This is a genomic window from Streptomyces sp. NPDC085524 (assembly GCF_044541755.1).
Taxonomy (GTDB): domain Bacteria; phylum Actinomycetota; class Actinomycetes; order Streptomycetales; family Streptomycetaceae; genus Streptomyces.
On sequence record NZ_JBITTH010000023.1, the window covers coordinates 111,730 to 168,087 of the forward strand.

Consider the following 56,358-nt stretch of genomic DNA (forward strand, 5'->3'; position numbering starts at 1 on the left):
AGCCCCTTCGCATACACCGCGCCCCGCCGGGCCCGCCCGACGACCCGGTCGTCCCGGTCCACCACGTCCAGTACCTCGTCAGCTGCACTCACACGGGTCATCCAACCACCGCTGTTGACTGGTTACCGCTCCGTAGCCAAGGATCTGCCCCACCACCGACGGAGGACGGGTACACGCATGACGTACGACGCAGACGTGATCGTGATCGGAGCCGGGCTCGCGGGTCTCGCGGCGACCGCGGAACTCGTCGACGCGGGGCGCAAGGTCATCCTGCTCGACCAGGAGCCGGAGCAGTCCATGGGAGGCCAGGCGCACTGGTCCTTCGGCGGACTGTTCTTCGTGGACTCGCCCGAACAGCGCCGGATGCGGATCAAGGACAGCAGGGACCTCGCCCTCCAGGACTGGACGGGCACCGCCGGCTTCGACCGCGAGGAGGACGTCTGGGCCCGCCGCTGGGCCGAGGCGTACGTGGACTTCGCGGCCGGCGAGAAGCGTCCCTGGCTGCACGCGCAGGGAGTCCGCTTCTTCCCCGTCGTCGGCTGGGCGGAGCGCGGCGGCTACGACGCCAACGGCCACGGGAACTCCGTCCCCCGCTTCCACATCACCTGGGGCACGGGCCCGGGCCTGGTCGCGCCGTTCGAGCGGAGGGTCCGCGCCGGGGCGGCCCGCGGCCTCGTGCAGCTGAAGTTCCGCCACCGGGTCACCGGCCTGTCCGCCACGGCCGGCGCGGTGGACACCGTCACGGGCGAGATCCTGGAACCCTCGACCGCCGTACGGGGCACCGCCAGCAGCCGCGAGACCACCGGGTCCTTCTCCCTGCGGGCCCAGGCCGTGATCGTGACCAGCGGCGGCATCGGCGGCAACCACGACCTCGTACGCGCGCAGTGGCCGGCCCGGCTCGGCACCCCGCCGGCCCGGATGCTCTCCGGGGTTCCCGCGCACGTGGACGGCCTGATGCTCGGCATCGCCGAGGCGGCCGGCGCCAGCCACGTCAACAAGGACCGGATGTGGCACTACACCGAGGGCATCGAGAACTGGAACCCGATCTGGGCCCGGCACGGCATCCGCATCCTTCCCGGCCCGTCCTCCCTCTGGCTGGACGCGACGGGCAAGCGGCTGCCCGTACCGCTCTTCCCGGGCTTCGACACCCTCGGCACCCTCGACCACATCATGAAGACCGGCCACGACCACACCTGGTTCGTCCTCAACCAGCGCATCATCGGCAAGGAGTTCGGCCTCTCCGGCTCCGAGCAGAACCCCGACCTGACGGGCAAGTCGGTCCGCGACGTCATCGACCGCGCCCGGCAGGCCGTTCCGGGCCCGGTCAAGGCCTTCATGGACAACGGCGCCGACTTCGTCGTCGAACGGGACCTGTCCGCGCTGGTGCGCGGGATGAACGCGGTGACCAAGGAGGACCTCCTCGACGAGGCCGTCGTCCGCGACCAGATCGTGGCCCGCGACCGGGAGATCGCCAACCCCTTCACCAAGGACCTCCAGGTGACGGCGATCCACGGGGCGCGCAAGTACCTCGGCGACAGGCTGATCCGTACGGCCGCCCCGCACCGGATCCTGGACCCCAAGGCGGGGCCGCTGATCGCGGTACGGCTCTCGATCCTGACCCGCAAGTCCCTGGGCGGCCTCCAGACCGACCTCTCCTCGCGGGTCCTGACCCCGGCGGGCGAACCGCTCCCGGGCGTCTACGCGGCGGGCGAGGCGGCGGGCTTCGGCGGGGGCGGGGTGCACGGCTACCGCGCCCTGGAGGGCACGTTCCTGGGCGGCTGCCTCTTCTCGGGCCGAGCCGCGGGCCGCGCGGCGGCCGCCGCCACGTCCTGAGCCCCGCCGCTGTCGGGGGCTCCGCCCCCGAACCCCCGCGCCTCAAACGCCGGCGGGGCTGGATGTGGCTGCTGCCGCCTGCACCCTCCAGCCCGTCCGGCGTTTGAGGACCGGTGTCTGGGGCGGAGCCCCCCCCACGCGGCGGAGCCGCACATTCGGTACGCCGGGAAGGGGCGGGGTGGGGGAACGGCCCCGCGCAGCGGCCCGCCGGCGACGGCCCGCCGGGGCCGGGCGCGCGGCGGGGTACCTCCTCGGCCGTCGAACGTTTCCACGGGGTCGGCCGAAGTACGGGGTGGTTGCGTTCGACGCCCTGCGGGGGCACCCCGCCGCACACCCGGCCCCGGCGGGGGCAGCGCGGGCTGCGGGGCCCCGCACCACCCGACCCCGGCCAGGGTGAGGGCACCCCGCCGCACACCCGACCCCGGCGGGGGCAACCCGCGCACCCGGCCCCGGCCCCGGCGGCGCGGGGCCCGGGGATGCCCCGATGCGGCCACGGCGACGGCGGCCGGCTAGCGCCCGTCGGCACGCTCCAGCAGCCGGAAACGTTCCGTCACCACCGGCGTGTCGTCGTCCACCGTGAACCCCGGGTCGCCGAGGAACCGCCGTGACTCCGCCCCGTGCCAGAACCCCTCGTGCGAGGCACGCCATTCGGCCACCGAGGCGTACCCCTCGCCCTCGGCCACCGCGTACGCCAGGTCCACCGAGTCGAGCCGCACGACCCGTACCTCCGTCACCTCGAGGACGGCCACAGGACACCCGGCGGAGTCCAGGAGCGCCCTCCGCTGCCCCGGTTCGGGCACCGGCTCGCCCGCCGCCTCGTAGCCGGCGAGCAGTCCTGTCGACGCCGTCTTCGCCCCGCTCAGCACGGCTGCGACCAGCTTGTCGCGCAGCGGCCCCGGGAATCCCAGCTCGTACGGCGGAAGATCGTCGATGTAGGTCATGCGTTCACCCTACGGCCAGACGGCACGGACATCCCCGAACCGGCACAACCGCCCCAACTGCCACCTGGAACAAAGCAGTTGAAACACGCCACCCAGTGGACTGGACCTTGACTCGGAGCCGGGCCTACCGCTTTGCTGTGCGTGATCACGGGCTCGCTCACCGGCGTGATCCCCCGACCACCCGCGTCCTGGAGGGAAAAACCGCGGATGTCCCCGCCTCCGCCGCCCCTCGGCCGCGCCCGCAAGCGGGACGCCCAGCTCTTCGACCCGGCCCTCTGCGACGCCGAACTCGTGGACGTTCGCACGCAGTTCACCCAGGGCCGCTGGGCGAAGGCGCGCTCCCTCCTGGTCGCCACCGGAGACGACTGGGACCGGCGCGGCCACCGCGTGGTCGTCCTCGCCGAGACCCCGGCGGCCACCGCCTGGGCCCGCGAATGGCTGCTCGCCGAACCCGGCAGCGCCGACGCCGCCACCCTGCTCGCCTGCGCCGCCGTCTTCCGCGCCCTGCGCAAGAAGGACACCCCGGCCGCCGCGGAGGAGGCCTGCCGCCGTGCCGCCGCCCTGCTCCCCGCGGACCCCACCCCCTGGCTCGCGCTGCTCCTCCTCACCCGGGCCTTCGGCACCGAGGAGGAGTTCAGCCGCCACTTCGACCAGGTCCGCGCGCGCCACCGCGAGCACCACCACGCCCACCACCTGATGGTCGCCAAGCTCGCCGAACGCGCGCCCGGCGCCGGCCACGACCCGCTCCACGAGGTGTACGACTTCGCGGCCTGGGCCGCCGAGGAGGCCCCGGCGGACTCCCCGCTCGCCGTCCTCCCGGTCATCGCGCACGCCGAGCGCTACCGGGTGCTCGCCGCCACGCACGGCCACACCTTCGGCAGCGCCACCCAGCACTGGTCCGGCCGGCGCGCCCGCCAGGTGCTGCGCGCCGCCTTCGACTGGTGGCTGGAATGGGAGCGCGACGACCACCCCCGCAACCGGGTCGACCTCAACTTCCTGGCCCACGCCAAGCTCTGCGAGGGCCGCCCCGCCGAGGCCGCAGCGCTCTTCCACCGCATCGGGAGGCACGCGACCCCCGCCCCCTGGTCCTATCCGGACCGGGACCCGCACAAGGCCTTCCTCGCCGCGCGCGGCGCCGCCCTGGGCACCGCCTGACGCACCTGGAACACCCCCGCGCTCAACCATCCTCGAAAGGAACCTGCCATGCCGACGGGCAGCTCCACCACAGTCCAGGACCCGGCCGACATAAGAACGTACAAGGGGACGGACCGCGCCCTGCGCGCCGACCGCCTCGGCACCGCCGGACTGCTGCTCTCCGTGCTCGCCGCCAGCGCGCCCCTGATGGTCGTCGCCGGTGTCATGCCCACGACATTCGGAGTCATGGGGATCGTCGGCCAGCCCCTGCTCTTCGTCATCCTCGGCGTCGTCCTCGCGCTCTTCGGCGTCGGATACGCCGAGATGAGCCGGCACGTCCACAACGCCGGCGCCTTCTACGCGTACATCGCCCGGGGCCTCGGCCCCACCGCGGGCGCCGGCGCCTCCTTCGTCGCCCTCGTCGCCTACAGCGCCATGCAGGTCGGCGTCTACGGCATCCTCGGCTTCGAGGTGTCCAACCTCTTCGCCACCTACCTGGACACCGAACTCGCCTGGTGGATACCCGCCCTGGCGGCGGTCGCCGTCACCGGCGCCCTCGGCTGGCTCAAGATCGACCTCAACGCGAAGGTCCTCGGCGTCCTCCTCCTCATCGAGTGCGCCCTCGTCGTGATCTTCGACGTCTCCGCCCTCGCGAAGCCCGGCCCCGAGGGCCTCTCACTGCACGCCTTCGACCCCGCGACCCTCGGCGGAGCCGGCCTCGGCACCGCCCTCTGCTTCTGCATCGCCGCCTTCGTCGGCTTCGAGCAGTCCCCGGTCTACGCCGAGGAGACCAGCCGGCCTCACATCGTCGTCTCCCGCGTGATGTTCCTCGCCGTCGGCTTCGTGGCCCTCTTCTTCGCCTTCAGCGCCTGGGCCCTCACCGTCGCCACCGGCCCCTCCGAGGTCGTCAAGACCTCCGCGGAAGCCGGCCCCGGCCTGCTCTTCCAGCTCACCGGCGACCGACTCGGCACCGCCTTCACCGACGTCCTGCACGTCCTCTTCGTGACCGGCATGTTCGCGGCCATGCTCAGCTTCCACAACGTGGTCGCCCGCTACGCCTTCGCGATGGGCCGCGAAGGCCTCCTCCCTGCGGCCTTCGGCCGGACCAACGCCGGCACCGGCGCCCCCGGCACCGGCTCCCTCCTGCAGACCGCCGTCTCCGTCCTCGTCGTCATCGCCTTCGCCGTCACCGACGACAAGCCGGCCGGCGACCCCACCGCGCCCGTCCTGCACCTCTTCACCTGGATGGGAAGCGTCGGCGCCCTCGGTGTCACCCTCCTCATGGCCACCGCCTCCTTCGCCGTCATCGCCTTCTTCGTCCGCCGCGGCACCGCCGGTGCCCAGATCTGGCGGCTCGCGGCGGCCGGCGCCGCCGGGATCGCCCTGCTCGCCATCGCCGTCCTGACCGTCAAGGACTTCGGCGTCCTGGTCGGCGCGGAGAAGGGCTCCGCGCTCAGCGGCCTCCTGCCCGGCATCATCGGTGCCGCCGCCGTGGCCGGACTGCTCTACGGACTGGTGCTGCGCCGCAGCCGCCCCGAGGCGCACGCCCGCATCGGCCTGGGCAACGAGGCCTTCCGCCTCGACCAGGCCGCGGCGGAGGCCGCCCCGGACAGCCCGCGCAGCAGCTGACGCCGCACCCTCGAAACCTCGGTTTCCACCGCCCGCGAAGCCCCCGACACCCCTTTCCAAGGTCGTCGGGGGCTTCGATGCGTGCGGGTGCGATTTTGGCGGGCGGTGGACCCTCATGGTCTCCTGGGGCGATCAAAACACCCGGACCGTCGCACAGGGGACACCACCCAGCTCCCCCGCCCGGCGGCCCGGTCTGCCTGTCCACCCCACGAAGGCGAAGTCGTACATGACCGACCGCACCCTGGCCGAGGCCCCCGCCGAGCCGTCCGCACGCCACACCGACGCGGGCGACGAGGGATACAGCAAGGACCTCAAGTCCCGCCACATCAACATGATCGCGATCGGCGGGGCCATAGGCACCGGCCTGTTCCTCGGCGCCGGCGGCCGCCTCGCCGGAGCCGGCCCCTCCCTGGCGATCGCCTACGCGGTGTGCGGCGTCTTCGCCTTCTTCGTCGTCCGGGCACTCGGCGAGCTCGTCCTGTACCGCCCCTCCTCCGGGGCCTTCGTCTCCTACGCCCGCGAGTTCATGGGGGAGAAGGGCGCCTACACCGCCGGCTGGCTGTACTTCCTGAACTGGTCGACCACCACCGTCGCCGACATCACCGCCGCCGCGACCTACGCCCACTTCTGGTCGATGTTCACCGACGTCCCCCAGTGGGTCCTCGCCCTCATCGCCCTCGCCGTCGTCCTCACCGCGAACCTGATCTCGGTGAAGTACTTCGGCGAGATGGAGTTCTGGTTCTCCCTGGTCAAGGTCGCCGCCCTGGTGGTCTTCCTGATCGTCGGCATCTGGCTGGTCGCCACCAGCCACGACATCGGCGGCCACACCCCCGGCCTGGCCTCCATCACCGACAACGGCGGCATCTTCCCCGCCGGGACGCTCCCCATGCTCCTGGTCATCCAGGGCGTCGTCTTCGCGTACGCCTCCGTCGAACTGTGCGGAGTCGCCGCCGGCGAGACCGAGAACCCCGAGAAGATCATGCCGAAGGCGATCAACTCGATCATGTGGCGCGTGGGCCTCTTCTACGTGGGCTCCGTGGTCCTGCTCGCGCTGCTGCTGCCCTACACCGAGTACAGCTCCGACCAGAGCCCCTTCGTCACCGTCTTCGACAAGCTCGGCGTCCCCGGCGCCGCCGGCATCATGAACCTGGTCGTCCTGACCGCCGCCCTCTCGAGCCTGAACTCCGGCCTCTACTCCACCGGCCGCATCCTGCGCTCCATGGCCATGTCCGGCTCCGCGCCCCGCTTCACCGCCCGCATGAACAAGGGCAAGGTCCCCTACGGCGGCGTCCTGTTCACCGCCGCCTTCGGCCTCGCCGGCGTCGCCCTGAACAAGTACATGCCCAAGGACGCCTTCGAGATCGTCCTCAACTTCGCCTCGCTCGGCATCCTCGGCACCTGGGCCATGGTCATGCTCTGCTCGCTGCACTTCTGGCGCCGGGCGAAGCAGGGCCGCGTCGAACGCCCCGCCTACCGGCTGCCCTGGGCCCCCTACACCCAGCTCGTCACGCTGGTCTTCCTCGTCACGGTCCTGGTCCTGATGTGGTGCGACGGCGGAGTGGGCCGCACCACCGTCCTCTGCATCCCCGCGATCGCGGCCGCCCTGGTCGGCGGCTGGTACCTGGTCCGCCGCCGGGTCGCAGAGATCGCCGCGTCCCGCGGCTGATCCCGAATCGTGCTCGAAGGGCCCCGGGAGTGGGTGGGATTCCCGACATCGGGGCCCATGAGTGCCGGGGCTACGAGAGCTCAGAGATTCCCTCGAACAGCAGCCTGACCCAGTCGGCCCGTGCCATCAGCTGATCCGGGAGGTCGACGCTGCTGCGTTCGGCACGCTCGGTGATCTCACCCGCAAAGCGTTCGAGGCCACCGGGATCTCGCTCTTCAACCGCCAAGTGCCAGCCCCTCACTCCGGGATTGGCGGTGGGCTCGACCCGCAGGACGCAACGCACGTCGGATGAGGAGTAGAACGCCAGCCGGTATGCGTCACCCACGGCGAACTCGTTCCAGCGGTCGGCCACGGTGAAGAACGACTCTTGGAAGAATTCTCCCTGGTCGGCCCATTTGTTGCTGAAGTCGACCGACCGCACCTCCGCATACCGCCCGGCTAGCAGAGTCAGGGCGACCTTGTCGGATGCATCGAGACAGCTGTTCGCCTCTGCTTCCTGCCCCCACCTGACGACCGCCTCACGCGTCCAGGAGTGAAGGACCTCACCGATGTCCCCCAGCGGGTGGATCTCGTGCACCGCGTTGAGCGCATCGAGCGTGGAAGCGAGGAAGCGGCTTCCCGCGCGGCGGAACTCGTCGCCTTCGAGCCCGCCAAGGAGAGCCTCGACCTCCTCCTCCGTCATGCGGTTGAGCGCGTGGAGGAGGTCTCCAGGCGAACGGCCACCCAGCGGAAGACCATCCATGACGCTGGCCAGTCCGCCAGCTGCTGTGCTGGGGCTGTCGTTCCAGAGCAACCCGACTGCTTCGATCCGCAGATCCATGGGCTTGCTGTCGTCCTGGGCAACCAGGTTGCGCAGACTGCTCGCGAACTGGCCGCCGGCCCAGCCGTATCCGTGCACAGCCCGTGCGATGTCGATGTCCGGCGCGATCTGGCCCAGCCTCCGGTAGCCGCTGAAGCCCGTTGTGCCGAGGTACTCGTCGATCGCCCGCCAACGCAGGTTCTCGTCCAGTTCCTTCGCTGCGGCGAGGAAGGCCAGTGAATCGGCTTCCTCCTTGCGGATCTGATCGGGAGTTCGGTCTTTCGCGCCTGTACCGGACGTGATGCCCGACGACATGAAGACCGCAGTCAAGTCGTAGATGGGGTGGGCATACTCGACAACCCACAGGGCGGCTCGTTCAGCTGCCCCTCCCATGCTGCACAGGCATGCCATGGCATCCGAACGCAGCTCGAAGTCCCCGTTCTCATCGAGATCCGTGTCGGTCAGCATCCCGATAAGCACCGGGACACCCTTCTCGGGCTCCTTCTCGGCAAGCGCAAGAGCGTGCGCAACCTGCTGGCGGTCCTCGAAGTTCTCGGGACGGTCCTCGTCCCACTCTTCTTCGTCATCATCCCAGTCGTCGTCGACCACCTCGCTCTCGATCGTCCTGGACTCTTCGGATGCCGCACCCGTGCTCATCTGTCTCCTCGATCATTCGTGGACAGAGTGGCAGCAGGGGCTTCGTGAGGCCACCGAAAACGAGCCCGGTTCACCCCCACCGGCCAAGAATGATCTTCACCCGGCCCACGTGTCACCGGTCGCAGGTAGAGTCGCCATCCGAATCCCCTGTGTCCACCCACGCATCAGACACCCTGGAGGTCCCACGGTGACTCCGGCAGCTCGGCCCCCCGCTCCCAAGCCCGGCCCGCCGCCGAACAGGGAGCGCTGGTTCCAGCCGCGGAGGTCCGGGTTCGCGTGGGAGCAGGACGGACTCGACCACATTCGTCACTTGATGCCTAAGACGGAGCCCTACCGTGCCTGGGCGACCTTCTCGTTCACCGCCGCCTCGGGCCGCATCAACGAATGTGATCTGCTGATCGCGGTACCGGGCGGCCTCTACCTCCTTGAGCTGAAGGGCCACCCGGGCCGGGTCGTCAATCACGGAGACACCTGGCAGTTCCACGCAGACCGGGTGCGCACGCTCAAGAATCCGCTTCACCTCACCGACCTCAAGACGAAAGAACTGAAGAACCAGCTGGAGCGGGCCGCCCGCGCCTGCGGCAACGATCCGCGCGACGTGCCGTTCATCAAGCCCGCCGTTTTCCTCCACGGGGCCGGTCTGGTCAGCGAGCTCGACGAATTCCAGTGCGCCGGGGTCTACGGCCTCAACGACGGTTCCAGCGGACTCGCAAAGATTTGGGACGACCTCCTGGGGCTGCCTCCCGAACGCGAGAGCTGGCGCCTCACGTCGCGCACGGCTCAGCTGCTCGAACAGTGGATCCAACGCATAGGGATCAGCCACTCCGTTGCCCATCTGCGGTTCGGCGACGACTGGAAGCTGGAGCCGCGCGCGCTGGACGTCGGCCCAGGCTGGGAGGACCGGCTCGCGGTACGCGACGACGGCCTGGTCCAGGAAGAGGGCCGCGTTCGCATCTACCTCGTCGGGCAGGCCGTCGGGGACACGGAGAAGCGTGCCGCCGACCGCGCCGCACGCCGCGAGTACCAGGTGCTCCAGGGCATCAACCACCGCGGCATCGCCCAGGCGGCCCAAATTCGTGAGCACCAGGGTGGCCCGGCGATCCTCTTCCGTCACCGCCACTCCGACCTTCGTCTCGATGCCTACCTCGACGCCTACGGCGGCCGCCTCACCCCGGAGATGCGCCTCGATCTCGTGCGCCAGCTGGCCGAGGCCGTGCGCTACGCACACAATCGCTCCCTCTACCACCGTGCCCTCGCCGCACGCTCCGTCTACGTCTCCGCGAAGCAGGACGGCGCAGACCCCGTCATCCGGATCACGGACTGGCAAACTGCTGCCCGCGACTTCGAGACGAGTGGCCTGACGTCCCTCGTCGGCACCGCGCTGGATGCGGGACTCATCACGGACGCCGCCCGCGTGTACCTGGCCCCGGAAACGGACCAGGAGTTCGCCGACCCCGTCGACCTGGACCTCTTCGGCCTTGGCACACTCGCCTATCTGCTGCTGACCGGGGAGGCGCCGGCCGACCGTCGCAGCACCCTGATCGACCGGCTGGCTGCCGAGGGCGGCCTGCACCCCTACGCGGTCGCCGACGGGATCTCCGCCGCGCTCGACGACCTCGTGTTCCAGGCCACCCGCGCCGACGTCAACGCCCGCATCGATTCCGCCGACCGATTCCTCGACCTTCTCGACCAGGCGGAGCAGGACTCCGTCATCCCCGAACAGCCCGGCCTCCCGGCCGCGGACCCGCTCACCGTACTGCCGGGCCAGCCGCTCGACGACACCTGGACGGTCAAGCGGGTCCTCGGCACCGGCGCCACCGCCCGTGCCCTTCTGGTGGACCGGCCCGTCGAAGACGAGGACGGGCCTGCGGGGGAGCCGCTCCGGGAACAACGCGTGTTCAAGGTCGCCCTCGACCGGCAGAAGGACGCACGCCTCTTCGCGGAGGCCCGCGCGCTCAAGGAGATCGGCGGAGGCCGGATCGTACGACTGCTGGAGGAGCCCCGTGAGCTCGGCGGCCACACCCTCCTCGAGATCGAGTACGCCGGTGAGCTCAGCCTGGGCGCACGGCTCCGCGGCGAGGGCCGGCTCACGTACGACCAGCTGGAGCGGTACGGCAACGACTTGTTCCTCGGGCTCGACCAGCTGGCGGCGAAGGGGATCCGGCACCGGGACATCAAGCCCGACAACCTGGGCCTCTACAAGCGCAACGACGGCTCCTGGCAGCTGATGCTGTTCGACTTCTCACTTGCGGACGTGCCCGACCGCGACACCAGCGCAGGGACGAGGGGCTACCTGGACCCGTTCCTCGGCGACACGCGCCGCTCCCGCTTCGACGACCACGCCGAGTGGTACGCCGCCGCCGTGACCCTGCACGAGATGGCATCGGGAGAGCGCCCCGTCTGGGGCGACGGGCAGATCGACCCGCGTACGGTCACCGACGCCGAGCTCTACATCGCCAGTGAACTGTTCGAGCCCGGTCTGGAAGACGGCCTCACCACCTTCTTCCGACGGGCCCTACACCGGGACCTGGACCACCGCTTCGACTCGCTCCAGCAGATGCAGGACGCCTGGCGGCAGCTCTTCCGCACCGCGGACTCGGCACCGCCGGTCACCACGCCCGCCACGATGGGCGCAGGCGTCGCCACCACCGACGAGGCGCGTGAACACGCCGCCGCAGCAGCCGAGTTGAGTACCGCATTGGATGCGGCGGGACTCTCTCCACGGGCCGCGTCCGTCGCCGCGAGCCTGGGCGCCACTACCGTCGGCACGCTGCTCGACATCCCGCCCCACACGATCTCCCGCGCACGGGGCGCCGGAGCCCTCGTGCGCAAGGAGCTCAACCGCCGGCACAAGCAGTGGAGTGCACTGCGCCGCACCGCCCCGGCAACCGCCCCGGCCGGGCAGAGCGAGACGGACGACGTCCTCGGCGTACGGTTCGAGTCCGTGGACGCGCTCGCGGCACGCCTGGAACCGGCGCCTGCCCGCAAGGGCAACCTCCGCCCGGAAGCGGTCCGCCTGACCCTCGGCCTCTCCACCACTGCCACCCTGGACGTGTGGCCCGCGCAGGTCTCGATCGCCAAGCAGCTCGGGATCAGCCAGGCAACCGTCTCCAGGCACCAGACCGCCGCGGTCGAGGAATGGGCACAAGCCAAGTGGATCTCCCAGATCCGTGACGAGCTGGTCCAGGTCCTCGCCGAGTCCGGCCGCGTGATGACCGTCCAGGAGGCCGCCGCCGAGCTCCGCGTTCGCCATGGTGCAGGCGACGACACCCCCGGGCAGACCATGGCGAAGGCGCTCGCCGTCGTCCGGGCGGCGGCCGAGACAGAGGCACGCAGACGTGGTGACGACCACGAGGGCGACGAGCCGCGCCTGGAGATCCTGCGCCGCGGCTCAAGCGTGCTGCTCGCCCTCGACTCTCTGCCGGGAACCGACGATCCGACTCCGGAGGAACTGGCGGCACACGCCGTCGCGCTGGGCCTGACCGCCGAGGACCTTGCAGGCCGCGACCCACTGCCGGGCCGCGCCACGGTCGTCCGAGAGCTGCGCGCCGTACCCGCCCCGGAGGGCATGCCACCCCTGGCGGACACCCGACTGGTCGCACTCGCGGCGGCCGTGGCCAAGGGTGTGGCGGCCTCGCCGCGACTCGAGCTCTACCCGACCGATCTGCAGCTCGCCCGTGCCCTGCGCATCTCCCAGGCAGCCGCAGGAGTCCGTAGCGACCAGGGCATCTCGCCCACGGAACTGCTGGCGCGGGTCCAGGCCCGCTTCCCCTTGCTGGGAGCCGCCGGAGAGCCGACCCACGTCGAGCTCGAAGAAGCCTTGGGAGAAGCGCAGTTCCCGCTGTCCTACAACCACGAGCGCAAGCGGTTCTTCCCGCCCGTCAAGGAGCCGAACCACTGGTCGAGCCTCAGCTACACGCGTACCAGTGTCCTCACCGCCGAAGCCCAGGCGGCAGCGTCCGCGGGACGGGACCCACAGGCGATCCTCCGCGCACGGCTCACCGTGGCCGCCCGGCGGGGCGGCTTCCTGGCCCTGACCGTGAAGGGGACCGAGCTGCCCGGCACGGCGGAGGCCGTGGCGGCCGAGTTCGGTGTCGCACGGGTGGACCTGAACGCGGAGTTCCTGGAGGTGTTCCGCGATCTGGTGGAGGAACGGGGCAAGAAGTGGCAGGCGGTGTTGCGCGCCGACGCCAGGTTCACGGAGACCGGTGAACTCGGTGCGGCCCTGCGCTCCTACACCCAGGTGGTGACCGAGCGCCTCGCCGAGCGGTTGGTCTCCCGTGCCGAAGCCGCGGGCACGAAAGCCGTTCTCTTCGTCCACAACGCCGGCCTGCTGTCGCGGTACTGGGACGGCGGCGGCCGTGAGCTCCTGACGACACTTCAGCAGTCCGCCCGCCGCCCGGCGGACCTCCCGCACGGCCTGTGGTGGCTGTGCCCGATGGAGGACCCCAAGCAGTCACCATCCCTGGACGGCCGCACCGTCGAAGTCGTGGACCGGGCGACGGAATGGGCCGTTCTGGACCGGCTGTTCCTCAAGGAGTTGAGACAGGGGACCTGATTGCCGGGGCGCTTGATGGTGAGGGCGCCGCCCTGCTCGGGGGCGGCGCCGCATAGGATCCGGATGTGCCCGAGACCACTCTGCAAGACCACTATGCGAGTGCTGCGTTGCGTCACCACGAAGACGCGGTCTACTTGCACGAAGACGGCCGCTTCCCCAACGCGGACCACCATTACGGCTTTGTCGCCGAGTGCGCTGTCAAGAGCCTGCTGATCCGGAACAAGCTGGTCTCGGTGGAGCCGCACAACAGGCCCTGGTTGCCGAAGCAGAACGGTAAGCCCAGGTTTCTGGGACACTTTCCGTCCCTGCAGACAGACACCGAGCCCATGCTGGCCGCCGCGGCGCTGCAGATGCACGGCCGGGGCGGAACCATACTGTCCGGTGTTATCAGTGCGTGGCAGCCGTTCGCCGACTGGTCGCCAGAGGACCGCTACCTCGATGGGACGTCCGTCGATCCAGCCAAGGTAAGCGACCGCCGCGCCGCGGCCGAACAGATACTCAGCCTGCACGAGCAGGCGCTCATCGGAGTTCTCACGTGACCTTCCTCAACGCCCCGGTCCGCTTCGACCAGGCGCGCCCCCTCGCCCAGGCCGTCGCCCGTGCCGCAGCCGCGACCGGTGTCGACGTTCTGCTCGTACGGGACCTCCTCGGCCGGTTCTCCCTGCTCCTGGACGACCGGACCGGCGGCGGTGTCGACCCGGCCCGGGCCGACGCATGGCAGGAACAGCTCGTCACCAGTCTCGGCCGGTACGCGGCCGAACGTCCCCTCCTCCTCGCATCCGGCCTCTTCCAGCCGGACGCACTGTTGGCTTCACCCCGGGCGGTCGACGAGTTCGGCTATGTCCCCGGCCCCGGGCAGGGCCGCATCAGTTGGCTCGACAACACCGTGGTCGGTGAGGACTGGGCCAAGGTCAGCACCCCGGAACCGGAGTCGGATGGCGTCCGTACCTCCCGCACCGCGCTGTACGGCTTCAAGGGCGGCGTCGGCCGCTCCACCGCCACCTTCATGCTGGCGAAGCACCTAGCAGACCAAGACCACTGCGTGCTCGTCGTGGATCTCGACCTCGAGTCACCCGGCTCCGGCCCTCTGCTCGTCGCCGAGGACCAGCTGCCCGAGTACGGGATCGTCGACCAGCTGGTCGAGTCGGCGCTCGGCAACGAGGAGGGTCTGGACCTCGTCGCACCCGCGACCCACGTCCCCGTCAAGGGCAACGGTGAGCTGTGGGTGGCACCCGCCCGCGGGCGGGGGGCGGAGGACATCGAGTACGCGTACGTAGACAAGCTCAACCGCGTCTACGCCGACGTGCCCGCCCACGGGCTGTCCGGTTTCGCCGACCGGCTGGAGGCGGCGGTCCGCGCCTGCGAGGACGCGGTGGCCCAGCAGAGCCGACGCCCCGATGTGGTGCTCATCGACAGCCGGGCCGGCATCCACGACATCGCGGCCGTCGCGATCTCCCGCCTCTGCGATCTCGCCCTGCTGTTCGGCAGCGACAACGGCCAGACGTGGGCCGGCTACCGCGACCTCTTCACGGCCTGGCGCTCCTCGGGGCAGGCTCCTGCGATCCGGGAGAAGCTGCGGATGGTTGCCTCGATGGTCCCCGACTCTCCGGACCGTCCTCAAGCCGAGTACCTGGAGTCGTTCCGCGATCACGCCTGGTCGTGCTTCTCCGTCCTCTACGACGATCTTGCCGCAGACGACGCCTCCGGCTTCAACCCCAGCCCTGAGGACGATTCCGCACCGCACGCGCCGATCCCGATCCTGTTCACCCTCGAGCTCGTCGGCCTCGATGCCGCGTCGACGCCGGGCTGGGAAGGCACGTCGTTCGTCCAGACTGCGTACGCTTCCTTCCTGGAGACCGCCACCCACCTGATGATCGAAGGACCACGATGACCGCCCCGCTCGGCCCCGAGGAATACCGCGACCTGCTGAGCTCGGCGCTGCCGTCGGCCCAGGACGCGGACACGGTCGAGCCGTCGCTCTCCACCCTCTTCACCCCGGACAGCCACCGGCTGGCACTGCACGTGGACACCACGGTCGTCCGCGGAGGCCGTGGGGTCGGCAAGACCTTCTGGTACCGCTCGCTTCTCGACGATCAACTGAGGGATGTCGCTGCGGAGGAATACCGGATCGACAGGCTGCGGCACCTGGAGGTCTGTCAGGGCTACGGTGCCCAGTTGGCCCCGGATCTGTATCCGGGCCCGGGTGAGCTGGCCAGCCTCGTCGACGCGGGTGTCCGTCCGTACGATCTCTGGAACGCCGTTCTGCTGGTGGCGCTCGGACAGCCGCAGCTCAAGGAGCTGGTGAGCTGGAAGGAACGGATCGCCTGGGTGCAGGAACACCCGGGTGAGCGGGACCGGACGATCGCGCAGGCCGACAAGGAAGCCCAGGCGGGAAAGATCACAAAGCTCGTGCTCTTCGATGCTCTGGAGCACCTCCACCGTGACCGAGTGCAGGCCGACCGCCTGGTCGCCGGCATCCTCCAGCTCGCGCTGGAGATGCGCCTCGGCACGAGGAACGTCCGCTGCAAGATCTTCATCCGCCCCGACATGTTCGACGGCGCTCTGCTCCACTTCCCCGACGCGTCGAAGCTGACCGCGAACGCCGCAAGTCTGAAGTGGTCCACGACCAACCTGTACGGCCTGTTCTTCCACTACCTCGGCAACCACGACAGCGAGGAGTCGCGGCGCTTCCGCGCCCTGACCGGCGGCTGGACCGAGCACACGCACGGCAGGCACCTGCTGCCGTCGACGCTGCTCGGTGACCAGGGCACCCAAGCCGATACCTTCAGCGTGCTCGCGGGCCCGTACATGGGGGCGAATTTCCGCAAGGGGATCACCTACACCTGGCTGCCCAACCACCTCATGGACGGCGTCGAGCAGGTCAGCCCCCGCAGCTTCCTCAACGCCCTGGGCATGGCGGTCGACGAGACCCGGGGGAACTATGCGGCGCACGGGTACGCCATCCACCACGAGGGGATCCGCCGCGGGGTGCAGTCGGCCTCGCAGACCCGTGTGGGTGAGATCCGTGAGGACATGCCGTGGGTCCACACGGCCATCGCCCCGCTGGCCGGCCAGCAGGTGCCGATCGACCAGGCTCTGGTGCTCGACTGCTGGCACGAGTCCGAGCTGACGTCGAGCCTCCAGCGGGAGGCGGCCCGCGCCAATGCGAGCGGCAATGGTGCCGAGGTCCGAACCGGGCCGCGATATGCGGACGACTACGTGCGCCTGATCGACGAGCTGATCGGGCTGGGTGTGATGCGGCGCCGCAGGGACGGCCGGATCGACCTGCCGGACGTGTACCGGATCGCGTTCTCCATCGGTCGCAGGGGCGGCGTGCCGAAGGTCCAGTCGTAATTCCCTGATCTCGGGAGCCCCGGGATTCCGAGATGCCAGGACGGAAACTGCCTCCGGCCTGGCAAAATGGATCGATATGCCGTCGCGGAACGGGGCAACGGCTGTGACGAGGGAAAGGCGCCGCTGGTGGACAAGGCCGCACTGCTCAAGGACCTGCAGAAGCAGGTGGGGATCCTTGAGGACGACCTGCGCGGTCGGACCGACTCGGTCGAGGAGTTCCATAGGGCGCTCCGGAGCGAGTACGAGTCCGCGTACGGTGCCCAGCGGACCGCGGCGACGTACGAGACGTGGCGCGACGAGCGGGTGACGCAGGTTGCGGCGGCGTGGGTGCTGGCGTGCGTCTTCGTGCGGTTCTGCGAGGACAACGGCCTCGTGCCGGACGCGTGGCTCTCGGGTCCGGGGGAGCGGCTCGCGGAGGCGGAAGACCGTCACGCGGAGTATTTCCGCACTAACCCGGAGCACAACGACCGGGACTGGCTGACGGCGTCCTTCAAGGCGCTGGCGGAGAGCAACCCGACGGTGGCCGGTCTCTTCGACCGCGAGCACAACCCGCTGTGGGAGCTGGACCCGGGCTATGAGGCGGCGAGCGGGCTGCTGGCGTTCTGGCGTGAGCGCGGAGCGGACGGCGAGATCCGCTACGACTTCACGGACGCGGAACTGGACACGCGTTTCCTTGGCGACCTGTACCAGGACCTGAGCGAGCACGCACGGAAGACGTACGCGCTCCTGCAAACGCCGGAGTTCGTGGAGGAGTTCATCCTCGACCTGACGCTGGAACCGGCGGTGGAGGAGTTTGGCCTCGACCCCGTCTGGAAGCACAAGCCGGCGGGCTGGACGGGCGAGGATCCGATCGCGCGGGGCCTGCGCTGCATCGACCCGGCGTGCGGCTCGGGCCACTTCCTGCTGGGCATGTTCGAGCGGCTGCTGGCGAAGTGGCGCGAGGCGGAGCCTGGCACCGATGGCTGGGTCCTGGTGCGGCGCGCCCTGGACTCCGTCCACGGCGCCGACAAGAACCCCTTCGCGGCGGCGATCGCCCGTTTCCGGCTGCTCGTCGCTGCGCTGAAGGCGTGCGGGGTGCGGGAGCTGCGGCGGGCTCCGGAGCTGCCGATCCATGTGGCGGTGGGGGACTCGCTGCTGCACGGGCGAGGCGCGGAGACTGTGACGGAGTCCCTGGACACCCTGTTTGGGGAGGCGGACGGGCGCACGTTCGCCTACCGGACGGAGGACGTCTGGGAGTACGCGGACCGTGTGGACCTGCTGGGACGGGGGAGCTACCACGTGGTGGTGGCGAATCCGCCGTACATTGGGGTCGACGATGATCGCGAGCGCGAAAACTATCGAGCATCCTATGGATCTTGTCGGGGTGAATATTTTCTCACGATTCCTTTCGCTGAGCGGATTTTTGGGCTGGCGATTCGTGGTGCAGGGGTAGAGGCGGCAGGATTTACTGGGCAGATCACAGGTAACTCCTTCATTAAGCAGAAATTTGGCGCCAAGTTGGTTGAGGAATTTCTACCCACGGTGCTTGTGACTCACGTAATCGACCTCTCGGGTATTCAAATTCAGGGTCATGGGACTCCGACAGTGGTACTGGTGGGTCAGAATGTATTCCCGAGGCGAGAGCAGAAGGTGAAGGTGACGTTCGGACTTCGCGACGAACCAGGTCGGACCCTAGATCCGACCAAGGGGGTCGTTTGGCCCGAAATTGTAGCTAATCGAGATCGTCCGGGATATTCCTCGGAGTGGATCGGGGTAAGCGAATTTTCTAGATCTCGCCTGGGTAAGCATCCATGGGTTCTGGCGGGTGGTTCGGCTATTTCCTTGATGGACTCGATGGAGGTAGCGAGTAGCTCAACGGTTCGCAGTATGGCGATTCGTTGTGGATTCTATGGGGACACTCACGCTGACGAAGCATTTACCCTGCCGGCGAGTGGGTATTTTGCTCGTCAAGCTAGGGCGAAAATGCATGGGCAGGTGGCCCATCGGGGTGAACATGTTCGTGATTGGGGCGTTCGTGGCGCTGAGGTGATGTTGGTTCCTTACGATGCGCTCAAGGGGTTGTTGCCGCATGATTCATTGAGTCGGGAATTTGTGAAGTATCTGTGGCCGTTGCGTACCGATCTTTGGGGGCGCACCGCGTTTCAAGGTGGTACCTATCGTAGTGCGGGACGAGAGTGGTGGGAATGGCATCAGCTCCCCAAGGATGAGAAGGCTCATCCTTGGGCGATTGTTCACGCCGAAGTCTCTACGCACAATCACTTCTACCTCGACCGCAGCGAGCGCGTGCTAAATAGATCGGCACCCATCACTAAACTCTCTAAGGATGCCTCGCCTGAAGATCATGTGTCGCTGGTTGGGTTGCTGAATTCATCTGCTGCCTGCTTCTGGCTCAGGCAGGTTAATCAGCCAAAATCTGGCAGTGGTTTGGGGCGGGGAGTTCAGGATGAAGAGTGGGAAGAGAGGTACGGTTTCCGTAGCGGAAATGTGAAGAAATTTCCTCTCCCGGTCCGACTGCCGCTTGAACTCGGGAGCCATCTTGACTTGCTTGCTCAGGAGTTGGCTGCTCTTGGGCCAGCCATTGCTGTCGCGTCCGGGCGTCCCACCCGTGTCTCGCTCGCTGAGGCCCGCGTTGCACACACTCGCGTACGCGCCTCGATGGTCTCGCTCCAGGAGGAGTTGGACTGGTTTGTGTATGGGGCATACAACCTCCTTGGCGCGCCCGACATGGCGCGCGTTTCATTCCCTGATCACAGTGCAGTACCGGGAATCTCGGTAGGGGAGCGTGCGTTTGAGATTGTGCTAGCGCGGAGGGTAGCCGCTGGCGAAGTCGAATCGGCATGGTTTGATCGACACGGATCCACGCCCATCACCGAGATCCCCGACCACTGGCCCGATGCTTACAAGGCCGTAGTGCAAGCCAGGATCGAACTCATCGAATCCCACGAGGATATTGGTCTCATCGAGCGGCCTGAGTACAAGCGACGCTGGGCATCCGAGACCTGGGAAAAGAAGGAAAACGCAGCCCTTCGGACTTGGTTGCTCGATGCCTGTGAGCGCGAAGATCTATGGTTCGCGACCCGCGAGGGGTTCCGTCAGCCACGCACGCTAACCATCTCCCAGCTCGCCGATTTCCTCCGCAACGACGAGGATGTTCAATCTGTCGCCGCGCTTTACGCAGGTGACCACCTCGGCAAGCGGGACGCCTCCCTGGCGACCGTCCTCGCGGACGTCATCGCCGCCGAGCACGTCCCCTACCTTGCTTCCCTGCGCTACAAGGACTCCGGTCTCCGCAAGCGCTCTCAGTGGGAGAAGACCTGGGATCTTCAGCGGGAGGAGGACCGGACGGGGCAGCGGCTCGAGATCGCCGTGCCGCCTAAGTACACCTCCGCGGACTTCCTCAAGCAGTCCTACTGGTCCCACCGCGGCAAGCTCGACGTTCCCAAGGAGCGGTTCATCTCCTACCCGGACGCCGGCCCCGACTCCGACCCGACGATCCTGCTCGGCTGGGCCGGCTGGGACCACAAGGACCAGGCGCAAGCCCTGATCAACCTCGTCAACGACCGCACCGACGAGTCAGGCTGGGAGACCGAGCGGATCACCCCGCTCCTCGCCGGCCTCCAGGAGGTCATGCCGTGGGTCCACCAGTGGCACGGCGAATTCGACGAGGAATGGGACGGAACGCCGTCCGAGGAGTACCAGGCGTACCTGGACGAGCAGCGCGCCAAGCACGGCCTCTCAGTCGATGACCTGACCGCCTGGCGCCCTGAGAAGAAGGCGCGCGGCGGCCGCCGGAAGGCCGAGTAGCGAGACGAAGGGGTGGGCTGCTTCCTCCACAGAGGAAGCAGCCCACCCCTTCGTCGTTCAGTCCCGCGCTGCGAACGCGACGAATGCCGCCCAGCGGTCCACACCAACCGTCAGCATCGGCCCCTCGGACCGCTTCGAGTCCCGGACACGGACAGAAGCCGCCGTGCTGGCCACCTCGACACACTCGCCCCCGTCCCCGGCGCTGTGGCTGCTTTTGAACCACGCGAGTGGCGATGTCTCCTGCTCGGACGCCTGACCGTTCATGCCTCTCCCAGCAACTTCTCGATGAAGACCAGCGACTCTCGTGGGGTAAGCGCCTGCGCCCGGATGATGCCGTACGTGGCTTCGAGATCCTGGACCTTCTTCGGTTCCGTGTGCAGGCGGCTGTCGCTCTGCACCTCTGTATAAGCAATCCTGCGCCGCTCCTTGGTGTGGATCAACGTGAAGGGGCCTGCAAGTCCAGCATGTTCGTCTCGATCGGTCGGCATGACCTGCATCTCGACGTTTCGCTGGTGACCGATGAGGAGCAGATGCTCGATTTGGCCTCGCAGGACGTCCGGACCACCGATTGGGCGGCGTAGGACGGACTCCTCGATGACGAAGCTCATCAGCGGCGCGGCCTTGCGGGAGAAGATCGCCTGGCGGGCCAGTCGGGCCGCCAGCCGTTGCTCGATGATCTCCTTGCTGAGAAGGGGACGCCACATGGCGAAGACCGCCCGGGCGTACTCCTCCGTCTGCAAGAGCCCCGGAACCGCGTGGTTCGCGTACACGTGAAGCTCAACGGCATCGGCTTCCAGTCGAGCCGCGTCTCGGAAGAACCCGGGATACCGAGCCCGCGCGACTTCCTCCTTCATCGCCCGCAGCATGCCACCCGCACCCACCGCGTCGTCCACCGCGTCGATCATCTCCGGCTTCGGAATCCGCCGCCCCTGCTCGACCGACGCGACGAGCCCCTCCCCGTACCCGACCCTGTCACCCAACTCCGTCTGCGTCAGCCCCGCCCCCTCCCGCGCCAGCTTCATCTGCCGCCCGAAGCACCGCAGGAACGCTGTCCCCGAGTCCTCGTGCCTGTCGTCCTCGGCTTCCGTCCCCATCGCCGCACCCCTCACCGCACCCGCCTGCCCTGCCGCGCAGGCTACGCGCCTCACGACACCGTCCGCCTCGGATCGGACAGAGTTTCACCGTGTGAGTGGACCGGCGCTCAGGTCCGCGGCGTGCCGGCCCAGGCCTCAGCCATCGCCTGCGTCACCACATAGCTGCACTCGTCGACGAACTGCGGGTCCTCGCTCGGGAATTCGGCCCACATCAACGGCCAGTTGCCGCGCCCCCGCTCCTCGAACGTCCACCGGCTCAGATACGAGAGCCTCCCGCCCAGCTCCTTCCGCGTCACCCCCAGCTCGGGCAGCAGCCGCGTCGTACTGACCGGCACCCCAGGCGTCCGGCACAGGACATCCAGCAGGTCGCAGACCGTCCGCAGGGAGCTGTACCCCGAACGCCCCAGCTCGGCCAGATCGGCATCCGTCCACGGAATGTGCGACCGGCCTCCGCCGCCAGGGGCCGTGTCCTTGAACGAAGGAGAAAGGGAAGAGCCGGTCATGGTCACCTCGCGCAGTCGTAGCAGTCTCGGAACAGGCGGAAGCAGCCGCGCAGGCGGCCGCTACCCGGCATCACCACAGCAGACCGCTCGCCTTCCAACAAGCCCACTCCTGAGCCCAGTCCTCCCGGCAATGCCGCTCGAAGTCACGAAGCCGCCCCCGCCACTCCCCGTCCGCAAACCCCAGCGCATCCTCCGCCGCGTACCCCACCGCATCCTCGGGCGGCCGCTCCCACCCCCGGTCCCGCAGGTACCCCACCGCCGCCCCGAACGACTCCCCGTACGACCGGTCCGCCCGCAGATGCGCGTGCAGCACAGCCGAGAACACGGGCGCCACCACATCCGACAGCGGCCACAGCGTCGACAGCACCACCCGCACCCCGCGCGCATGGAAGGCCGTATCGAGCGTCCGGCAGCGCTCCAGGCCCAGCCGCGTCGACGTGTGCGTACCGGAGGAGCAGTTGGAGAGCACGGCCAGCTGTGCCGCATCCAAGTTGCCCTCCCGCAGTACGCGCCCCAGCGTGAGCCGGCCGCCGTACGGGTCCTCGCCACCCCCGGCCGACAGCAACAGCCCACTCGCGTACGGGTCGGCAGCGGTGTAGCCGTGCGAGGCGATGTGCAGCGTGCCCGCGGTTCGGCCGGCGTCCAGCACCGCGGCCGGGGTGGCAGCGGACCCGGTGTACACCTCCAGGCCACGCCCGTACAGGCGCCGCAGCACGGCCCGCTCCGTGGCCAGCCCGCGCAGATCCGCCCCGTACGAGACGAACGCGGGCGGAGCCGGGAGCACGAGCGGGCGGCGCGCCAGTCCGGTCAGTGACGCGAGCGACGGCGCGTACGAGACCGTCCGGAAGCAGTCGGCCAGCAGCCGGTCCGCGCCCAGCGACGGGACGGGCACCGCGTGCAGCGGCAGCAGCGCGAACAGGCTGGACGGGCTGAGTACGAGGTGCCGTACGCCCTCCTCCCGCAGGGCCTGCACCAGACGCTCCAGCAACGGGACGAGCAGCAGCTCCGACGCCCGCCGGCCCTCGCCGAGATATCCGCCCTGAACCCATCCCGTCACGCACTTGGCGAACCCCTCCAGGTCGAACTCCGGGGCCGCGAGCACGCCCGAACGCGCCTGGCCGCGAACCGTATGCGCCCATACGACGCGCGGCCCGTCCCCACCCATCAGCAGATGCGCGAAGGCCCTGTCGTCCGAACCCAGGACGGACAGAGCACCAACCAGCGCCTCCGGATCCGCACCCGCCGGCCCGTCCGCCAGCGAGCCGACCTCCAGCTCGGTCTTCTGGAGACTCCTCCGGAGGCGGTAGGGGAGCGGTCGACCCGACGCCCTGTACCGTCGCTCGGCCCGCTCCACCCGCAGTTCCTCCAGCCTGCGCAGCGCCTTGCGCAGCGGAACCCGCCGAGGGCGCGGCACACTCGGGAGCCCCTCCAGGAGGTCGAGGGTCTCCGCCAGGTCCCGAGACTTCACCCGGTCCGCCGCCCGGAACTGCGCCTCCGTGCCGGTCCGCGGCGGCAGTACGCGGCTCAGGCCGCCATGGCGGCCCAGCGCGGCCTCCAGCGCCTCGGCCGCCGGACCGCCCACTCCGTCCGGTGGGAACTCCAGCAGCAGCGTGCGCCGCACCTGAGGCAGCGCTTCGTCCCCATCGACATGGAGTACGTCGAGACGGGCACACCCCGCCCGCACGGCAAGGGTCAACTCCGCCGTGTCCCACGGCTCGTACAGGTCGTACGTGTACGAGAACTCCACCGCCCCGACGGCCGTCTGGTCGGCCTGGGGGAATGTCACCGTGAAGACGGCGAACCGGTCCTCGTGGAGGGAGAAGGAGACCAGATCCCGCAGCCCCGCGGCATCGCGCGGACGCCATACGGCATCCCGCTGAAGGAGGGTGTCCACCGCCCCGAACCACCACGGCACCGTGCCCAGCACCCGGCGACCCCGTTCCTCGCCCCCGTAGAGCAGCGCCCTCGACATCCACCCCGGTGCCTGAGGGAAGGCCATGCCCGCCCGGCCTTCCCAAGGCGCTCCGGCCTGGCTGGCCCCCAGGTCTGGTACGGCCAGCTGCGTGTGCGCCGTGCTGAACAGGCCCGCCAAGGCCCGGTCCTGGGCCGGGTGGGCCTGAGTGGGTACCAGAGGCAGCCCACTCGGCGGGCCCCAAGGGGTGGCCGCGCCCTCGGCAAGGCCCCGCCGCCCGCACCAGGCGGCGAGCAGCGCGTCCCGGCGGGCGGCCAAGGCCGGACGCAGCAGCGCGGGGGAGGGCCGGGTGCGGACCAGCCGCATGATCAAGCGCGTCGCAGCCGTGAGGTCGCCGCTGCTCGGCGGGCGATCACCACCATGGGCCACGAGCGGCCGCACCAGCTCGTTGATCTGCCGTGCGGTCCATGCCTCGGTGGCCCGTAACGCGATCGTGAGGACGAGCAGCGCGCCTGGCGCCACCCCGGTGCCGTCCCGCCAGGCCTCCAGCCGTACCGCCAGGTCCGGGGCGTCCGCGAGCAGGTCGTGGATCTCCACCAACCCCGCGTCGAGACCCTCGCCCGCCGCCACCGAGACTCCGCCGGACAGCTCGTCGTACCCGGTCATGTGCCACCACCCCCGTGTTCCCCACACCGCCCCAGACCACCTGGACGATCTTCACCCCTGCTCCGACGCAACGGCAACGGCAACAGCAAACGGCAACGCCCCCGTCTCGTACAGGTCCGACAACCGCCGCCCCCTGCCGCGACAAAGGCTCACCGTCCCGGCCGCAGACCTGGTCGCCGGCACTCCTCGCCCTCCACCGTCATCCGCATGACGACGACCGACCCCCTCCCGACCCGAGCCTTCACCCTGCGGCTCACCGCAACCCCGCGCGGCGCCCGCCTCGCCCGGCGGCTGGCCTCCCAGCAGCTGCACGCCTGGGGCCACCCGTACGGCACACCCGTGAACGACGCGGTGAGCCTCATCACGGCAGAGCTCGCCGCCAACGCCGTACTGCACGGCCGTGTCCCGGGCCGGGACTTCCTGCTCCGGCTCACCGAGGACGACGCAGGCGTGCTGCGCGTGGAGGTGAGCGACACCCGCGGTGAGCGACTGCCCGTGCTCTCCACTCCCTGCCCCGAGGGGAGTCGGGGCGCGGGCTGCTGCTCGTCGAGGCGCTGGCGGACGCCTGGGGCGTGGAGCCGCGGGAGGGAGCCCCCGGCAAGACCGTGTGGGCGCAGTTCTCGGCCCCCGGTGGCCGGTAATCGCCCCAACCATTGGTGATCTTTGGACAGGGCGCCGGTGCAGGCCGGTGAGCTGGCAGGATGGGAGGTCGAGGTGTGGGGCGCACGGGACGGTGTGCCCGGATGTGCGGGGAAGTGGGAGAAGCCGATGGCGGCGAGCGAGATTGTCCTGCGGGATGTCATCAACATCAAGGAAGACGTCCACGCGGGTGACTTCAAGGTCGAGCTGTCGGGCGGCTTCACCGAGACAGCGGCCCGGGTCGATGAGTACGTCGTCACCGACCAGCTGCAGAAGGCGTTCCGGGATGCGTTGGGCATCGTGCGGGGCGCGGTGCGTGGAGGTAACTCGTACGCCGCCTACCTGCACGGATCCTTCGGCGCCGGTAAGAGCCACTTCCTGACCGTGCTCCACGCGATCCTCAACAACGACCCGGCCGCCCGGTCCAAGCCACGCCTGCAGGAGGTCATCGCCGAGCACGACGACTGGCTGCGCGGCAAGCGGTTCCTCATGGCGCCGTACCACCTCGTCGGCGCGGCCAATCTCGACTCCGCGCTGCTCGGCGGCTACGTGGACGCCGTGCGCCGCCTCCACCCCGATGCGCCCACCCCGGCCGTCTACCGCTCCGACTCGATGCTCGCCGACGCCGCCCGCCTGCGCGCCAGCATCGGCGACGACGCCTTCATCAAGCTGCTGCCCGCTGTCGAAGGCGCTGCTTCGGCCGCCACAGACGAGGACGAAGAGCTGGAGGTGATCGGCGCCGGCGGCTCCTGGTCGCCCGCGGAACTCGACCGTGCTTTTGCCGCGCCCGCCAGGGACGCCCAGCGCGACCAGCTGGTGTCAGCCCTGCTCACCGGCCCTATGGCCTCCTACGCGCAGGGCGCGCGCGGCGACGCGCACGCGTTCGTACCGCTGGAGAACGGCCTGGCGATCATCTCTCAGCATGCGAAGTCGCTCGGCTACGACGGCATCGTGCTCTTCCTCGACGAGCTGATCCTCTGGCTTCAGGCTCACATGTCGCAGCGGGAGTTCGTGAACTCCGAGATCGGCAAGCTCGTCAAGCTGATCGAGTCCGGCGACAGCGACCGGCCCGTGCCGATCGTCTCGTTCATCTCACGCCAGCGCGACCTGTCCCAGTTGGTCGGCGCAGATGTGATGGGCGCGGACGTGAAGAACATGGAGCAGCAGGTCCACTACCTGGCCGAGCGCTTCGACACCGTCAACCTGGAGGACCGCAACCTCCCGGAGATCATCAAGCAGCGCGTGCTCAGGCCGAAGCCCGGCCAGGAACATGTCCTCGCCGGCGCCTTCTCCGATCTGGAGTCCACGAACGCGCAGGTCAAGGACGTACTGCTGGATGCCAACGGGGCCACGCACGCGGACTGGGCGGACTTCAAGGCCGTCTATCCGCTCTCGCCCGCCCTGCTCAACGTCCTCGTCGCCCTCTCCGGCGCGCTCCAGCGTGAGCGGACCGGTCTCAAGCTCGTCCAGCAGCTTCTGGAGCGGTCCGCAGGCGCCCCGCTGGGCAAGCTGATCCCGCTCGGCGACCTGTGGGACGTACTGGCGGACAGCACGGGCGCGGCCTTCACCGACCGGCTCCGCAGCGAGGCCGAAGCGGCCCAGCGCTTCCACGCCAAGGCGCGCGCGCATCTGCTGGAGAAGTACGGCTCCGAGGACAACGAAAAGTTCATCGCCGACGACCGCTTCGTCAAGACGCTGCTGCTGGCCGCCCTCGCCCCGGACGTCCCGGCGCTGAAGCGGCTCACCGGCACGCGCCTCGCCGCCCTCAACCACGGCTCTGTGCGTTCGCGCACCGTGCAGGCGGGATCCCTGGTCGTCACCCGGATGCGGGAGCTCCAGGCCGAATTTGGTGAGATCCGCTCCGACGGCGAGCAGGACCCGGTGTTCACGCTGCACCTGTCCGACCTGGACATCGAGCCGCTGCTCGATGCCGTCGCCGAGGAGGACCGCCCCGGCGCCCGCCGGATCTGGGTTCGCGACCAACTGTGGAAGGCCCTCGGGCTCAACGACAACGGGGCTTTCGTCGTCGAGCGCGAGATCGTCTGGCGCGGCACCCGGCGCACCGCCGAGTTCGTCTTCGAGAACGTACGCGACCGGGCCCAGCTGCCCGACGAACAGTTCACGCCGAGCGCCGAAGGCCGGATCCGGTTCATCCTCGACTACCCCTTCGACGACGGCGAGCACTTCCCCAGCGACGACTTCAACCGCGTCGAAGGGCTGCGCCGCGACGGGCTGGAGCAGCCCACCCTGGTCTGGCTGCCGTCGTTCTTCTCCGATCAGAAGAAGGCACAGCTCGGCCGCCTCATCAAGATCAACTATCTGATGGAGCGGGACCGGCTCGACGACTACGCCGGCCACCTCGGCTCCGACGACCGCGCTCGCATCCGCCACCAGCTCGCCGCCACCCGGGACAACCTCACCTCGACGCTCACCGCCACCCTCGGCCAGCTCTACGGCATCGCCGGAGTGGACGAGGGCAGCGTCTCCGTCGAGGTCACCGAGGGACAGCACCTGCTCTCGCTGTTCCCCGCGTACGCGCATCCCCAGCCGTTGGGAGGCAAGCCCTTCCAGGACAATCTGCTGCACCTGGCCGACGGCATGTTCGGCGCGCTCTACCCCAAGCACCCCGACTTCGACCGACAGCGGGACCGCAAGGCCCTCACCCCCGCCGAACTGAAGATCGCCCTCACCTGGATCGGGCGGGCGATGGACGACGGCCGACGGGTCGAGGTCGACAGCCACCAGATCAAGACCGTCAAGAAGATCGTCGAGCCGCTCGAGCTGGGCCAGGTCCACGACGGCCCGCTGGTGCTGCGCAACGACTGGCGCACCCGCATCGACCAGGCGGCCGCGCAGCACAAGGCCGGTCCGGATCTCGCAGTCGAGGACATCCGCGAGTGGATCTCCAAGGACCTCGGCTGGACCGGTCTCGACAAGAACGTTTCCAGTCTCGTCATCGCCACGTACGCGCTCCTCGGCGACCGGGCGTGGGTGTACCACGGCAACTCCGACACCCCGACCCCCGAACTGTCCGCCATCGGAGCGGGCTACGCGCTGCGCGCCCAGGAACTTCCGAGCGAGGAGGAGTACGCCGCGGCCCGCGCACGAGCCGCGAGGATCTTCGGCATCGGGGTGCAGCCGTCGCTGTTCGCGCGGAACGTCAACAAGCTGCACTCCGGGGTCCGCGCCGCTGTCGTGAAGTACGAAGCGGCAGTCAGCGGTCTGCGCAAGTCGCTGGACAAGCACGCGGTCTCCCTGGGCATCGCCGACGGCCCGACCGACCGCGCCACTTCGCTGCGTGACGCGGCCGACCTTCTGGCCCGCCTGGACCGGCAGCACGACGCCACCGGCCTGGTCCGTGAGCTCTCCGCCGTCTCGTACGCGACGACCGACCAGGAGCTCGCCACTGCCATCACGGCTGCCCCCGAGGTGCTCTCCGCACTCGACCGTGCGGACTGGTCGCTCCTCCACAGTGTGCGCGGCTTCGTGGGCCGGCCTGACGGCGTCGGCGACAGGTCCGAGCGGCTCATCACGCGGATCACTGACGCCGCGCGAGCCGGTGAGTTCGAGAAGTCGCTCGTCCCCGTCCTCACCGACCTGCGCGAGCAGGCGATCGCGATCGTCAACGACGCGGCACGACTGGCCCAGATTCCCGACCCGACGGTTCCTCCGAAGCCCGCGGACCCCCGCGTGCCCTTCCAGCCGCACGAGTACGAGAAGCCGACGGAGCAGCCGACCGCCGATGACGTGCGGCTGACCAACCACGGCAACCCGTCCGTCCCGTCCGCACGCCGTCTTCTCGTACATCTCGAACCGACGCAGGCCGAGGCCGTACTCGCCAAGGAGATCGATACCCTGCGCGACGAGATCCGCGCCTACTCCGAGGCTCACCCCGGCGCGACCGTTGAGATCAGCTGGCATGCCGTCCCCACGACCCCGGAGTCCTCGACGGACGGTGGGAGCGCCTGATGCCCATCCGACCCGTGGTGGGCCGCCGGATCATTGAAGCCCTGCTCGAGACCGAGCTGGCGCGCGGCAGCGACCGGCGGCTCATCCTCGTCAACGCGCGCTACGAATCCGCCGGGACGGAAGACGAGTTCATCGCGAAGATCGGCGGACGGCAGCGCCGGGTCCAGATCACCGACCAGGACTCGGTGCTCGGTATCACCGATGCCTGGGCTCGACTCGCGGACCGGTACGAGGAAGGGCTGGTCGTCGTCACCAGCGGCGTCCCCACGGATCAACTGGGCTGGGACGTCAAAGCACACGCCGTACGCCGTCACACGCTCACCGTCGACCGAGCCGAGATCGTCAAGCAGCTCTTCGGCGCGACCGACCTCGACCCCCGCCTGTACGAGGCGGGGTGGCTGCTCGACGCGCTGCTGGAGGCCGAACCTCATGACGGATGGCCGCGGGCCGGAGCCGTCCTCACCCTCGACACGGCCACCCGGTCACTCGTCGCCGCCCGCCTCGGTCTGGGTGACCCGGCGGCGGACTCCTCCGACCTCGACACGGACACCTTGCTGGCCTGGTCGGGAACGACGGCAGGGCCCATCCTCTTCAGCGAGCTGGCAGTCGCCGAACGTACGGGCATCGCGGACTGGCTGACGCGCTCCGTCGGCCCCGCCGTGCCGACGCTGCTGTCGCTCGTCGCAGACGGGCGGGGCCGGGACGCGATGCCGCTGGGGGCACTCGCCTCCGCCGTGCGCGCCCCCGGAGCCTCCGACGCGGCGACGTTCGCCCTCGGCTCGCTCTTCGGCAGCGCCCTGAAATCCTTCGACGACCTCGCGCCGTTCAGCAATGCGGTCACGGGCGTCCTGGCCCGGTGGATCACCGAGGCCGAAGGAACCGGCCCGCACCGGACGGACGCCCGCGAGCGAGTCTTCACGGTACTGGACCAGGCGGATACCTTGGCGCACCAGGCGGGGCTGGGCGGAGCACTGGGCGAGGACCGGCTGCTGCCTTCCGGCTTCAAGGCCAGGCTGCGCGGCCTCGCCGTTGCGCTGGCGCGCTCACCCGGTGAAGCGGAATCCGCGCTGGAGCGCCTTGAAGAACATCAGCTGTCCGGGCTCTACGAGGAGAGCACCGCGGCGGCTCGCATGGCCGTGCGCATGGCACGCTGGCTTGCAGGTCCCGCGCCGTGGGTGGAGTCGGTCCCCCAAGCGGTGAGCGAGCAGTTCGCGTCCTGGGGCTGGGCAGACCGGGCGCTGGCCGTACTGGCAGAGGGCGACCCGGAGCGCGACCCCGTGCTGGGGCAGGCGTACCACCGACTGATAGGAGCCGTCCAGGACCGCAGGGCGAAGATCGACGAGCAGTTCGGAGCGCGGCTTGCAGCGTGGACGGAGTTCGCACGGCAGCCAGAGGCACCGGGCGGGGCGCTGCTCATCGAAGACGTCCTCGGCCGCGTTGCGGCGCCCCTGGCCCTCGAAGATTCCCGGCCGCTGATCCTCGTACTCGACGGGATGAGCACCTCGGTCGCCGTGCAACTGGGAGCCGAGCTTGACCGGCGGGTCTGGACGGAGATCGTCCCGAAGCCGGAGGAGGGACGCAGCCCCGCCCGGCAAGCCGCCGTCGCCATGCTGCCGACCATCACCTCCGTCAGCCGGGCCTCCCTGCTCAGCGGAGCCCCGACCCGGGGCGGCCAGTCGGCCGAAGACACCGGATTCGCCGCCTTCTGGAAGAAGCGGCACCGAACCGCGATCTTGTTCCACAAGGGCGAATTCGAGGGCGAGGCCGGACACAGGCTCGCCCCCATGCTGTTGGAGGCCCTGGCCTCGGACGCGGTGGTGGGCGTCGTGCTCAACACCATCGACGAAGCCCTCGACCACGGCCAGCAGGGCGCGCGTACGAACTGGCACCTCAAGGACGTCAGCAAGTTGCCCGACCTCCTCAATGCTGCCCGTGACTACGGCCGTCCCGTCCTGCTTGTTTCCGATCATGGCCACGTCATCGACCGCACGCCGGCCGGCCAAGGGCCCGTGACCGCCCCCGGCGCACAGTCCGCCCGCTGGCGCAAGGGCAGCGCGGCCGACGGAGAGGTCGTGCTCACCGGACCCCGCGTCCTGGAGGGTGGCGGCACGATCACCGCCCCGTGGCGGGAGGACATCCGCTATACCCCGCGCAAGGCCGGGTATCACGGTGGAGCCGCACTCGCCGAGGTGGCCGTCCCGGTCATCGCCTTGGTGCCGTCGGCAGAGCTCATCCCGAGTGGCTGGACGATCCTGCCGGGGGAGCGCATCGCTCCCGACTGGTGGCGTTCTGCCTCGACCAGGGCGGGCATCGAGTCCGAGGCCGAGCAATCGAGCACGAAGAAGCGCGGAAAGACCACCCCGACCCAGGAGGGCGAAGCACTCTTCGCGCGACGGGAGGTCGTCAAGGGGCCCGACACGCTCGGCGGGAAGGCCGTCGCCACCGCCCAGTTCAAGGCACAGCGCGAGTTCGTCCGGCACGCACCCACAGACAAGGCGGTTGCCGCCGTCATCGATGCGCTGGCGGACGCCGGCGGCAAGCTGTCGCCGGGTGCGGTCGCGGCCGCGGCCCAGGCAGCCACGGGCAAGTCGCAGCGCAACCCCGAGCGGTTCGTGACCGTGCTGCAGCGGCTGCTCAACATCGACGGTTACGCGGTCGTCAGCCTCATCGAGGCCGGCCGGACCGTGGAGCTCAACAAGACGCTGCTCGAGCAGCAGTTCTTCGGGACGGGACAGCGATGACGCATCCGCACGAGGTCAGCGCGGCCCGACGCCGGGACGTGGTCGACGCGCTTCGCCGCGGCACCGTACCCCAGGCGGGGCTTGACCTCTTCGCTGTCGGCCTGGACCGGTTCACTGCTGCCCTCGACGACGATCTGGCCACCGCCGCACGAGGAGGGGCCGCCTTCCATGCGATCCGAGGTGAGTACGGCTCCGGCAAGACGTTCTTCGCACGCTGGCTCGCTGAGCGCGCCAAGCGGGCAGGTCTGGCGGCCAGCGAGGTCCAGATCTCGGAGACGGAAACCCCGCTGCACCGGCTGGAGACCATCTACCGCAGGCTCACCGAGCGATTGACCACCGCTACGCATCAGCCGAGCGCGCTGCGCGCGGTCATCGACTCGTGGTTCTACACCCTGGAGGAGGAGCTCCTTGCCGAGGGCAAGATCGACGAGGATGACGAAGAGGCCTTGGCGCAGGGCGTGGATGAACTCATGGAGCTGCGGCTCGCGGACGTGGCCCGCACGACGCCGGCCTTCTCCGCCGCACTGCGCGGCTACCGGCAAGCCGTCTCGGCCGGCGACGGAGCCACCGCCGAGGCCTTGATCGCCTGGCTCGGCGGACAGAAGTCGGTGGCGGCCTCCGCCAGGCGCGCAGCGGGCGTGCGAGGCGACCTCGACCACTTCGCGGCCCTGGGCTTTCTCCAGGGCCTGCTGACCGTCCTGCGCGACTGCGGCCACCCCGGCCTGCTCCTCGTCCTGGACGAGGTCGAGACACTGCAGCGGGTGCGGGGGGACGTTCGGGAGAAGAGCCTCAATGCGTTGCGGCAGCTCCTCGACGAGATCGACGCCGGACGCTTCCCCGGGCTGTTCCTCGTCATCACGGGCACCCCGGCCTTCTACGACGGGCAGCAAGGCGTCCAGCGACTTCCCCCGCTGGCCCAGCGGCTCGCCACCGACTTCACCACCGACCCGCGATTCGACTCCCCGAGGGCGGTACAGCTGCGGCTACCCGGCTTCGACCTGGCGGGGCTGGGTGAACTCGGACGCAACGTCAGAGAGGTGTACGCGGGCGTGGCCCGCCACCCCGAACGAGTTTCCGAACGGGCGGACGATGCCTACCTCGCCGAGCTCGCCACAGCCGTCACGGGCGGTCTCGGCGGCAAGGTGGGTGTCGCTCCCAGGATCTACCTGCGCAAACTCGTGGCCGACGTACTGGACCGGGTCGACGAGCACGAGGACTTCGACCCCCGCCGCCACTACGCACTCACCGTCGCCGGCCCGGAGCTGAACGAGGTGGAACGCAACGCGGCAGCAGGCACCGCGGACGACATCGAGCTGGAGCTGCCGTGAGCGTGGTCGACGACCTTGACCCGGTGCTGACACACCACATCGTCAACAGCCTCGGGTGGAAAGGGCTCCGGCCACTCCAGGAATCGTCCATCGAGCCCCTCATGGCGGGCGAGGACGTAGTCCTCCTCGCACCGACAGCCGGCGGCAAGACGGAGGCCGCTGCCTTCCCCCTGTTGTCCCGGATGACGGCACAAGGCTGGAAGGGCACGTCCGTCCTCTACGTCTGCCCGCTGAAGGCCCTGCTCAACAATCTCCTGCCCCGTCTCGAGACGTACACGGGTTGGGTCGGTCGCACCGCGGCCCTCTGGCACGGGGACGTGACCACCGGCCGCCGCCGGCGCATTCTCTCCGAACGACCGGATGTCCTGCTGACCACCCCGGAATCCCTGGAGGCGATGCTGGTCAGCGCCAACGTCGACCACAAGGGCTTCTTCGCCGGGCTGCAGGCCATCGTGGTCGACGAAGTCCACGCCTTCGCCGGGGACGACCGGGGATGGCATCTGCTGGCCGTGCTGGAGCGCCTCCAGCGCGTCGTGGGACGCCCTGTCCAGCGGGTCGGGCTCTCGGCGACCGTCGGCAACCCGGAAAAGCTTCTGCACTGGCTCCAAGGCTCCGCGGCAGGCACGCGGCCCGCCCGCGTCGTCGCCCCCCATCTCGCCGACCCGGTCCCTGCCGGCCCGCCCCCCGGCGACGTCCAACTGGATTACGTGGGTTCTCTCGACAACGCGGCCACTGTCATCGCAGCCCTCCACCGGGGCGAGAAACGCCTGGTGTTCTGCGAAGCCCGGCGTACGGTCGAAGAGCTGGGCGAGAAACTTCGACTGCGCGGCGTGACGACCTTCCTCTCCCACGCATCCCTGTCCTTGGACGAACGCCGTCGTGCCGAGGAGGCGTTCGCTGAGGCGCGCGATTGCGTCATCGTCTCGACCAGCACGCTGGAACTCGGCATCGACGTGGGCGACCTCGACCGGGTCATCCAGATCGATGCCCCGGCCTCGGTCGCCTCGTTCCTCCAGCGACTCGGACGCACCGGACGGCGGGCCGGCACCACGCGTAACTGCCTCTTCCTCGCCCTGAGCGAAGAAGGTCTGCTGGCAGCGGCCGCACTGCTCCTGCAGTGGTCCCGGGGCTGGGTCGAACCCGTCATCGCCCCGCCCGAGCCGCGCCACATCGTTGCCCAGCAGCTCCTCGCGCTCTGCCTGCAGGAACACCGCGTCGGCGATCGGGTCTGGCAGCAATGGTGGAACGGCCTGGGCCCGTTCGGCAGCGGGGCGGAGCCGATCGTGCGCCATCTGGTCGACAACGGCTACCTCGATCAGGACGGCGGCATGTTGTTCATCGGTCCGGAGGCGGAACGTCGCTTTGGCCACCGGCACTTCATGAACCTCACCGCCGTCTTCACCGCCCCTCCGGAGTTCACCGTTCTCAACGGCCGCAATGAGATCGGCAGGACCGATCCCGACCTGCTGACCGAGGAGATCCAGGGGCCGCGCAAGCTGCTGCTGGCAGGGCGCAGCTGGCTCGTGACGTACATCGACTGGAGCCGCAAGCGCTGTTTCGTCGAGCCCGCTGATGGAGGCGGTAGGGCGAAATGGAGCGGCTCGGGCTTCCTGCGGGTCGCGTCCTTCGAGCTCACCAGGGCGATGCGGGACGTCTTGCTCGGTACGGACCCCGACGTCGCCTTCACGAAGCGCGCGGTCGCCGCACTCGCAGAGGCCCGGGAGCGCTACCTGGAGTACGTACACCCAGGCGGCACACTGATCAGTCGCCGAGGCGAAGGGGATGTCCGTTGGTGGACGTGGGCGGGCCACCGCACCAACGCGACGCTCGCGTCGACACTCTCGTCGGTGACTGCACCGGGCCAGCGCGTGACCGACCAGTGGATCCGGCTCCGTGAGGACATCACCGCTCAGCAGTGGCGGTCTGCGGCGATGGAAGGCGGCGTCATGCTGTGCCTGCCGGAGGTCAGCGAGCGTGCCGTGAGGGGCCTGAAATTCTCAGAGGCACTGCCGCAGCGCCTTGCTCAGGCCACGCTCGCGGCACGGCTGGCCGACGAGGATGGCGCGCGCAGGCTGCTCGGCGAGTCTGTCAGGTTCGTTGTCCAGGCCTGAGCACGACGTTTCCGGTCTTGAAAAACAGAGCAAGCCGTGACCTGATGGTCACGGCTTGCTCCAGCCTTTCGGCCAAGTGTCCGAGGGGGGACTTGAACCCCCACGCCCGATAAAGGGCACTAGCACCTCAAGCTAGCGCGTCTGCCATTCCGCCACCCGGACAAGGTGTCTGTCTCGCGTCCCTCGCGGGCCGTTCCGACGTGGAAAACATTACCAAACATTCCGGGGTCCTCGATCACACCCCCCGGTGGCCGGGGATCTCCCTTGGGGAGAGCGGCCCGGGGCGGGAGGATGGGGGCAGTCCGGTACCGATCAGTGGGAGGAAGCAGCGTGAGCGAGTCGAACGCGGGCAGGACCGTCTCGGGCGAGGACGAGGTCGTCGACCTCTGCCGGGACCTCATCCGGATCGACACCAGCAACTACGGGGACCACTCCGGCCCCGGCGAGCGCAAGGCGGCCGAGTGGGTCGCGGAGAAGCTCGCCGAGGTCGGCCTGGAGCCGCAGATCTTCGAATCGCACAAGGGGCGCGCCTCCACGGTCGCGCGGATCGAGGGCGAGGACCCCTCCCGCCCGGCCCTGCTGATCCACGGGCACACCGACGTGGTTCCGGCCAACGCGGCCGACTGGACGTACGACCCCTTCGCCGGCGAGATCGCCGACGGGTGCGTGTGGGGCCGCGGCGCCGTCGACATGAAGGACATGGACGCGATGACGCTGGCCGTCGTCCGCGACCGCATGCGCAGCGGGCGCAAGCCCCCGCGCGACATCGTGCTGGCCTTCCTCGCCGACGAGGAGGCCGGCGGCATCTACGGGGCCCGGCACCTCGTCGACAAGCACCCGGGGCTCTTCGAGGGGGTCACCGAGGCGATCGGCGAGGTCGGCGGCTTCTCCTTCACCGTGAACGAGAACCTGCGGCTGTACCTGGTGGAGACCGCCCAGAAGGGCATGCACTGGATGCGGCTCACGGTGGAGGGCACCGCGGGCCACGGCTCCATGACCAACACCGACAACGCGATCACGGAGCTCTGCGAGGCCGTGGGGCGGCTCGGCCGCCACCAGTGGCCGGTGCGCGTGACCAAGACCGTACGGAGCTTCCTGGACGAGCTCTCGGACGCGCTCGGGACCCCGCTGGACCCGGACGACATGGACGCCACGCTCGCCAAGCTCGGCGGCATCGCCAAGATGGTCGGCGCGACCCTGCGCAACTCGGCGGCCCCGACGATGCTCGGCGCCGGCTACAAGGTCAACGTCATCCCCGGCCAGGCCACCGCGCACGTCGACGGCCGCTTCCTGCCGGGCTACGAGGACGAGTTCTTCGCGGACCTCGACCGGATCCTCGGCCCGCGCGTGAAGCGGGAGGACGTGCACGGGGACAAGGCCCTGGAGACGGACTTCGACGGCCGGCTCGTGGACGCCATGCAGGGCGCCCTGCGGGCCGAGGACCCGATCGCGCGCGCGGTCCCGTACATGCTCTCCGGCGGGACGGACGCGAAGTCCTTCGACGACCTCGGCATCCGCTGCTTCGGCTTCGCGCCGCTGCAGCTGCCGCCGGAGCTGGACTTCGCCGGGATGTTCCACGGGGTCGACGAGCGGGTGCCGGTGGACGGCCTGAAGTTCGGCGTTCGGGTGCTCGACCGATTCATCGACAACGCGTAACGGCGAAGATTCGGGAAGGTGTGCGGATTCCACTGAGAAGAGTGAATGCGCTCATACGCTCGTAGCCCCGGTGATCCCTCCTCGTTACAGGTGTTGCGGTCCGCGGCTGGGACCGCATTGCCTACTAGGAGGAACAATGATCAAGAAGGTTGTCGCCGCTGCGGCTGCCACCGGTGCTGTGGTTCTCGCGGGTGCGGGCCTGGCCCACGCCGATGCCGGTGCCCAGGGCGCGGCCGTCGGTTCGCCCGGTGTCCTGTCCGGCAACGTGCTCCAGGTTCCCGTCCACGTTCCCGTGAACGTGTGCGGCAACACGGTGAACGTCATCGGCCTGCTGAACCCGGCCTTCGGCAACACCTGCGTCAACGCCTGACGCGTCTGAAGTCTTGGGCCCCGGAGCGCATTCCAGCGCTCCGGGGCCACCGGGCTTTCGGGCCCCGAATTTCTTCTCAACTTCGGCGCGACAGGCAGGGGAGCCTGGCCGAAACACACGCAGGAGGGGACGAGTACAGATGCGACGACGACCGGCACAGGCCACCAGGAAGACCCTGATCACCATGGCTGCCGCGGGAGGTGTCCTCGCCATGGGCGGGGGGTACGCGCACGCGGACTCCGGCGCCTCCGGGCATGCCGCGAACTCGCCGGGCGTGCTGTCCGGGAACAACGTGCAGGCGCCGGTGGACGCACCGGTGAACGTCTGCGGCAACACCATCTCCGTGATCGGCCTGCTCAACCCGGCCTTCGGGAACCACTGTTCCAACGACTCGGGCCACGGCGGCAAGCCGGGCCCGGGCGGGCCGCAGGAGCCGCCGTGCGACGACCACGGACCCGGTGGCCACCCGGGCACCCCGGAGCACCCGGGCAACCCCGGAAACCCGGGCACACCCGGCGGTCACCACCCGGGTCAGCCCGGAAACCCGGGCACTCCGGGTCAGCCCGGAAACCCGGGCACTCCGGGTCAGCCGGGGAACCCCGGCACTCCGGGCCAGCCCGGAAGCCCCGGCACTTCGGGTACCCCCGGCGGTCAGCTCCCGGGCGGCCCGGGCACTGGGGGGCAGCCGGGTGCGCCCGGCGCCGGCACTCCCGTCGGCGATGCCGCGCCAGGGGGTTCCGCAAGCCCCGCCACACTCCCGGGGACGGGACTGGCGGCGACCGGCACCGGTGACGTCCTCACCGCCGGACTCCCGCTCGCGGGCGGCCTGTTGCTGGCCGGCAGCGTGCTCTACCGGCGGGCCCGCAACGCCGCCTGACGCACGATCAGGACGCGGGCCCCGACCCCGGGGCCCGCGTCTCGCCGTGTCACCAGGTCGCGCGGACCTGGCGGATGATCCGGCGGCGCAGTCGCACGCGGCGGCTGCCGTCCCGGTGCAGCGTCAGCCGGTCGAGCTCCCAGTTCCCGTACTCGGCGTGGTCGGTCAGCAGGCGGGTCGCCTCTTTGCGGGGGACCCCGCGAGGCACGTACACGTCGACAAATTCGTATTCCGGCATCGCTATCTATTGTGCGGGCAGAGCCCTGCTACGGATAGCGTCTCCTCTATGTCTGATGCCGCTCTGCCCACTGTTGCCGAGGTACGTGCCGCCGCCGAGGCGGTAAAGGCCGCCCTCGACCGTCACCTCGCCGCGGTCGAGCGCAGGACCGGGGACGAGGACCCCGCCGTCTACGCCGCGTTCAACGAACTCGCCGCCGCCGCCGAGGAGTACGACGAACTCCTCTACGACCGCTACGACGAGGTCACCCCCTTCGAGATCCCCACCCCCGAGGACGGGGTCCCGTACAGCGGTCCCGCCGAGCCCGCCGCCTTCAGCGTGCTCATCCGCCGTGACTACGCCGTCGTCGAACCGCCGAGGCTGATCGCGCAGGCCGAGCGGGTCGCCGCGCACGACCGCGACGCCGAACTCGTCCACGGCGGCACCGCCGGCGCGCTGGGCGTGCTCTTCGGGGAGTACGAGCCCGACGAGATCGCCTCCCGCTACAAGGAGTTCGGGCTCGAGGAGGGCGACTCCACGCTCTGGATCGCGGCCTCCGAGGAGATGGCGGAGCCGGGGGAGTGGCTGGCCTCGCCGTTCGGGCACACCGACGCGGAGGACGTCCTGCACCGGTTCGACGTCAGCTCCGTCTTCGACGAGGAACTCGACGAGTTCGACGAGGACGAGGAGCCGGGGCTGACCCCGGCCTGATCACTGCCGGACCGGCGCTCGGTACCCGCTCGACCCCGGCTCGGTCCGTACCGGAGGCCGTGGCGCCCGGCCCCTCGGAGGGCGGGCGCCACGGCCTCCGGCCGTTCCGGCTACTCGGGCTGCTGCGCCGCGGCCGCCGCGAGGGCCGCCAGCAGGCCCGTCAGACGCGTCGTACGCGGCTTCGGCAGCACCTCCGCGACCGCGCGCGGCAGCGCCTGGTCCACGCCGTGCACCACGGACAGGTGCCGCTCCGCACGCCCGAACGCCGTGTAGACCCAGTCCCGCGACAGCGCCTGCGCCGCATCACCCGGAAGCACGACGACCACCGCGGGCCAGCGCGCCCCCACGGCCTGGTGCGCCGTCACCGCCCAGCCGTGCCGCACCTGCGACTCGACGAGCTCCTTCGGTACGACGACACGCGCGCCCGCCCGCTCCAGGTGCAGGCCCGCCGCGTCCGCCGAGACCACCCGGGCCGGCAGGGCCCGCCCGGGCGAGGGCACGTGGACGACGCGGTCGCCCGGGTCGAAGCCGCCGAACCGGCCGGGCCCCGGGTTCAGCCGCTCCTTCAGCGCCGCGTTCAGCGCCCGGGTCCCCGCGGAGCCGCCGTGGCCCGGGGTGATCACCTGCACGCTGTCGGCCGGGATCCCGAACGCCCGCGGCACGGACTCGGCCACCAGCTGCACGGCGCGGTGCACGGCCTCCCCGGCGTCGCGCACCGGGACGATGACGACCTCCTTGCCGGGGGCGTCGACCTGGGCCAGCTCGCCGATGCCGATCCCGGAGACGAGCTCGCCGACGGGACCCGGGTCGGGCATGCGGGAGACCACCTGGGGGCAGAACCGGGCCGCCAGCAGATCGGCGAACACCCGCCCGGCCCCCGCCGACCCGAGCACACCGGGATCGCCGGACAGGACCAGCCGCGCCCCGTCGGGGACGGACTCCACGAGCGCGGCCGCCGTCTCCACGTCCAGCTGCGGGGCGTCCAGGACGATCAGGAGGTCCAGCGCGAACTGCCCGTCCGCGTCCCGGCCGGGGCCCTCCTCGCCCGACAGCAGGCCGGCGACGGTGACGCCGTGCGGGGTGGGTGCGTGCGCGGCGAGGCAGGCGCGCAGACCGAGTCCGCGGGCCGCCGTCAGCAGGGCGAGGGGTTCGGCGCGGGCGGCCTCGCCGCCGGTGTGGGTGACCAGGCCGTGGCCCGCGACGGCGCGGATCAGCTCCGAGCCGGGGCCGTCGGCGCCCCAGTCGGCCGGGCCGTCGAAGGTGTTGGCCAGCCGGGCCAGGCCGTCGGCCAGGCTCTCCTCGGCCATGGCGGAGCCCTCCAGGCCCACGAGCACGCGCACGGGCTGCTCCTCGCCCTCCTGCGCGGGCGGGCCGAGGGGTTCGTGGAAGACCAGTACCGAGCCCTCGGCGATGGCCTGCTCCAGGGCCTCGGCGGGATCCGGCACCCCGTACTGGACCAGGGCCTTCTCCAGGACCGGGGCCTCCAGCGCGGTGTGTCCCTTCAGCCCGGCCTGCGCCAGCAGCCAGCCGACCAGGGAGGTGGTGCGGCGCTCGTCGGCCGGGCCGGCCTCCGAGCCCAGCAGGGCGCGGGCGAAGCCGTCGGCCTGTGCCGGGCGGACGGCGGGTACGGCCAGCAGCCGCCAGGGGTTCTCGGCGAGCTGCTCGGCGGCGCCGTCGCCGAGCGCGGTCGCCGCGGGGGCGGCCAGCGACTCCGGGGCGCCGCCGCGCGCCAGCACGGCCCGTACGGCGTCCACGTCCGCGGGGGTGGCCGCCGGTGCGGGGGCCGGCCGGTGGGGCTGCTCGGGTGCGGCCGCCGCCTTGCGCGGGGCGGGCGCGGTCGTGGCCGGAGCGTCGTCGAAGTACGCGGACCCGGCGGGGGGCTTCGCGCCGCTCTCCACCGCCCGTACGGCGGCCAGCAGGTCCGCGGCCCTCCCGCTGAGCTTCGCCCCGGCCTCCACGGGGGCGGCGCGCTCCGCCTTCCGCCGGGCGATGCGCTCGCGCTCCACCCGCTGCGCAGCCAGCTCGGCCTGCGCCTCACTCAACCCTGCCGCAGCAGCCGCCTCGCCGCCCACGGCCGCGCCGTCCGCCGCCGCGTTGCCCGCCGCCTCGCTGTCCGCGGCCTCACCGTCGGCGGCCTCACCGTCGGCGGTGCCTGCGTCCTGCGCCTCGCCGGATGCGGTGCCCGCGTCCTCGGTACCGGCACCCTCCGCGTCCGTCGGCTCGGTGTCGGCGGGGTCGGACCCTGCGGGGCTTTCCCCCACCCCGCCCCTTCCCGAAACCGGGGGCTGTGCCCCCGGACCCCCATCCCGGGCCTCCGGCCCACCGCCCCCGGCTGCGCCGTCCACTCCGGCCTCCGGCCCACCATCCCCGGCGTCGCCCTCGGCCCCGGTCTGCGGCCCGGCGGTCGCGGCTTCGTCGTGCGGCCCGGCCTCCGGCGCGCCGTCCCCGGCGTCCGTCCCGGCCTGCAGGCCGTCGTGCGTCCCGGCCTGCGGGCCGGCCCCGGTCGCGGCATCGCCGGCCCGAGGCCCTGCAGCGTCGGCGGGGTCTTCCGCGTCAGCGGGATCGGCGGGGCCGTGGCGGTCCGTGCTCACAGGGTGCTCCAGTCCTGATCGGGGTAGCGGTGCACGGGCGCTGATACGTCGTCCAGCGCCCGGCAGATCTCCTCGGGAAGGGTAAGGGTCTCCACCGACAATGCCTCCGCGAGCTGCGAAGACGTCCGCGCCCCGACGACCGGGGCAACCACCCCCGGCCGGTCGCGGACCCACGCCAGCGCCACCTGGAGCGGGGTGACGGCCAGGCCGTGGGCCGCCGTCGCGACCGCGTCCACGATCCGGCCCGCCGCATCGTCCAGGTACGGGGCCACGAAGGCGGCCAGGGACTCCGACCCGCCCCGGGAGTCCGCGGGGACGGTGCCGGAGCGGTACTTGCCCGTCAGGACACCCCGCCCGAGCGGGGAGGACGGCAGGAGGCCGACCCCCAGGTCCAGCGCCGCCGGCAGCACCTCGCGCTCCACGCCCCGCTGGAGGAGGGAGTACTCCATCTGCGTCGAGGCGAGCCGGGTGCGCACGCCCGGTAGCGCCAGCTGCCAGGTCGCCGCCTTCGCGAGCTGCCAGCCGCTGAAGTTGGAGACTCCCGCGTAGCGGGCCCGGCCGCTGCTCACCGCCAGGTCCACCGCCTGCAGGGTCTCCTCCAGCGGGGTCGCCGGGTCGAAGGCGTGGACCTGCCAGAGGTCCACGTAATCGGTGCCCAGCCGGTCCAGCGAGGCGTCGAGCGCGGCGAGCAGGTGCCCGCGCGAGCCGTCGAAGCGCCGGTCCCGGTCGGGCACGCTGCCCGCCTTCGTCGCGATCACCACGTCCCGGCGCGGGATCAGCCCGCCCACCAGCTGCCCGAGGAGGTACTCCGCCTCACCGCCGCCGTACACGTCCGCCGTGTCGACGAGCGTGCCGCCCGCGTCCCAGAACGTCTTCATCTGCTCGGCGGCGGCTTCCTCGCCGGTGTCGCGGCCCCAGGTGAGGGTGCCGAGCCCGATCCGGGAAACGCGCAGTCCGGTGCGGCCGAGATGCCTCTGCTCCATGAGGGCTGAGACTACTGGGGCGCTGACGAATGGGACCCGGGCGCGCTACAGTCCCCGCACATACACGTTACTGATCGGTAAATCGGTAAGGGGACGACTTATGCGGCTCGGCATCAATCTCGGCTACTGGGGTGCGGGCATGGACGCCGACAACCTCGCCGTCGCCCAGGAGGCCGACCGCCTCGGCTACGACGTCTGCTGGGCCGCGGAGGCCTACGGCTCGGACGCGCCGACCGTGCTGTCCTGGGTCGCGGCCCAGACCGAGCGCATCGACGTCGGCTCGGCCATCATGCAGATCCCGGCGCGCCAGCCGGCCATGACCGCCATGACCGCGGCCACCCTCGACTCCCTCACCAAGGGCCGCTTCCGCCTCGGCCTCGGCGTCTCGGGCCCGCAGGTCTCCGAGGGCTGGTACGGCGTCAAGTTCGACAAGCCCCTCGCGCGCACCCGCGAGTACGTCGAGATCGTGCGCAAGGCCATGACCCGCGAGCGCCTGAGCTACGACGGCGAGCACTGGACCCTGCCGCTGCCCGGCGGTCCCGGCAAGCCGATCAAGCTGACCGTGCACCCGGAGCGCGAGCACATCCCGCTCTACATCGCCGCGATCGGCCCGAAGAACCTGGAGCAGACCGGCGAGATCGCCGACGGCGCCCTGCTGATCTTCCCCGCCGCCGAGCACCTGGAGGAAACGGCCCTGCGCCACATCCGCGCCGGGCGCGAGAAGGCCGGACTGACCATGGACGGCTTCGACGTCTGCCCGACCGTGCCGCTGGCCCTCGGCGAGGACGTGCACGCGCTCGCCGACATGTTCCGCCCCTACACCGCCCTGTACGTCGGCGGCATGGGCAGCCGCAAGCAGAACTTCTACAACCAGCTGGCCCAGCGCATGGGCTACGAGAAGGAAGCCGCCGAGATCCAGGACAAGTACCTGGCGGGCGACAAGACCGGGGCCGCCGCGGCCGTCCCGCACTCGCTGATCGACTCGACCACGCTGCTCGGCCCGGTCGAGCGCATCGCGGACGGGATGCGGGCCTACGCGGAGGCCGGGGTCACCACCCTCACCCTCGCCCCGGCCGGCTTCACCCTGGACGAGCGGATCGCCGCCCTGCGCGCCGGCACCGAGGCCATGGAGCGGGCCGGACTCGCCTGACCCGCAACGCCTGCGGCCGTGGTGGGGGCTCGGGGGGTCTTCCCCGCCACGGCCGACACAGCCAACAACGCTCCGGGCGCCCCCCGGGTTACGCCCCCCGGGCAACGGCCTCGTTTCGTTCATTCGGACGAGCGGGGCGACCCCTCGGTTGCCCGTCCCCGTGACCGGGGTTTGACTCGATGCATGCTCTCTGCCCGCAGCGTGTTCCAGGAGATCGTCGACAACGACGACACCTTCCAGCTGTTCTGCTCCATCGCCGCCAGCGGGGAGGCCCAGGGCGGCTGGGAGAACGGCCGCATCGCGGCCCTGGTCCCCGACGGCATGCGCCACCTCGTGCCCAAGATCACCCGGCACGGAGCCGACGAGGACAAGCACGGACGGATCTTCCACGCGCTGCTCCGCAAACGCGGTCTGGCGCCCGTCCCCGTGCCGCCCGAAACCGACTACACGATGCTGCTGGAGCGCGCCGGCATCGGCCTCGCCCACGAGAAGCTGAGCCGGGACGAGCCGCTGACCGAGCGGGACGTCGTCGTCTACCTCGCGCACAGCCGCGTCACCGAGCAGCGCGCCGCCGACCAGATGGACACGCTGGTCAAGGACTTCGGCGACCACCCCGAGCTCGGCAAGGCCGTCCGTATGATCAGCAACGACGAGGACAACCACCTCGCGTACTGCCACGAGGAGTTGCTGCGCCTGGCCCGCCAGGGCCACGGGCACACCATCCGGCAGGTGCTGCGCGAGAGCGCGCTCGTGGAGATCCGCGTCTACCGCGACGTCAGCCTCGCCGTCATGGGCCACATGGGACGGCTGCTGAACTGGCCCGCCCCCAAGGCGGCCGCGTTCGCCGCCGGCATCCGGGGCGTGTACGCCTACGAGCGCTTCAGCGGCTGGCACCGGTCGGTCGGCCTGCGCATGCCGGAACGGCGCGACGCGCTCGGCGGAGCAGCAGCGGCCGCCGCCGAGTTCGCCTAGTGCGGGCGCGGCCGGGCCGCCAGGGCCGGCCGCGCCGCTACAGCCAGCCGCGCCGCTTGAACATCCGGTGCAGGCCCAGACAGGCTCCCACCATCACCGCCAGCACCACCGGATAGCCCCAGCTCTGCTTCAGCTCCGGCATGTCGTCGAAGTTCATCCCGTAGATCCCCGCCACCATCGTGGGGACGGCCGCCATCGCCGCCCAGGCGGAGATCTTGCGCATGTCGTCGTTCTGCCGGACGCCCATCTGCGCCAGATGCGCGGCGAGCGCGTCCGACAGCAGCCGGTCCAGCCCCTCGATGTACTCGTTCGCCTTGGTCAGGTGGTCCGCGACATCGCGGAAGAACGGCTGCGCGTGGTCGTGGACGAACGGCACGTCCCCGAACGCGAGCCGGTCCATCGGCTGGAGCAGCGGGCTCGTCGCCCGGCGGAACTCCAGGACCTGCCGCTTGAAACCGTAGATCCGGGCGGCGGTGTTCTTGGTGTCCGAGGCGTTCGGCGCGAAGACGTCGGCCTCCAGCTCCTCCAGGTCCGCCTGGAGCTCGGCGGCCACCTCGATGTAGTGGTCCACCACCGCGTCGGACACCGCGTACAGCACGGCCGTCGGACCGTGCCGCAGTACGTCCGGCTCGTGCTCCAGCCGGCGGCGCACTGCGGCCAGCGGGGCGCCCTCGCCGTGCCGGACCGTGACCACGAAGGAGTCGCCGATGAACACCATCAGCTCGCCCGCGGTCACGGTGTCGGTGTCCTCGTCGTACAGCACCGGCTTGAGGACGACGAACAGCGAATCGTCGTACACCTCCAGCTTCGGGCGCTGGTGAGCGGTCAGCGCGTCCTCCACCGCCAGCGGGTGCAGCCCGAACTCGTCGCGGACGTGGTCGAATTCCTTCTCCGTCGGCTCGTGCAGGCCCAGCCACAGGAAGGCGTCACCGGTCGCCCGCGCCTCGTCGAGGGCATCGGAGAAATCCGCCGGCCCCTCGGCGCGAGCACCGGATTTGTAAATCGCGCAGTCCACAATCACCCGGGGCATTCTTCCCTGCCCGCGGCCCGCCCGCACTCCCACCTCACCGCGCAGCGCCTGACCTAGGCTGTACCCCATGGCCACGCTGATCCTCGTACGACACGGGCGGTCCACCGCCAACACCGCCGGTCTGCTCGCCGGATGGACCCCGGGAGTCGCCCTCGACGAGCGCGGCGCCGAACAGGCCGCCAAGCTGCCCGGACGACTGGTCGGCGTGCCCCTCGCCGCCGCCGTCACCAGCCCGCTGCAACGCTGCCGCGAAACCCTCGCGCCGCTCATGGCCGCCCGGCCGGAGCTGGAACTGCACACCGACGAGCGCATCGGCGAATGCCACTACGGCGACTGGTCGGGCCGCAAACTCTCCGAACTCGCCGACGAACCCCTGATGAAGATCGTCCAGCAGCACCCGTCGGCGGCCGCCTTCCCCGGCGGCGAGTCCATGCGCGCCATGCAGAACCGCGCGGTGGAAGCCGTACGGGAATGGAACGCCCGCATCGAAGAGGAGCACGGCGCGGACGCCGTCTACCTCATGTGCTCGCACGGAGACATCATCAAGTCCCTTGTCGCCGACGCCCTCGGGATGCACCTGGACCTCTTCCAGCGCATCCACGTCGACCCCTGCTCGGTGACCGCGATCCGGTACACGCCGACCCGCCCCTTCGTGTTCCGGCTCGGCGACACCGGGGACTTCGGCTCGCTCGTGCCCGGCGACCAGGCCCGCACCTCCGACAAGGCCGCCGAGGACGCCGGGAACGCCGTCGTGGGGGGCGGCGCGGGCGCGGCGTGATCGAACGGCGCAGTAGGGTGGACTGGCCATAACAAAGAGCACAGCCACACGCAGAGCACCCCCTGCCGCCGAGACTTGGAGACTGGACGTGCCCCGTCAGGTGTTCCTCTACGACCCGCCGGACCGCTTCGTGGCCGGCACGGTCGGTCTGCCGGGACGCCGTACGTTCTTCCTGCAGGCCTCCTCCGGCCCCCGCGTCACCAGCGTCTCCCTGGAGAAGACCCAGGTCGCGGCGCTCGCCGAGCGGATGGACGAGCTGCTGGACGAGGTCGTACGGCGCACCGGGGGCAACGCCCCGGTCCCGGCCGTCGCCCCTGCCGAGGCCGCCGACACCGCCCCCCTCGACGTCCCCGTCGAGGAGGAGTTCCGCGTCGGCACCATGGCCCTGGCCTGGGACGGCGAGGAGCAGCGGATGATCGTCGAGGCCCAGGCCCTCGTCGAACTCGACGCCGACTCCGACGAGGACCTCGCCGAGGCGGAGGAGCGGCTGCTCCAGGACGAGGAGAACGGCCCGCCCATGCTGCGGGTCCGCCTCACCGGCGCCCAGGCCCGCGCCTTCGCCAAGCGGGCCCTGGACGTGGTCAACGCGGGCCGCCCGCCGTGCCCGCTGTGCAGCCTGCCGCTCGATCCGGAGGGCCACGTGTGCCCCCGCCAGAACGGCTACCGGCGCCAGGCGTGAACGCAACGGGGGAGCTGGAGGAACTGCTCGCCAGGGGCGAGCTGAGCGTCGTCGGCCGGATCAGGGAGGCGTCCAACGCCGTCCTGCTGTGCACCGTCACCCACGAGGGCGAGAGCACCGACTGCGTCTACAAGCCGGTCAAGGGCGAGCGGCCCCTGTGGGACTTCCCCGACGGCAACCTCGCCCAGCGCGAGGTCGCCGCCTACCTGGTCTCCGAGGCCACCGGCTGGGGGCTGGTGCCCACCACCGTGCTGCGCGACGGACCCTACGGCGAAGGCATGGTCCAGCGCTGGATCGAAGCGGCGGACGAGGGCGACCCGGCAGCCGGGCTCCTCGCCCTCGTCGACGGCGAGGAGGCGGGAGAGGGCTGGAAGCCCGTCGCCTTCGCCGACGTGGGCGAGGGCCGCACCGCCCTGCTCGTCCACGCCGACGACCCGCGGCTGCGCCGGCTCTCCGTGCTCGACGCCGTGATCAACAACGGCGACCGCAAGGGCGGCCACCTGCTCCCCGCGGCCGACGGACGGCTCTACGGCATCGACCACGGCGTGAGCTTCCACACCGAGGACAAGCTGCGCACCCTGCTCTGGGGCTGGGCGGGGGAGCCGCTGACCGACGAGGCCCGCGAGGTCCTGGCCGCGCTCACCGGCCTGCTCGCCGAAGGAGCCCCCCTCGCCACCCGGCTGGCCGAACTGATCACACCCGTCGAGCTGGCCGCCGTACGGGAGCGGGTGGCCCGGCTGCTGCGCACCGGGATCCACCCGCAGCCCTCCGGGCAGTGGCCGTCGATCCCCTGGCCACCGGTCTGAGCCACCGGTACGAACCGGCCAGTACCACACGCACAGAACCGGCCAGACCGCAAGAGTGCCGATCAAGACAACAGTGCAGGTCCGGTTCGTTTAAGGAACACCCGTCCGGTTAGGCTCGACACATGCATGCCTGGCCCGCTTCTGAGGTCCCCGCCCTTCCCGGCAAGGGCCGCGACCTCCAGATCCACGACACCGCGACCCAGGGGACGATCACCCTCGCCCCCGGTCCCGTCGCCCGTATCTACGTCTGCGGCATCACCCCGTACGACGCGACCCACATCGGTCACGCGGCGACCTACAACGCGTTCGACCTCGTACAGCGCGTGTGGCTCGACACCAAGCGGCAGGTCCACTACGTCCAGAACGTCACGGACGTGGACGACCCGCTCCTGGAGCGGGCGCTGCGCGACGGCCACGACTGGACCGAGCTCGCCGAACGCGAGACGGCCCTCTTCCGCGAGGACATGACCGCCCTGCGGATGCTGCCCCCGCAGCACTACATCGGCGCCGTCGAGGCCATACCGGGCATCGTGCCGCTCGTGGAGCGGCTGCGGGACGCCGGCGCGGCGTACGAGCTCGAAGGCGACGTCTACTTCTCGGTGGAGTCCGACGCGAACTTCGGCAAGGTCTCGAACCTCGACGCCGAGGCCATGCGGCTGCTCTCCGCCGAGCGCGGCGGCGACCCCGAGCGGCCGGGCAAGAAGAACCCGCTCGACCCGATGCTGTGGATGGCAGCGCGACCGGGCGAGCCGAGCTGGGACGGCGGCTCGCTGGGCCGCGGCCGGCCGGGCTGGCACATCGAGTGCGTCGCCATCGCCCTGGACCACCTGGGCATGGGCTTCGACATCCAGGGCGGCGGCTCCGACCTGGCGTTCCCGCACCACGAGATGGGCGCCTCGCACGCGCAGGTCCTGACGGGCGAGTTCCCGATGGCCAAGGCGTACGTGCACGCGGGCATGGTCGCCCTGCACGGCGAGAAGATGTCGAAGTCGAAGGGCAACCTCGTCTTCGTCTCCGCGCTGCGCCGGGCCGGAGTGGACCCGGCGGCGATCCGCCTGGCGCTCCTGTCCCACCACTACCGGGCCGACTGGGAGTGGACGGACGCCGTCCTCGCCGAGGCGGTCGCCCGCCTGGAGCGGTGGCGCGCGGCGGTCTCCCGCCCGGACGGCCTGCCGGCCGACGCCCTCGTCGAAGAGGTCCGCGAGGCCCTCTCCAACGACCTGGACGCGCCTGCCGCGCTGGCGGCCGTGGACCGCTGGGTGGACGCGCAGAACGCCTCCGACGGCGACGACGAGTCGGCCCCCGGCCTGGTCTCCCGCACGGTGGACGCCCTCCTGGGCGTAGCCCTGTAACCCGGGGGCGGGGGCGGTGGCCGCTGCGCGGAGCCGTCCCCGCCCCGCCCTTTCTCCGTTTCCCGGTGCTCCGCCCCGGACCCCGCGCCTCGAACGCCGGCGAGGCTGGATTGTCCAGCCTCGCCGGCGTTCGAGGCGCGGGCGCGGTAGCGCCGTGCAGTGAGCCGCGCCGGCGATTGAGGCGGGAACGGTGGAAGGGCGGGTAGGGGACCAGTTCCGCGCAGCGGCGCTTGCGGGCCCGCCCGCCCCCTCCCGCTACGCCTCGGGGCTGTCCTCGCCCGGTTCCTCCGGCGGAGCCGGGGGTTCCTCGGACGGCGAGTCCGGCTTGCGCTTCGGCGGCCGCGTCAGCCCACTGGACGTGTCCCGCAAGTACGACCCGTCACCCGGCTCCCCACCCGCGGACGGGTCACGACGGCGCAGGTACCGCTCGAACTCCCGGGCGATGGCGTCCCCGGACGCCTCCGGCAGATCCGCCGTGTCCCGCGCCTCCTCCAGCGTCTGGACGTACTCCGCCACCTCGCTGTCCTCCGCCGCGAGTTGGTCCACGCCCAGCTGCCACGCCCGCGCGTCCTCGGGGAGTTCACCCAGCGGGATCCTGATGTCGATCAGGTCCTCCAGCCGGTTCAGCAGCGCCAGCGTGGCCTTCGGGTTCGGCGGCTGCGACACGTAGTGCGGCACCGCCGCCCACAGCGACACCGCCGGCACCCCGGCATGCGTGCAGGCCTCCTGCAGCACGCCCACGATCCCCGTCGGACCCTCGTACTTGGTCTCCTCCAGGTCCATCGTCCGCGCCAGATCCGCATCCGACGTGACCCCGCTCACCGGCACCGGCCGCGTGTGCGGAGTGTCCCCGAGCAGCGCACCGAGGACGACGACCATCTCCACGCCCAGCTCGTGCGCGAAACCGAGCAGCTCGTTGCAGAACGACCGCCACCGCATGGACGGTTCGATGCCCCGCACCAGCACCAGGTCACGGGGCTTCGCACCGCCGATGCGCACCACCGACAGCCGGGTCGTCGGCCACGTGATCTTCCGTACCCCGTTGTCCAGCCACACCGTCGGCCGGTTGACCTGGAAGTCGTAGTAGTCCTCGGCGTCGAGCGCCGCGAACACCTCGCCCTTCCACTCCCGGTCCAGGTGCGCGACCGCACCGGAGGCCGCGTCACCCGCGTCGTTCCAGCCCTCGAACGCGGCCACCATGACCGGGTCGATCAGCTCGGGCACGCCCTCAAGCTCGATCACCCAGGTCTCCTTCCGAAGTTCCCTTGTGTACGTGGGTCAGCCTAAGCCTTGAGACGACGCCAGCCACAGCCCACGACAGAGGGGCGGTTCCCCCTGGAACCGCCCCTCTTCCCCACCTGCGGGAGACCTATGCCTTGCGGCCCAGCATCTCCTCGACCCGAGCCCGGACGGCCTCGTCGTCCAGGCCCCGGATCGTCACCGTCGTACGCCGGCGCAGCACGTCGTCGACCGTCTCGGCCCACTCGTGGTCACGGGCGTACGCGACCTGCGCCCAGATCTCCGGACCGTCCGGGTGGATGCGCTCGGCCAGCGCCGGGTCCTCGTTCGCGATCCGCGCGATGTCGAAGGCCAGCGAACCGTAGTGCGAGGCCAGGTGCCGCGCGGTCAGCGGGTCCATGCGGGCACCGGGCTCGCGGTCCACCAGCAGCCGGTGCGCGACCGCGTTCGGGTTCGCGACACCGGGCAGCGGCACCCGGCGCACCAGGGACTTGACCGGCTCCATGTCCTCGGTGAGCGGGCTGCCCGGCAGCTTGGCCAGCTTGTCCATGACGACCCGGCCGATGTGGCGGTACGTCGTCCACTTGCCGCCGGCCACCGACAGCATGCCGCCCGCACCCTCGGAGACCACCGTCTCGCGCTTGGCCTTCTCGACCCCGCCGGGGCCGCCGGGCAGCACCCGCAGGCCCGCGAAGGCGTAGGTCATCAGCGAACGGTCCAGGTCGGCGTCCTTCACCGAGAACGCCGCCTCGTCCAGGATCTGCTGGATGTCGGACTCGGTGGCGCGCACGTCGGCCGGGTCGCCCTCGTACACCTCGTCGGTGGTGCCGAGCAGGAGCTGGTCCTCCCACGGCAGGGCGAAGGTGATGCGGTACTTGTCGATCGGGGTGGCCATGGCGGCCTTCCACGGCGACTTGCGCTTCATGACGATGTGCGCGCCCTTGGAGAGGCGGATCGACGGCAGCGAGTGCTTGTCTTCCATGCGCCGCAGGTGGTCCACCCACGGGCCGGTGGCGTTGAGCACGACGCGCGCGTCGACCCCGAACTCGGTGCCGTCCAGGCGGTCCTTGAGCTCGGCGCCGGTGACCCGGCCGCGCGTCATGCGCAGCCCGGTGACCTCGGCGTGGTTGAGGACGACCGCACCCGACTCGACGGCCGCGCGGACCGTCATGACGGCGACGCGGGAGTCGTTCATCTGGTGGTCGTAGTAGACCGCGACGGCCTTGAGGTTGTCCGTCTTCAGGCCGGGGTTGTCGGCGACGGCACGGGCCGGGGATATGACCTTGCCCATGCCGTCACCGAAGGCCGAGAGGGCGGAGTAGGCGAAGACGCCCGCGCCCAGCTTGGCCGCACCCACCGGACCGCCCTTGTAGACCGGCAGGTAGAACGTGAGCGGGTTGACCAGGTGCGGGGCCACGTCCTTGGCCAGCACCCGCCGCTCGTGGTGGTTCTCGGCCACCAGCTTGACCGCGCCGGTCTGCAGGTAGCGCAGGCCGCCGTGGACGAGCTTGGAGGAGGCGGAGGAGGTGGCGCCGGCGAAGTCGCCGGCGTCCACCATGGCGACCCGCAGACCCGACTGCGCGGCGTGCCAGGCCACCGAGGTGCCCAGGATTCCACCGCCGATGACCAGGAGGTCGTACGTGGCCTTCGCCAACTGCTCGCGGGTCTCGGCGCGGCTCGCGTTCGAACCGGCGGTCGGGTGCGTGCCCAGTGCGGTCACGCTCTGCAGGCTGCTCATATCTCTCTTAGCTCCTCGTCGATAGCGTCGGCTGAGTGAGGTCAGCTGGCGTCTTCGTCGTCGACCCAGCCCATGGACCGCTCGACGGCCTTGAGCCAGCTCTTGTACTCGCGCTCCCGCTGCTCGGCGGGCATCCGCGGGGTCCACTCGGCCGCGCGGCGCCAGTTGGCGCGCAGGGCGTCGGTGTCGGGCCAGAAGCCGACGGCCAGGCCGGCGGCGTAGGCGGCGCCGAGGCAGGTGGTCTCGGCGACCATCGGGCGCACCACGGGGGCGTCCAGGAAGTCCGAGAGCGTCTGCATCAGCAGGTTGTTGGAGGTCATGCCGCCGTCGACCTTGAGGGCCGTGAGCTCGACGCCCGAGTCCTTGGTCATGGCGTCGGTGATCTCGCGGGTCTGCCAGGCGGTGGCCTCGAGGACGGCACGGGCGATGTGCGCCTTGGTGACGTACCGGGTGAGGCCGGCGATCACACCGCGGGCGTCGGAGCGCCAGTACGGGGCGAACAGGCCGGAGAAGGCCGGGACGAAGTAGGCGCCGCCGTTGTCCTCGACGGAGGAGGCCAGGGTCTCGATCTCGGCCGCGGACTTGATCAGGCCCATCTGGTCGCGCATCCACTGGACGAGCGAGCCGGTGACGGCGATGGAGCCCTCCAGCGCGTAGACCGGCTTCTGGTCGCCGATCTGGTAGCCGACCGTGGTCAGCAGGCCGCTGTAGGAGTTGATGATCTTGTCGCCGGTGTTCATCAGCATGAACGTTCCGGTGCCGTACGTGGACTTGGCCTCGCCCTCGGCGAAACAGGTCTGGCCGAACAGGGCGGCCTGCTGGTCACCGAGCGCCGAGGCGACCGGGACACCCGCGAGGACGCCCTCCTTGACGTGGCCGTAGACCTCGGCGGAGGACTTGATCTCGGGGAGCACGTTGAGCGGGACGCCCATCGACTCGGCGATCTTCTCGTCCCAGGCCAGGGTGTGCAGGTTCATCAGCATGGTGCGCGAGGCGTTGGTCACGTCGGTGACGTGGTGACCGCCCTGGGCGCCGCCGGTGAGGTTCCAGATGACCCAGGAGTCCATGGTGCCGAAGAGGATGTCCCCGGCCTCGGCGCGCTCGCGCAGGCCCTCGACGTTGTCGAGCAGCCAGCGGACCTTGGGGCCGGCGAAGTAGCTCGCCAGCGGCAGGCCCGTCTCGCGGCGGAAGCGGTCCTGGCCGACGTTGCGGCCGAGCTCCTTGCACAGGGCGTCGGTGCGGGTGTCCTGCCAGACCAGCGCGTTGTGCACCGGCTCGCCGGTGTTCTTGTCCCACAGGACGGTGGTCTCGCGCTGGTTGGTGATGCCGACGGCCTTGACGTCGGCAGCGGTAAAGCCCGGAATGTCCTGGGCGGCCTTGGCGATGGCCCCGGCGACGACCTCCTGGACGTTGGTCCAGATCTCGTTGGCGTCGTGCTCGACCCAGCCCGGCTTCGGGAAGATCTGCTCGTGCTCCTTCTGGTCGACGGCGACGATGCGGCCGTCGCGGTCGAAGACGATGCAGCGGGAGGAGGTGGTGCCCTGGTCGATCGCGGCGATGAAGGGGCCGGTGCTGCTGGTCATGTGGCTGCTCCTGGCAGGTCTATGAGTAGGCGGAATCAGGATGCGGTGCGGATCTTACGAGCGCGGGCCGATGCTGATCAGGCGAACGCGATGTTGTACAGACCGCCGGCGAGTGCGGCACCGACGAGCGGGCCGACGACCGGGATCCAGGAGTACCCCCAGTCCGAGCCGCCCTTGTTGGGCAGCGGGAGCAGGGCGTGGACGATGCGGGGACCGAGGTCGCGGACCGGGTTGATGGCGTAACCGGTCGGACCGCCCAGCGAGAGGCCGATGCCGACGACCACGAAGGAGGTGATCAGGACGCCGATGACGCCGAGGCCCTTGCCGCCGTCCTGGAGGCCCTGGGTCAGGATCGCGATGACCAGGACGAAGGTGCCGATGATCTCCGTCGCCATGTTCTGGACGACGTTGCGGATCTCGGGGCCGGTCGAGAAGATGCCGAGCACCGGGCCGGCCACGTCGTGCGGGTGCGGGTCCTCGGGACCGAGGCGCGCGTCCTTGATGTTCTCCGGGTCCGCCAGGTGCACGCGGAACTGGCCGTAGTAGGTGATCCACATCAGGACCGCGCCGAGCATGGCGCCGAGCAGCTGGCCCGCGAAGTAGACGGGGACGTCGCCCCACTCGCCGGTCTTGACGGCGATGCCGACGGTGACCGCCGGGTTGAGGTGCGCACCGGAGAGCGGCGCGGAGACGTAGGCGGCGATCAGGACCGCGAAGCCCCAGCCGAAGGTGATCGCGAGCCAGCCCGCGCCGCGGGCCTTGGAGCTCTTGAGCGTGAGGGCGGCGCAGACGCCACCGCCGAGCAGAGTGAGCAGGGCGGTACCGATGGTCTCGCCGATGAAGATGTCGGAGCTGGACACCCGCGACTCCTTTGTCTTACGTCCAGGGGTGGGCGGACACCGGCGTACCTCCGGTGGTTCCGCGCACTCGGTGAGTGCTGCACCGGTCCTTGGCCTTGTCGCATCCTAACGCGTATTGCCGGTAGGTGTTCGACATTGCCGACCGATGAACGGCAGTTTTCCGCCTGTGTGAAGAACCCGTCAAGGCCTGGCCAGGTCAAAGAACCGGATCGTTACCACTCGGTTCGAGCGACCAAATCCGGCCAATCCATGATCAGTAAACGACAAAACCCACCCATATGCAGCTCGAAGCCGCGCCGGGTGGGTCATGGGTGGGGCAAACGGGTCAGGTCAAGCTCAGAACCGGCCTGCCCCCAGATCGCGCGAAACCGACCGTGCGCAGTCCCGTACGGAGGCCACCAGGGCCGCACGCGGCTCCCCGGCCTCCCCGCAGACCCGCTCCACGGCCCCCGCCACGGCGACCGCGCCGACCGGCATCCTGCGCCGGTCGTGGATGGGCGCCGCGACCGAGGCGATGCCCTCCCAGGTCTCCTCCACGTCAGAGGCCCAGCCCCGCGCCCGGGTCAGCCCGAGGACCTCCTCGAACCCGATCGGGTCCGTGACCGTGCGGGGGGTGAACGCCTCGCGCTCCACCTCCAGCGCCTCCGTGTGCGCCACCGGGTCGTAGGCGGACAGCACCTTCCCCAGGGCCGTCGAGTGCAGCGGCTGCATGGCCCCCACCTCCAGCACCTGGCGGCTGTCGTCGGGCCGGAACACGTGGTGCATGATCAGCACCCCGCTCTTGTGCAGCACCCCCACGTACACGCTCTCGCCGCTCGCCCGGGCCAGATCGTCCGTCCACACCAGGGCGCGGGCGCGCAGCTCGTGCACGTCCAGATAGCTGTTCCCCAGGCGCAGCAGCTCGGCGCCCAGCTGATAGCGGCCCGAGGCCGGGTCCTGCTCGACGAAACCCTCCGCCTGCAGGGTGCGCAGGATGCCGTGCGCCGTGCCCTTGGCCAGGCCCAGGGCGGACGCCACGTCCGACAGTCCCAGCCGGCGCTCCCCGCCCGCCAGAAGTCGCAGCATCGCAGCGGCTCGTTCGAGCGACTGGATGTTCCGTGCCATCGCGCAGCCTCCTGCTGACGTAGTTCGACAATGCTGAACACTATCGGTCGATGTCGACCTCGTGCATGATGAGGCCGTCCCGCCGCGACGCACGGCGCCCCACCCCACCCCGGAACACCCTTCGGATGCCCCGCGCACAGGATGCAGTCCGCCCAGTGGGACGGCCGCACCGGGGCAGGTCCACGCGGTTACTCTGGCCGAGTGCACCCTTGACACAGAGAGGGTGCAAAGCCGACAGCCGTCGCATCCCAGGGAGCATCACCATGGCCTCGTTGCCGAACCCGCCCGCAGCCACACCGACCCGGGTCGAGGCCCTTCGCGAGG

At 70.5% G+C, this 56,358-nt stretch carries 39 protein-coding genes, 1 tRNA gene and 1 pseudogene (1 of these 41 only partly in view); 24 read left to right on the forward strand and 17 right to left on the reverse strand.

All coding sequences use genetic code 11. From position 1 onward, the window contains the following. A protein-coding gene (locus ACIGFK_RS30440; RefSeq protein WP_400054405.1) for an NUDIX domain-containing protein crosses the window boundary here: on the reverse strand, window positions 1-101 show its start. The gene continues 430 nt to the left of window position 1, outside the view; the window shows 101 of its 531 coding nt (coding positions 1-101); it begins with the start codon at window positions 99-101; the stop codon falls past the left edge of the window. Between the two features lie 76 nt (window positions 102-177). Here ACIGFK_RS30440 and ACIGFK_RS30445 point away from each other — a divergent pair, with 76 nt between their 5' ends. Continuing rightward, window positions 178-1,833, forward strand: coding sequence for an FAD-binding dehydrogenase (locus tag ACIGFK_RS30445; RefSeq protein ID WP_376655911.1), 1,656 nt, complete (start codon window positions 178-180; stop codon window positions 1,831-1,833). Between the two features lie 509 nt (window positions 1,834-2,342). Here the strand turns inward: ACIGFK_RS30445 and ACIGFK_RS30450 are convergent. Next, complete coding sequence (locus ACIGFK_RS30450) at window positions 2,343-2,774, reverse strand: ASCH domain-containing protein (protein ID WP_376661513.1); 432 nt, start codon at window positions 2,772-2,774, stop codon at window positions 2,343-2,345. A 207-nt stretch (window positions 2,775-2,981) separates the two neighbouring features. On the opposite strand from ACIGFK_RS30450, the gene ACIGFK_RS30455 reads away from it, so the two are divergent. The 3 genes from ACIGFK_RS30455 (at window position 2,982) to ACIGFK_RS30465 (ending at window position 7,203) form a co-directional block, all read left to right on the forward strand. Then, entirely contained in the window at window positions 2,982-3,929 is a 948-nt protein-coding gene (locus ACIGFK_RS30455) for a hypothetical protein (RefSeq protein WP_376661512.1), read from the forward strand. 48 nt (window positions 3,930-3,977) lie between these two features. Beyond that, complete coding sequence (locus ACIGFK_RS30460; protein WP_400054408.1) at window positions 3,978-5,537, forward strand: APC family permease; 1,560 nt, start codon at window positions 3,978-3,980, stop codon at window positions 5,535-5,537. A 226-nt stretch (window positions 5,538-5,763) separates the two neighbouring features. Continuing rightward, on the forward strand, window positions 5,764-7,203 hold the full coding sequence (locus tag ACIGFK_RS30465; protein WP_376661510.1) for an amino acid permease: 1,440 nt from the start codon (window positions 5,764-5,766) through the stop codon (window positions 7,201-7,203). A 70-nt stretch (window positions 7,204-7,273) separates the two neighbouring features. Here the strand turns inward: ACIGFK_RS30465 and ACIGFK_RS30470 are convergent, their stop codons facing one another. Beyond that, a complete protein-coding gene (locus tag ACIGFK_RS30470) occupies window positions 7,274-8,659 on the reverse strand; it encodes a hypothetical protein (protein WP_400054410.1) in 1,386 nt (461 codons plus the stop codon). Window positions 8,660-8,846: 187 nt separating this feature from the next. Here ACIGFK_RS30470 and pglW point away from each other — a divergent pair, with 187 nt between their 5' ends. The 5 genes from pglW to pglX all read left to right on the forward strand — a co-directional run bounded on the left by pglW (window position 8,847) and on the right by pglX (window position 20,375). Beyond that, entirely contained in the window at window positions 8,847-13,217 is a 4,371-nt protein-coding gene (pglW, locus tag ACIGFK_RS30475; RefSeq protein ID WP_400054412.1) for a BREX system serine/threonine kinase PglW, read from the forward strand. Between the two features lie 65 nt (window positions 13,218-13,282). Beyond that, the gene (locus ACIGFK_RS30480; RefSeq protein ID WP_400054414.1) at window positions 13,283-13,756 is read left to right on the forward strand and encodes a hypothetical protein; all 474 of its coding nucleotides are present in this window, start codon (window positions 13,283-13,285) and stop codon (window positions 13,754-13,756) included. Next, entirely contained in the window at window positions 13,753-15,108 is a 1,356-nt protein-coding gene (locus ACIGFK_RS30485) for a ParA family protein (RefSeq protein WP_400054416.1), read from the forward strand. The genes ACIGFK_RS30480 and ACIGFK_RS30485 overlap by 4 nt, the downstream gene beginning before the upstream one ends. Beyond that, complete coding sequence (locus tag ACIGFK_RS30490; RefSeq protein ID WP_400054418.1) at window positions 15,105-16,571, forward strand: hypothetical protein; 1,467 nt, start codon at window positions 15,105-15,107, stop codon at window positions 16,569-16,571. Before ACIGFK_RS30485 ends, ACIGFK_RS30490 begins: the two co-directional genes overlap by 4 nt. A 66-nt stretch (window positions 16,572-16,637) precedes the next feature. Continuing rightward, on the forward strand, window positions 16,638-20,375 hold the full coding sequence (pglX, locus tag ACIGFK_RS30495; RefSeq protein ID WP_400054420.1) for a BREX-2 system adenine-specific DNA-methyltransferase PglX: 3,738 nt from the start codon (window positions 16,638-16,640) through the stop codon (window positions 20,373-20,375). 57 nt (window positions 20,376-20,432) lie between these two features. On the opposite strand, the gene ACIGFK_RS30500 is transcribed toward pglX, so the two are convergent. The 4 genes from ACIGFK_RS30500 to ACIGFK_RS30515 form a co-directional block, all read right to left on the reverse strand. After that, window positions 20,433-20,639 (reverse strand): DUF397 domain-containing protein, encoded by a 207-nt coding sequence (locus tag ACIGFK_RS30500; RefSeq protein ID WP_400054422.1) that lies wholly within the window; start codon window positions 20,637-20,639, stop codon window positions 20,433-20,435. After that, complete coding sequence (locus ACIGFK_RS30505; protein ID WP_400054424.1) at window positions 20,636-21,469, reverse strand: Scr1 family TA system antitoxin-like transcriptional regulator; 834 nt, start codon at window positions 21,467-21,469, stop codon at window positions 20,636-20,638. Before ACIGFK_RS30505 ends, ACIGFK_RS30500 begins: the two co-directional genes overlap by 4 nt. Before the next feature lie 107 nt (window positions 21,470-21,576). Further along, window positions 21,577-21,978: a hypothetical protein gene (locus ACIGFK_RS30510; RefSeq protein WP_400054426.1), complete on the reverse strand. Its 402-nt coding sequence runs from the start codon at window positions 21,976-21,978 to the stop codon at window positions 21,577-21,579. Window positions 21,979-22,042: 64 nt separating this feature from the next. Beyond that, complete coding sequence (locus tag ACIGFK_RS30515; RefSeq protein WP_400054428.1) at window positions 22,043-24,550, reverse strand: CHAT domain-containing protein; 2,508 nt, start codon at window positions 24,548-24,550, stop codon at window positions 22,043-22,045. A gap of 207 nt (window positions 24,551-24,757) precedes the next feature. Here ACIGFK_RS30515 and ACIGFK_RS30520 point away from each other — a divergent pair. The 5 genes and pseudogenes from ACIGFK_RS30520 to ACIGFK_RS30540 all read left to right on the forward strand — a co-directional run bounded on the left by ACIGFK_RS30520 (window position 24,758) and on the right by ACIGFK_RS30540 (window position 35,338). Next, window positions 24,758-25,191: pseudogene (locus ACIGFK_RS30520) on the forward strand (ATP-binding protein). Window positions 25,192-25,318: 127 nt separating this feature from the next. After that, on the forward strand, window positions 25,319-29,158 hold the full coding sequence (locus ACIGFK_RS30525) for a PglY protein (RefSeq protein WP_400054430.1): 3,840 nt from the start codon (window positions 25,319-25,321) through the stop codon (window positions 29,156-29,158). Then, a complete protein-coding gene (pglZ, locus tag ACIGFK_RS30530; RefSeq protein WP_400054432.1) occupies window positions 29,158-31,899 on the forward strand; it encodes a BREX-2 system phosphatase PglZ in 2,742 nt (913 codons plus the stop codon). The genes ACIGFK_RS30525 and pglZ overlap by 1 nt, the downstream gene beginning before the upstream one ends. Continuing rightward, window positions 31,896-33,227, forward strand: coding sequence for a BREX system ATP-binding protein BrxD (brxD, locus tag ACIGFK_RS30535; protein WP_400054434.1), 1,332 nt, complete (start codon window positions 31,896-31,898; stop codon window positions 33,225-33,227). Before pglZ ends, brxD begins: the two co-directional genes overlap by 4 nt. Further along, window positions 33,224-35,338: a DEAD/DEAH box helicase gene (locus ACIGFK_RS30540; RefSeq protein ID WP_400054436.1), complete on the forward strand. Its 2,115-nt coding sequence runs from the start codon at window positions 33,224-33,226 to the stop codon at window positions 35,336-35,338. Before brxD ends, ACIGFK_RS30540 begins: the two co-directional genes overlap by 4 nt. Before the next feature lie 77 nt (window positions 35,339-35,415). Here the strand turns inward: ACIGFK_RS30540 and ACIGFK_RS30545 are convergent. Beyond that, a tRNA-Leu gene (locus ACIGFK_RS30545) sits at window positions 35,416-35,500 on the reverse strand. 168 nt (window positions 35,501-35,668) lie between these two features. Between ACIGFK_RS30545 and ACIGFK_RS30550 the strand changes: the two genes are divergently transcribed. The 3 genes from ACIGFK_RS30550 to ACIGFK_RS30560 all read left to right on the forward strand — a co-directional run bounded on the left by ACIGFK_RS30550 (window position 35,669) and on the right by ACIGFK_RS30560 (window position 38,241). Next, window positions 35,669-36,994, forward strand: a complete 1,326-nt coding sequence (locus ACIGFK_RS30550; RefSeq protein ID WP_376661508.1) for a M20/M25/M40 family metallo-hydrolase — start codon at window positions 35,669-35,671, stop codon at window positions 36,992-36,994. 136 nt (window positions 36,995-37,130) lie between these two features. After that, the gene (locus tag ACIGFK_RS30555) at window positions 37,131-37,364 is read left to right on the forward strand and encodes a chaplin (protein WP_376661507.1); all 234 of its coding nucleotides are present in this window, start codon (window positions 37,131-37,133) and stop codon (window positions 37,362-37,364) included. Between the two features lie 139 nt (window positions 37,365-37,503). Further along, the gene (locus tag ACIGFK_RS30560) at window positions 37,504-38,241 is read left to right on the forward strand and encodes a chaplin family protein (RefSeq protein WP_400054439.1); all 738 of its coding nucleotides are present in this window, start codon (window positions 37,504-37,506) and stop codon (window positions 38,239-38,241) included. A 49-nt stretch (window positions 38,242-38,290) separates the two neighbouring features. Here the strand turns inward: ACIGFK_RS30560 and ACIGFK_RS30565 are convergent, their stop codons facing one another. Next, window positions 38,291-38,479, reverse strand: a complete 189-nt coding sequence (locus ACIGFK_RS30565; protein ID WP_031146791.1) for a DUF5703 family protein — start codon at window positions 38,477-38,479, stop codon at window positions 38,291-38,293. Window positions 38,480-38,527: 48 nt separating this feature from the next. On the opposite strand from ACIGFK_RS30565, the gene ACIGFK_RS30570 reads away from it, so the two are divergent. Next, window positions 38,528-39,169 (forward strand): hypothetical protein, encoded by a 642-nt coding sequence (locus tag ACIGFK_RS30570; RefSeq protein WP_376661505.1) that lies wholly within the window; start codon window positions 38,528-38,530, stop codon window positions 39,167-39,169. Between the two features lie 110 nt (window positions 39,170-39,279). On the opposite strand, the gene ACIGFK_RS30575 is transcribed toward ACIGFK_RS30570, so the two are convergent. Both ACIGFK_RS30575 and ACIGFK_RS30580 read right to left on the reverse strand, forming a co-directional pair. Further along, window positions 39,280-41,430 carry an ATP-binding domain-containing protein gene (locus tag ACIGFK_RS30575; protein ID WP_400054441.1) on the reverse strand — a complete coding sequence of 717 codons (2,151 nt, stop codon included), beginning with the start codon at window positions 41,428-41,430 and terminating at the stop codon, window positions 39,280-39,282. A 326-nt stretch (window positions 41,431-41,756) separates the two neighbouring features. Then, window positions 41,757-42,743: an aldo/keto reductase gene (locus ACIGFK_RS30580; protein WP_376661538.1), complete on the reverse strand. Its 987-nt coding sequence runs from the start codon at window positions 42,741-42,743 to the stop codon at window positions 41,757-41,759. Window positions 42,744-42,843: 100 nt separating this feature from the next. Between ACIGFK_RS30580 and ACIGFK_RS30585 the strand changes: the two genes are divergently transcribed. Both ACIGFK_RS30585 and ACIGFK_RS30590 read left to right on the forward strand, forming a co-directional pair. Continuing rightward, complete coding sequence (locus ACIGFK_RS30585; protein ID WP_376661539.1) at window positions 42,844-43,893, forward strand: LLM class F420-dependent oxidoreductase; 1,050 nt, start codon at window positions 42,844-42,846, stop codon at window positions 43,891-43,893. 183 nt (window positions 43,894-44,076) lie between these two features. Further along, a complete protein-coding gene (locus ACIGFK_RS30590) occupies window positions 44,077-44,865 on the forward strand; it encodes a ferritin-like domain-containing protein (RefSeq protein WP_376661540.1) in 789 nt (262 codons plus the stop codon). A 37-nt stretch (window positions 44,866-44,902) separates the two neighbouring features. Here the strand turns inward: ACIGFK_RS30590 and corA are convergent, their stop codons facing one another. Next, complete coding sequence (gene corA, locus ACIGFK_RS30595) at window positions 44,903-45,895, reverse strand: magnesium/cobalt transporter CorA (protein WP_376661541.1); 993 nt, start codon at window positions 45,893-45,895, stop codon at window positions 44,903-44,905. A 67-nt stretch (window positions 45,896-45,962) separates the two neighbouring features. Between corA and ACIGFK_RS30600 the strand changes: the two genes are divergently transcribed. The 4 genes from ACIGFK_RS30600 to mshC all read left to right on the forward strand — a co-directional run bounded on the left by ACIGFK_RS30600 (window position 45,963) and on the right by mshC (window position 49,510). After that, entirely contained in the window at window positions 45,963-46,673 is a 711-nt protein-coding gene (locus ACIGFK_RS30600) for a histidine phosphatase family protein (protein WP_376661542.1), read from the forward strand. Window positions 46,674-46,761: 88 nt separating this feature from the next. Beyond that, the gene (locus ACIGFK_RS30605) at window positions 46,762-47,352 is read left to right on the forward strand and encodes a DUF3090 domain-containing protein (protein WP_030720371.1); all 591 of its coding nucleotides are present in this window, start codon (window positions 46,762-46,764) and stop codon (window positions 47,350-47,352) included. Continuing rightward, complete coding sequence (locus ACIGFK_RS30610; RefSeq protein ID WP_386470904.1) at window positions 47,316-48,158, forward strand: SCO1664 family protein; 843 nt, start codon at window positions 47,316-47,318, stop codon at window positions 48,156-48,158. Before ACIGFK_RS30605 ends, ACIGFK_RS30610 begins: the two co-directional genes overlap by 37 nt. 122 nt (window positions 48,159-48,280) lie before the next feature. After that, the gene (gene mshC / locus ACIGFK_RS30615) at window positions 48,281-49,510 is read left to right on the forward strand and encodes a cysteine--1-D-myo-inosityl 2-amino-2-deoxy-alpha-D-glucopyranoside ligase (RefSeq protein WP_376661544.1); all 1,230 of its coding nucleotides are present in this window, start codon (window positions 48,281-48,283) and stop codon (window positions 49,508-49,510) included. 255 nt (window positions 49,511-49,765) lie between these two features. On the opposite strand, the gene ACIGFK_RS30620 is transcribed toward mshC, so the two are convergent. The 5 genes from ACIGFK_RS30620 to ACIGFK_RS30640 form a co-directional block, all read right to left on the reverse strand. Beyond that, window positions 49,766-50,752 carry a PAC2 family protein gene (locus tag ACIGFK_RS30620; protein ID WP_376662048.1) on the reverse strand — a complete coding sequence of 329 codons (987 nt, stop codon included), beginning with the start codon at window positions 50,750-50,752 and terminating at the stop codon, window positions 49,766-49,768. A 127-nt stretch (window positions 50,753-50,879) separates the two neighbouring features. Beyond that, entirely contained in the window at window positions 50,880-52,487 is a 1,608-nt protein-coding gene (locus tag ACIGFK_RS30625; RefSeq protein ID WP_376662047.1) for an FAD-dependent oxidoreductase, read from the reverse strand. A gap of 41 nt (window positions 52,488-52,528) precedes the next feature. Then, window positions 52,529-54,070: a glycerol kinase GlpK gene (glpK, locus tag ACIGFK_RS30630; RefSeq protein WP_376662046.1), complete on the reverse strand. Its 1,542-nt coding sequence runs from the start codon at window positions 54,068-54,070 to the stop codon at window positions 52,529-52,531. 77 nt (window positions 54,071-54,147) lie between these two features. Next, entirely contained in the window at window positions 54,148-54,930 is a 783-nt protein-coding gene (locus ACIGFK_RS30635; RefSeq protein WP_376662045.1) for an MIP/aquaporin family protein, read from the reverse strand. Between the two features lie 336 nt (window positions 54,931-55,266). Beyond that, window positions 55,267-56,034, reverse strand: a complete 768-nt coding sequence (locus tag ACIGFK_RS30640; RefSeq protein WP_376662044.1) for an IclR family transcriptional regulator — start codon at window positions 56,032-56,034, stop codon at window positions 55,267-55,269. Window positions 56,035-56,358 lie beyond the last annotated feature (324 nt).

Excerpts from the sequence above, each read along its gene's own strand:
- ACIGFK_RS30465 (WP_376661510.1), top strand. The coding sequence starts at position 5,764 with ATGACCGACCGCACCCTGGCCGAGGCCCCCGCCGAGCCGTCCGCACGC.
- ACIGFK_RS30560 (WP_400054439.1), top strand. The coding sequence starts at position 37,504 with ATGCGACGACGACCGGCACAGGCCACCAGGAAGACCCTGATCACCATG.
- ACIGFK_RS30640 (WP_376662044.1), bottom strand. The coding sequence starts at position 56,034 with ATGGCACGGAACATCCAGTCGCTCGAACGAGCCGCTGCGATGCTGCGA.
- ACIGFK_RS30600 (WP_376661542.1), top strand. The coding sequence starts at position 45,963 with ATGGCCACGCTGATCCTCGTACGACACGGGCGGTCCACCGCCAACACC.
- ACIGFK_RS30555 (WP_376661507.1), top strand. The coding sequence starts at position 37,131 with ATGATCAAGAAGGTTGTCGCCGCTGCGGCTGCCACCGGTGCTGTGGTT.
- pglZ (WP_400054432.1), top strand. The coding sequence starts at position 29,158 with ATGCCCATCCGACCCGTGGTGGGCCGCCGGATCATTGAAGCCCTGCTC.
- ACIGFK_RS30570 (WP_376661505.1), top strand. The coding sequence starts at position 38,528 with ATGTCTGATGCCGCTCTGCCCACTGTTGCCGAGGTACGTGCCGCCGCC.
- ACIGFK_RS30585 (WP_376661539.1), top strand. The coding sequence starts at position 42,844 with ATGCGGCTCGGCATCAATCTCGGCTACTGGGGTGCGGGCATGGACGCC.
- mshC (WP_376661544.1), top strand. The coding sequence starts at position 48,281 with ATGCATGCCTGGCCCGCTTCTGAGGTCCCCGCCCTTCCCGGCAAGGGC.
- ACIGFK_RS30490 (WP_400054418.1), top strand. The coding sequence starts at position 15,105 with ATGACCGCCCCGCTCGGCCCCGAGGAATACCGCGACCTGCTGAGCTCG.
- ACIGFK_RS30450 (WP_376661513.1), bottom strand. The coding sequence starts at position 2,774 with ATGACCTACATCGACGATCTTCCGCCGTACGAGCTGGGATTCCCGGGG.
- ACIGFK_RS30580 (WP_376661538.1), bottom strand. The coding sequence starts at position 42,743 with ATGGAGCAGAGGCATCTCGGCCGCACCGGACTGCGCGTTTCCCGGATC.
- ACIGFK_RS30455 (WP_376661512.1), top strand. The coding sequence starts at position 2,982 with ATGTCCCCGCCTCCGCCGCCCCTCGGCCGCGCCCGCAAGCGGGACGCC.
- ACIGFK_RS30500 (WP_400054422.1), bottom strand. The coding sequence starts at position 20,639 with ATGAACGGTCAGGCGTCCGAGCAGGAGACATCGCCACTCGCGTGGTTC.
- brxD (WP_400054434.1), top strand. The coding sequence starts at position 31,896 with ATGACGCATCCGCACGAGGTCAGCGCGGCCCGACGCCGGGACGTGGTC.
- glpK (WP_376662046.1), bottom strand. The coding sequence starts at position 54,070 with ATGACCAGCAGCACCGGCCCCTTCATCGCCGCGATCGACCAGGGCACC.
- ACIGFK_RS30515 (WP_400054428.1), bottom strand. The coding sequence starts at position 24,550 with ATGACCGGGTACGACGAGCTGTCCGGCGGAGTCTCGGTGGCGGCGGGC.
- ACIGFK_RS30470 (WP_400054410.1), bottom strand. The coding sequence starts at position 8,659 with ATGAGCACGGGTGCGGCATCCGAAGAGTCCAGGACGATCGAGAGCGAG.
- pglX (WP_400054420.1), top strand. The coding sequence starts at position 16,638 with ATGGATCGATATGCCGTCGCGGAACGGGGCAACGGCTGTGACGAGGGA.
- corA (WP_376661541.1), bottom strand. The coding sequence starts at position 45,895 with ATGCCCCGGGTGATTGTGGACTGCGCGATTTACAAATCCGGTGCTCGC.
- ACIGFK_RS30590 (WP_376661540.1), top strand. The coding sequence starts at position 44,077 with ATGCTCTCTGCCCGCAGCGTGTTCCAGGAGATCGTCGACAACGACGAC.
- ACIGFK_RS30525 (WP_400054430.1), top strand. The coding sequence starts at position 25,319 with ATGGCGGCGAGCGAGATTGTCCTGCGGGATGTCATCAACATCAAGGAA.
- ACIGFK_RS30505 (WP_400054424.1), bottom strand. The coding sequence starts at position 21,469 with ATGGGGACGGAAGCCGAGGACGACAGGCACGAGGACTCGGGGACAGCG.
- ACIGFK_RS30460 (WP_400054408.1), top strand. The coding sequence starts at position 3,978 with ATGCCGACGGGCAGCTCCACCACAGTCCAGGACCCGGCCGACATAAGA.
- ACIGFK_RS30565 (WP_031146791.1), bottom strand. The coding sequence starts at position 38,479 with ATGCCGGAATACGAATTTGTCGACGTGTACGTGCCTCGCGGGGTCCCC.
- ACIGFK_RS30445 (WP_376655911.1), top strand. The coding sequence starts at position 178 with ATGACGTACGACGCAGACGTGATCGTGATCGGAGCCGGGCTCGCGGGT.
- ACIGFK_RS30625 (WP_376662047.1), bottom strand. The coding sequence starts at position 52,487 with ATGAGCAGCCTGCAGAGCGTGACCGCACTGGGCACGCACCCGACCGCC.